The following is a 40,880-nucleotide window of genomic DNA, read 5'->3' as shown; positions in this document are numbered from 1 at the left end:
CGCCGTCTCATATTCCACGTGCGACGTGTTGATCGTGATGCCGCGCGCTTTTTCTTCCGGCGCGTTGTCGATGTCGGCGTAGTTCATCGCCTTGCTGCCGCCGGCCTTCGCCAGCGTCATCGAGATCGCCGCCGTCAGCGTCGTCTTGCCGTGGTCAACGTGACCGATCGTGCCGATGTTCACGTGCGGCTTGGTGCGTTCGAACTTTTCCTTGGCCATTCTCTAGCTCCTGGAATCCCCAAAACGGGGGTCCAAATGGGTTTGGGGATAGATGGGGCGATTTGTGCTCAAACCGCCCCGTTTTCAAGTGCGTCCGTCGGAAAGACGGACTTAGGCGTACTTCTTGATCACTTCGTCGGCGACGTGTTGCGGCACCGCTTCATAGTGGTCGTACTGCATGGTGAACTGGGCGCGGCCCTGCGACATGCCGCGCAGCGTGTTCACATAGCCGAACATGTTGGCCAGCGGCACGAAGGCGTTCACGACGACGGCGTTGCCGCGCATGTCCTGACCCTGGATCATGCCGCGACGGCCGTTCAGGTCGCCGATGATCGAACCCAGGTACTCTTCCGGGGTCACGACCTCGACGGCCATGATCGGCTCGAGCAGCTTCGGTCCGCCCTTTTCCTTCAGTTCGCGGAACGCGGCGCGCGAGGCGATTTCAAACGCCAGCACCGAGGAGTCGACGTCGTGGAAGGCGCCGTCGATCAGGGTCGCCTTGACGTCGATGACCGGGAAGCCGGCCAGCAGGCCGTTGTCCTTGGCCGACTTCAGGCCCTTTTCCACGCCCGGGATGTATTCCTTGGGCACGGCGCCGCCGACGATGGCCGACTCGAAGACGAAGTCCGAACCCGGCTCGCCCGGCTCGAACACCAGCTTGACGCGGGCGAACTGGCCCGTACCGCCGGTCTGCTTCTTGTGGGTGTAGTCGATCTCGGCCTTGCGGCTGATGGACTCGCGATAGGCAACCTGCGGCGCGCCGATGGTCGCTTCGACCTTGTAGGTGCGCTTCAGAATGTCGATCTTGATGTCCAGGTGCAGCTCGCCCATGCCCTTCAGGATCGTCTGGCCCGACTCGTGGTCGGTCGAGACGGTGAAGGACGGATCTTCCGAAGCCAGCTTGGCCAGGGCGACGCCCAGCTTCTCCTGGTCGGCCTTGGTCTTGGGCTCGACGGCGATCTCGATCACCGGCGCCGGGAATTCCATCTTCTCGAGGATGACCGGCGACTTCAGCGGATCACACAGGGTGTCGCCGGTGCGGGTTTCCTTCAGGCCGGCCAGGGCGACGATGTCGCCGGCGTAGGCTTCCTTGATGTCTTCACGGTTGTTCGAGTGCATCAGCAGCATGCGGCCGACGCGCTCGCGCTTGTCGCGCGACGAGTTCAGCAGCGACTGGCCGGTTTCCATCTTGCCCGAGTAGATGCGGCAGAAGGTGATCGAACCGACGAAGGGGTCGTCCATGATCTTGAACGCCAGGACCGACAGGGCTTCGTCGTCCGAAGCCTGACGCGAGGTCGGTTCTTCGGTCTTGAAGTCGATGCCCGGGATGGCGGGGATGTCCACCGGCGACGGCAAATAGTCGACGACGGCGTCCAGCAGCGGCTGCACGCCCTTGTTCTTGAAGGCCGAGCCGCAGAGGATCGGATAGAAGGCGCCTGAAATCACGGCCTTGCGGATGCAGCGCTTCAGCACTTCGACCGAAGGCTCTTCGCCGCCCAGGTAGGACTCCATGGCCTCGTCGTCGATCTCGACGGCGTTGTCGACCAGGTACTGGCGGGCTTCGGCGGCGGCGTCGGCCAGATCAGCCGGGATGTCGCGCACGTCAGCGGAAGCGCCGACTTGGTCGGTTTCCCAGACCAGGGCCTTCATCTCGACCAGGTCGATCACGCCCTTCAGGTTCGATTCCGAACCGATCGGCAGTTGGATCGGCACAGCCTTGGCGCCCAGCCGGTCGCGGATCGACTCGACCGACTTCTCGAAGTCGGCGCCGATCTTGTCCATCTTGTTGACGAAGACGATGCGCGGAACCTTGTATTTGTCGGCCTGACGCCAGACGGTTTCCGTCTGCGGCTCAACACCGGCGTTGCCGTCCAGAACGGTCACGGCGCCGTCGAGCACGCGCAGCGAACGCTCGACTTCAATGGTGAAGTCCACGTGGCCGGGGGTGTCGATGATGTTGAGGCGCTTCTCTTTCCAGAAGGCGGTCGTCGCGGCCGACGTGATGGTGATGCCGCGTTCCTGTTCCTGATCCATCCAGTCCATGGTGGACGCGCCGTCGTGCGTCTCGCCCATTTTGTGGTTCTTGCCGGTGTAGAACAGGATCCGCTCGGTCGTCGTCGTCTTGCCCGCGTCGATGTGGGCCATGATGCCGAAGTTGCGGTAGTCTTCGATTTTATGTGTGCGGGGCATTCGATTTGCCTTCCGGGAGCTTCGCGGACGCGCGAGCGCCCTGGGGTGTCGGATATGACGGCGCGGGCGGTTCAGTCTGAACGCCCGCGCCGGATCGTCTGATTAGCGACCGCCCCATTATCCGAAGAACAGGGACGGTTTTAAGACGTTTACCAGCGGTAGTGGCTGAAGGCGCGGTTGGCTTCAGCCATCTTGTGGGTGTCTTCACGCTTCTTGACGGCGGTGCCGCGGTTGTTCGAGGCGTCCAGCAACTCGGCGGCCAGCTTTTCGGTCATGGTGTTTTCGCCGCGGTTGCGCGCAGCGTTGACCAGCCAGCGGATGGCCAGGGCGCGACGACGGTCCGGACGGACCTCGACCGGCACCTGATAGGTGGCGCCGCCGACGCGACGCGAGCGGACTTCGACGGCCGGGGCGACGTTTTCCAGCGCAGCGTGGAAGGTCTCGACCGCAGTCTGTTCCTTCTTCTTCTCCGCCAGGATGTCGAAGGCGCCGTAAACGATGTTTTCGGCGACGGCCTTCTTACCTTCGTACATGACGTAGTTCATGAACTTGGTGACCACCAGGTCGCCAAACTTCGGATCCGGCAGAACTTCACGCTTCTGAGCGCGGTGACGACGGGACATGGATGTATCCTCTTAAATCTGTAGGGCGCTAGGAGCGGATTACTTCGGACGCTTGGCGCCGTAGTGCGAACGACGCTGCTTGCGGTCCTTGACGCCCTGGGTGTCGAGCACGCCGCGCAGGATGTGGTAGCGAACGCCGGGCAAGTCCTTCACGCGGCCGCCGCGGATCAGCACGACCGAGTGCTCCTGCAGGTTGTGGCCTTCGCCGGGGATGTAGCACACGGCTTCGACGCCGTTCTTGGCCAGACGGACCTTGGCGACCTTACGCAGAGCCGAGTTCGGCTTCTTCGGGGTCGTGGTGTAGACGCGGGTGCAGACGCCGCGACGCTGGGGCGAACCTTCCAGGGCCGGGACCTTGTTGCGGACCGGCTTCGGTTTGCGGGGCTTGCGGATCAGCTGGTTGATCGTGGGCATTCGAATTCGTCTCTTTTCGATGTGGAGGCGTGTGTCTTTCGACCGGAGCGCCTCATGAGCCTTCTTTTGAACGGGACCGAAGCCCCGCCCGGGTGTTATCGAGCCGAACGAGACGCCCAAACAGAAAAACCGGAACGCGCGCTTCGGGCGTTCCGGCGGGCGCAGCCCGTCCGTTCGATTGTCACGATCTGAGCGAACGGCGAACCGCCCACCTCTCGAAAGTGCGCGGCTTCTACGCGCGATCCATTAACAGGTCAAGGGTTTCGCAGACGCGGCCGCCTCATCGTACGCCGTTCTTCCTGGCGGCCGTTCCGCCCACATATCGCCACGCTTGCAAAGCCATGTTCTCCTTGAGGGATGGGGAGGTCGCATGACCGTCGCGGTTCTGGACAGATTCAGCTTGGGCCGCCAGTCCGGCCGACAACGCGCGGTGACGATCGGCGCGTCCGTAGTGATCCACGGCCTGCTGCTGGCCCCCCTCGCCTTCCATACCGTCAGACCGGCGCCGAATCTGAACCAGACCGCCCCTGCCGTCGTCTATCTGGATATAGAGCCGCGCCCTCTTCTGCCCCATGAGCGGCCTCGCCTTCCTACGGTCGCCTCAGCTCCCGCTCCGCAGGTCCGCCCCGCAGGTCCGGTCAGCCGCCAGCCAGCGCCCGCTCTTCCCTCCGTCGAACGCCCTGCCCCGCTGGCCCCGCGCCTGGCCCGCGAGGCCCCGGAGGGCACGCCCGCGCCGCCCGCCGAACAGGCCGCCGATCCCTGGCAGGTAACGCCGGAAAGCCAGGCCGCCGCCACCGCGCGCGCCCTGCGCACCTCTCCGGTCGGCTGCCGCTCGCCGGAACTGCTGACCCGCGCTGAACGGGTGATCTGCGACGAGCGCTTCAACGAGCGCGCGGCCGAAGCGGCGGCGCGGCGCCCCATCACCGGCAGCGGAAATCCTGATCGCGACACGCGCTTTGCTCGCGAAGGCGCGCGCGAGCTGCAACGCTATGAGGCCAAACGTCGTCCTCTCAGCGGGGGCGTCGGCGTTCTGGCGCCGCAGGACTGCCCCGGCTCCAACTTCGGCACGGGCTGCGCGGGCGCCCATCTGGATTCCTCGATGCAGATGGACTCCAGCCGCAACGTCCAGACCCGCCGTGACGGCGCCCCTGCCTCCGGCCGCCCGATGACGCCCGGCGCCGCCGGACCGCGCGAGCCGATGCGGCCGCAGTAGGCTTTCGGCGCATGCCCCTCCTCAGCTCGCGCACGCCCAACGGCCTCAAGCAGCGCAGAGCGCGGTAGGTCGAGAAAACAGCCTCAAGCAGCGCAGAGCGCGGCAGGCCAACAAAAAAGAGCGGCGCCTTTCGGCGCCGCCCTCCTCAGTCTTTCAGGTCTGAACCCGGATCAGTCGGCCGACTGCTCCAGCTCCAGGGCCAGATCCGCGGGAAGCGGTTCGACCGCCTCTTCGCGGGCCTGGGTCAGCACAGCGTCGCGCTCGTTGGCGATCTTCTGCAGGCTGCGCAGGTAGGCGCCGGTGCCGGCCGGGATCAGACGACCGACGATGACGTTTTCCTTCAGGCCTTCCAGCGTGTCCTTCTTGCCGTGGACCGAAGCCTCGGTGAGGACGCGGGTGGTTTCCTGGAAGGACGCCGCCGAGATGAAGCTGCGGGTCTGCAGCGACGCCTTGGTGATGCCCAGCAGGACCGGCTGCACGGTGGCGATACGGCCGCCGCGCTTCTCGACCTTGGCGTTCTCGATATCGACTTCGACCTTATCGACGTGGTCGCCCTTGATGAGCGTCGTCTCGGCGGAGTCGATGACTTCGACCTTCTGCAGCATCTGGCGAACGATCACCTCGATGTGTTTGTCGTTGATCGGCACGCCCTGCAGTCGGTAGACCTCCTGCACTTCGTTCACCAGATACTCGGCCAGCGCTTCGACGCCCTGGATGCGCAGCAGGTCGTGCGGATCCGGGTTGCCGTCGATGATGTAGTCGCCCTTCTGGATCAGATCGCCGTCGTGGACGGAGATATGCTTGCCCTTCGGGATCAGGAACTCGACCGCTTCGCCCTGGTTGCCGTCGGCATCCGGCTCCGGGGTGATCTTGATGCGGCGCTTGTTCTTGTAGTCGCGACCGAATTCGACGCGACCGTCCATCTCGGCGATGACCGCGCAATCCTTGGGACGACGGGCTTCGAACAGCTCGGCAACACGCGGCAGACCACCGGTGATGTCGCGGGTCTTGGCGCCCTCGGTCGGGATACGGGCGATGATGTCGCCCGGCTTGGTCTCGTCGCCATTGGCCACCGACAGGATGGCGCCGACGGGCAGCAGGTAACGCGCGTCAGAACCGCTCGACAGCTTGGCGTAGCTGTCGCCCTGGGTGACGCCCATGGCCGGACGCAGGTCCGCGCCGCGCGGGCTGGCGCGCCAGTCGGAGACGACGCGCTGGGCGATGCCCGTGGCCTCGTCGGTCTCTTCCTTGACGGACAGGCCGTCGACCAGGTCCTCGAAACGCACCACGCCGCCGACTTCCGTCAGGATCGGGGTGGTGTAGGGGTCCCACTCGGCCAGACGCTGGTTCTTGGTCACCTCGGCGCCGTCCTTGACGCGCAGGCGCGCGCCGTAAGGCACCTTGTAGGATTCGCGGTCCTTGCCGTCGACGGTCACCGTGACCACCACGTTGCGGCTCATGGACACCGGGTCGCCGTGTGCGGCGATAACGGTCGGTCCGACGACCTTGATGACGCCGGCGTTGGTCGCCTCGAAGAAGGAGGTCTCCGCCACCTGAGCCGTACCGCCGATGTGGAAGGTCCGCATCGTCAGCTGGGTGCCCGGCTCGCCGATCGACTGGGCGGCGATGACGCCCACCGCTTCGCCGATGTTGACGTTGGTGCCGCGCGCCAGGTCACGACCGTAGCAGGTCGCGCAGATGCCGGTTTCGGCTTCACAGGTCAGGGCCGAACGGACCTTGATGGACTGGACGCCCACCTTGTCGATCAGCTCGACTTCCTCTTCCTGCAGATAGGTGTCGGCAGGGAACAGGACTTCGCCGCCCGGCTCCTTGATGTCCTCGGCCGCGTAACGGCCCAGCACGCGCTGGCCCAGCGAGACGAGCACGTCGCCGCCTTCGACCACGGCGCGCAGGGTGATGCCGCGCGTCGAGCCGCAGTCTTCCTCGGTGACGATGGAATCCTGCGCCACGTCCACCAGACGACGGGTCAGGTAACCCGAGTTGGCGGTCTTCAGGGCGGTGTCGGCCAGGCCCTTACGGGCGCCGTGGGTAGAGTTGAAGTATTCAAGAACGGTCAGGCCTTCCTTGAAGTTCGAGATGATCGGCGTCTCGATGATCTCGCCCGAAGGCTTGGCCATCAGGCCGCGCATCCCGCCCAACTGCTTCATCTGAGCCTGCGAGCCACGGGCGCCCGAGTTGGCCATCATGAAGACCGAGTTGATGTCCGGCTCCTGCCCCTTGATCAGGACGCGCGGCTGGGCGATTTCGCCCATCATCTCATCGGCGATCTTGTCCGTGGCCTTGGCCCAGGCGTCGATGACCTTGTTGTACTTCTCGCCCTTGGTGATCAGGCCGTCGGCGTACTGTTGCTCGTACTCCTCGACCTGGGTGCGGGTCTCGTTGACCAGCTGTTCCTTCTTGGCCGGGATGACGATGTCGTCCTTGCCCACCGAGATGCCGGCCTTGGCCGCCTCGCGGAAGCCCATCTGCATCATCTGGTCGGCGAAGATGACCGTCGCCTTCTGACCGCAGTGACGGTAGACCTGATCGATCAGATTGCCGATCTCCTTCTTGGTCAGGTTCTTGTCCAGAAGGTTGTAGCCGATGTTCGGGTTCAGCGGCAGCAGGGCGCCCAGCTTCATCCGGCCCGGCGTGGTGTCGATCACCTTGGTCACGACTTCGCCTTCCGAGTTCATCTCGGTCCAGCGCGCCTTGATCTTGGTGTGCAGGGTCACGACACGGGCGTCCAGCGCCGCGTCGATTTCACCCATGTTGGCGAACAGCTTGCCTTCGCCGGGCTGCTTTTCCTTGACCAGCGACAGGTAGTACAGGCCGAGCACGATGTCCTGCGACGGCACGATGATCGGCTTGCCGTTGGCGGGCGACAGGATGTTGTTCGTCGACATCATCAGCACGCGCGCTTCCAGCTGGGCCTCAAGGCTCAGCGGGACGTGCACGGCCATCTGGTCGCCGTCGAAGTCAGCGTTGAACGCCGTACAGACCAGCGGGTGCAGGCGGATGGCCTTGCCCTCGATCAGCTTGGGCTCGAACGCCTGGATGCCCAGACGGTGCAGGGTCGGGGCGCGGTTCAGCAGAACCGGGTGCTCGCGGATGACCTCGTCCAGGATGTCCCAGACGGCGGGCTGTTCACGCTCGACCATGCGCTTGGACTGCTTGACGGTGCCCGACAGGCCCTTGGCGTCCAGACGCGCGTAGATGAACGGCTTGAAGAGCTCCAGCGCCATCTTCTTGGGCAGGCCGCACTCGTGCAGCTTCAGCTCCGGACCCACGGTGATGACCGAACGGCCCGAGTAGTCGACACGCTTGCCCAGCAGGTTCTGACGGAAGCGGCCCTGCTTGCCCTTCAGCATGTCGGCCAGCGACTTCAGCGGACGCTTGTTGGCGCCCGTGATCACGCGTCCGCGACGGCCGTTATCGAACAGGGCGTCGACCGACTCCTGCAGCATCCGCTTTTCGTTGCGGATGATGATGTCCGGCGCGCGCAGTTCGATCAGGCGCTTCAGGCGGTTGTTCCGGTTGATGACCCGGCGATACAGGTCGTTCAGGTCCGAGGTGGCGAAGCGGCCGCCGTCCAGCGGCACCAGCGGACGCAGTTCCGGCGGGATGACCGGGACGATCGTCAGGATCATCCACTCGGGCTTGTTGCCCGACTCGATGAAGGCTTCCAGCAGTTTCAGGCGCTTGGACGCCTTCTTGGCCTTCAGCTCCGACGGGTTGTCGGCCAGCTCGGCGCGGTGCTTCTCGGCCTCGGCGTTCAGATCGATCGCCATCAGCAGGTTGCGGACCGCCTCGGCGCCGATCTCGGCGGTGAAGCCGTCGTCGCCGAACTCTTCCTGATAGTGATAGAACTCGTCTTCCGTCAGCAGCTGGTTCTGCTTCAGCGGGGTCAGGCCCGGCTCGGTGACGATGTAGTTTTCGAAGTAGAGGACGCGTTCCACGTCCTTCAGCGCCATGTCCAGCATCAGCGAGATGCGGCTCGGCAGCGACTTCAGGAACCAGATGTGGGCGACCGGGGCGGCCAGGTCGATGTGGCCCATGCGCTCGCGGCGAACGCGGGCCAGGGTGACCTCAACGCCGCACTTCTCGCAGATGATGCCCTTGTACTTCATGCGCTTGTACTTGCCGCACAGGCATTCGTAGTCCTTGGTCGGGCCAAAGATACGGGCGCAGAACAGGCCGTCACGCTCGGGCTTGAACGTGCGGTAGTTGATGGTTTCCGGCTTCTTGATCTCGCCGAACGACCACGAACGGATCTTCTCCGGCGAGGCCAGGGCGATCTTGATCTGGTCGAAGGTCGGGGTGACCGGGACCGGGTTGAAGATGTTCAGGACTTCCTGGTTCATCTTTTTTCCTTCTGCGGGAATGCCCCGCGAAAATCATTCAGAGAGGAGAACAGGCGGACCGCCCTTCCCCGCCGAGGCGAGGAAGGGCGCTTGATCCGATCAGCTGTTTTCCAGCTCCACGTTCAGGCCCAGCGAGCGCATTTCCTTCACGAGCACGTTGAACGACTCGGGGATGCCGGCCTCGAAGCTGTCGTCGCCGCGGACGATGGCCTCGTAGACCTTGGTCCGGCCGGCCACGTCGTCCGACTTCACCGTCAGCATTTCCTGCAGGGTGTAGGCGGCGCCGTAGGCTTCCAGAGCCCAGACCTCCATTTCCCCGAAGCGCTGACCGCCGAACTGCGCCTTACCGCCCAGCGGCTGCTGGGTGACGAGCGAGTACGGGCCGATCGAGCGGGCGTGGATCTTGTCGTCGACCAGGTGGTGCAGCTTCAGCATGTAGATGTAGCCGACCGTGACCGGACGCTTGAACTGCTCGCCGGTCTGACCGTCGTACAGGATCGACTGGCCCGAACGGTCCAGGCCCGCTGATTCCAGCAGGTCCTCGATGTCCGAGATGCGCGCGCCGTCGAAGACCGGGGTCGCGAAGGGCACGCCCTTGGACAGGTTCTTCGCCAGTTCAATCAGGTCTTCCTCGTCGTCCGGCAGCGGGGTGTCGGCGCCATAAACCTCGGTCAGACGCTCGATCAGAGCCTGCTTCTGACCGCCGTGCTGCCAGGCTTCCAGCAGACCGGAGATCTGCTTGCCCAGACCGGCGGCGGCCCAACCCAGGTGGGTCTCGAAGATCTGACCGATGTTCATGCGCGACGGCACGCCCAGCGGGTTCAGCACCACGTCGACGTGGGTGCCGTCTTCCAGGTACGGCATGTCCTCGATCGGCAGGATCTTGGAGATGACGCCCTTGTTCCCGTGACGGCCGGCCATCTTGTCGCCCGGCTGCAGCTTGCGCTTCACGGCCACGAAGACCTTGACCATCTTCATGACGCCAGGCGGCATCTCGTCGCCGCGCTGCAGCTTCTCGACCTTGTCTTCGAAGCGACGGTCGAGGGCCTTACGGGCGTCCTCGAACTGCTTCTTCATGGCCTCCAACTCGCCCATCGCCTTCTCGTCGTCGAGGGCGACCTGCCACCACAGGCCCTTGGACACTTCGGCCAGCTTCTCTTCGGTGACCTCGCCGCGGCCCATACCCTTCGGGCCGGACACGGCGGTCTTGCCGAGCAGGAGCGGCTTCACGCGGCCGTAGACGTTGCGCTCAAGGATCTTGAGCTCGTCGTCGCGGTCCTTGCCCAGACGCTCGATCTCGGCGCGCTCGATCGCCATGGCGCGCTCGTCCTTGTCGATGCCGTGGCGGTTGAACACGCGCACGTCGACGATGGTGCCGGCGACGCCGGGCGGCAGACGCAGCGAGGTGTCGCGCACGTCCGAAGCCTTCTCGCCGAAGATGGCGCGCAGCAGCTTCTCTTCCGGAGTCATCGGGCTTTCGCCCTTCGGCGTCACCTTGCCGACCAGGATGTCGCCCGGCTGGACTTCGGCGCCGATGGCCACGATGCCCGCCTCGTCAAGGTTGCGCAGGGCTTCCTCGCCGACGTTCGGGATGTCGCGGGTGATCTCTTCCGGGCCCAGCTTGGTGTCGCGGGCCATGACCTCGAACTCTTCCAGGTGGATCGAGGTGAAGATGTCGTCACGCACGATCCGTTCGGAGATCAGGATCGAGTCTTCGAAGTTGTAGCCGTTCCAGGGCATGAAGGCGACCAGGGCGTTGCGGCCCAGAGCCAGCTCCCCCAGGTCCGTCGACGGGCCGTCGGCGATGACGTCGCCGGCCTTCACCGCATCGCCCACGCGCACGATCGGGCGCTGGTTGATGCAGGTCGACTGGTTCGAACGCTGGAACTTCGACAGCCGATAGATGTCAACGCCCGAGCGGCCGGCTTCCACGTCGCCCGTGGCGCGCACGACGATACGGGTGCCGTCGATCTGCTCGACCACGCCCTCACGACGGGCGACCACGACAGCGCCGGAGTCCACGGCCACCACGGCTTCCATGCCGGTGCCAACCAGCGGCGCGTCCGACTTCACCAGCGGCACAGCCTGACGCTGCATGTTGGCGCCCATCAGCGCGCGGTTGGCGTCGTCGTTTTCCAGGAAGGGGATCAGGGCGGCGGCGACCGAAACGACCTGCTTCGGCGACACGTCCATCATGTCCACGTCGGCCTTGGTCAGCAGCTGGGAGTCGCCGTTGATACGGCCCGGCACCAGCTCCTCGACGATCTCGCCGTCCTTCAGGTCGATGTTGGCCTGGGCGATGACGTGCTTCGCCTCTTCCATGGCCGAGATGTAGACCACCTCGTCCGTCGCCTTGCCTTCGACCACGCGACGGTACGGGCTTTCGATGAAGCCGTACTTGTTCACGCGGGCGTGGGTGGCCAAGGAGTTGATCAGACCGATGTTCGGGCCTTCCGGCGTTTCAATCGGGCAGATGCGGCCATAGTGCGTCGGGTGCACGTCGCGGACTTCGAAGCCCGCGCGCTCGCGCGTCAGACCGCCCGGGCCAAGCGCCGACAGGCGACGCTTGTGGGTGATTTCCGACAGCGGGTTGGTCTGGTCCATGAACTGCGACAGCTGCGACGAACCGAAGAACTCGCGAACCGCAGCGGCGGCCGGCTTGGCGTTGATCAGGTCGTGCGGCATGACCGTGTCGATATCGACAGAGGACATGCGCTCCTTGATGGCGCGCTCCATGCGCAGCAGGCCGACGCGGTACTGGTTTTCCAGCAGCTCGCCCACCGAACGGACCCGGCGGTTGCCCAGGTTGTCGATGTCGTCGATCTCGCCGCGGCCGTCCTTCAGGCCGACCAGGATCTGCAGCACCTTCAGCACGTCGTCCTTCTGCAGGACGCGGATTTCGTCCGAAACCTCGGGGGTTTCCAGACGCATGTTCATCTTCACGCGGCCCACAGCCGACAGGTCGTAGCGCTCGGCGTCGAAGAACAGGGAGTTGAACATGGCCTCGGCCGCTTCCGGCGTCGGCGGCTCGCCCGGGCGCATGACGCGATAGACGTCGAACAGGGCATCCTCGCGGCCCGTGTTCTTGTCCACGCGCAGGGTGTTGCGCATGTAGGCGCCGACCGTGACGTGGTCGATGTCCAGCACGTCGATGGTGGTGAAGCCGTTGGCTTCCAGCAGCTCGATCGCCGCGGCGTCCAGCTCATCGCCCGCCTCGGCGTAGATTTCGCCGGTCTCGAAGTTGACGGCGTCAGAGGCCAGATATTTGGTCAGCAGGGCGTCAGCCGCCAGCGACAGCGACTTCAGACCGCCGTCAGCCAGCTTCTTGGCGGCGCGGGCGCTGATCTTCTGACCGGCCGGGGCGACCACTTCGCCGGTGTCGGCGTCGACCAGATCGAACTCCGGCTTCACGCCGCGCCAGCGTTCCGGCTTGTAGGGCGTGACCCAGCCTTCGCCGCGCTTCTCGTACGGAACCGTCTCGTAGAAGGTCTTGAGAATCTCTTCCCCGTCCATGCCCAGGGCATAGAGGAAGGTCGAGGCCGGCAGCTTACGGCGACGGTCGATGCGGACGTAGACGATGTCCTTGGCGTCGAACTCGAAGTCCAGCCACGAGCCGCGATAGGGGATCACGCGGGCGGCGAACAGCAACTTGCCCGACGAGTGGGTCTTGCCCTTGTCGTGGTCGAAGAAGACGCCCGGCGAGCGGTGCATCTGCGAGACGATCACGCGCTCGGTGCCATTGACGATGAAGGTGCCCTTGTCCGTCATGAGCGGGATGTCGCCCATGTAGACGTCCTGCTCCTTGATGTCCTTGACCGAACGGGCGCCCGTTTCTTCCTCGGTCTCGAACACGATCAGGCGCAGCTTGACCTTCAGCGGCGCGGCATAGGTCATGTCGCGCTGGATGCACTCCTCAACGTCGTACTTCGGGTCCTCGAACTCGTAGGAGACGTATTCCAGGACGGCGCGCTCGTTGAAGTCCTTGATCGGGAACACCGACTTGAAGACCGCCTCGATGCCCTCGTCGTTGCGCAGACCGGGGCGCGACTCGCGCTGCAGGAACTGCTCGTACGAAGCGCGCTGAACCTCGATCAGGTTCGGCATCTGCACGGCTTCGGGGATGCGCCCGAAGCTGTAGCGAATGCGCTTCTTGCCGGTAAACGACGTGGCGGCAGCGATCTTACCCAAGGCGAGACCGTCGGTGGACTTGGCCATTCTGTTTTCCCAATCGCGGCCTCTTGCGAGGCCCGCTCTCAATGCAGCAGCCACGGCGCGCCGACCGGCGATCCGTGACCGTTAAATGTCTCTCGACGTCCACCCTCGATCCGCAGCGGATCAGGACGCCTGGATGTATCCGCCCCCTTGGGGAGGGGCGACGCCTTCGCACCGGTCGGAGGGCGACAAACCGGGCCTCGGCGCTTTCGCGCGGGATTCATGGAATCTGCGGGACGCGCATATATACGCCCTTCTTCGGCGAAATAAAGGCCCCCGCACGCGAGCAGGTGACAGTTTCGATCAGCGTGATAAGCCTTGCGTTATGAAGCACATCGCCCTGCCCCTCCTCGCCGCCCTGTCGTTGGCGGCCTGCGCCTCGACGTCGGATGTCGGCTATCCCGGCCTGCGAGAGTCGGTCGGACACGCGACCCAGGAGAATTGGGAGGTCGGCCAGGCCGCCTATCTGATGTGGAACAGCCAGCGTCGCGGCTGGACCTCGACCCCGTCGGGCCTGCAGTATCGCCTTGTCAGCAAGGCCAATCCGAACGGCGCCCAGCCGTCCGCGACCGACACGGTCAAGGTCCACTATCGCGGCACCTTCATCGACGGGCGCGAGTTCGACAGCTCCTATTCACGCAACGAGCCCGCGACCTTCCCCCTGAACCGGGTCATCAAGGGCTGGACCGAGGGCGTCGCCCTGATGCGCGAGGGCGAGACCTATGAGTTCGTCATCCCGGCCGATCTGGCCTACGGCTCGCGCTGGATGGGGACGGACATCCCCGCCAACTCGGCGCTGCGCTTCACGGTCGAACTGCTCGAAGTGAATCCGCAGGGCTGACGACTCGGCCGTCATGTGCGCGGCCTTCCATCAAATGTGGGTAGCGGACTTAAGTCCCCGCTCATCCCGGCGGACGCCGGGACCCAGTGCTTTGGCTTCAGGCGTCCCGCTCGGCGGATATGTCTCAGTGTGAGGCTCTCACTGGATCCCGGCGTCCGCCGGGATGGGCGGGATAAGAGTCACGGCGTCACGCCACCCGCCGACACGGAATCGTCATCCGTCTTGACGACGCCTGCGACACATTGTCGTCTGCGCCTCCTTGTTGAGGCCGCGTTGGGGGCGGCCGTCCTGAGATAGCCGTCATGAAACCTTTCCTCCTGGCCGCCAGCGCCTCGGTCCTCTTGTTGGCGACGGGCGCGCCCGTTCGTTCTGGCACAGGTCGGGACGCCCGCCCTGCCCGTAGCCCTGGCGCCGATCCCGACGGCCAGGGACGAAGCCTATCCCGGCGTTATCAAGCTGCATGTCGACGCCACCGACATCGACCGCCGCCTGATCCAGGTGCGTCAGACTATCCCCGTCAGCGGCCCCGGCCCTCTGATCCTCTTCTATCCCCAGTGGCTTCCCGGCCATCACGGTCCGGTCGGCCCAGTCGCCAACGTCGGCGGCCTGACCTTCACCGCCAACGGCCAGCGACTGGAATGGGTGCGCAACACCGTCCAGCCCTGGGCCTATCAGATCGAAGTTCCCGCCGGTGTGACCGAGGTCGAGGCCGCCTTCCAATGGCTGACGCCGATCGAGGGCGGCCAGGGCCGCGTCACCGTCACCCCCGAAATGGCCAACGTCCAGTGGGACAAGACCCTGCTCTATCCGGCGGGCTATTATTCGCGCCAGATCACCTTCCAGCCGACGCTGAAACTGCCGCAGGGCTGGAACTACGGCACGGGGCTGGACACCGTCAGCTTTGAGAACGGCGTGGCGACCTTCGCCCCCATCACGCTGGAGCATCTGGCCGATAGTCCCGTCTTCGCGGGCGCCCATTATCGCCAGTTCGACCTTGATCCAGGCGGCCGCTCGCCGGTGCGGCTGAACGTCATCGCTGACACCGCCAAGATGCTGGAAGCCTCGGACGAGCATATCCAATTGCACCGCAATCTGGTCCAGCAGGCCGACCGCCTGTTCGGCGCGCGCCACTATGACCACTACGACTTCCTGCTGGCCGTGACCGACAAGCTGGGCGGCATAGGGCTGGAGCATCACCGCTCGTCCGAGAACAGCGCCGATGTGAAGTATTTCACCGACCGCGAAGCGACCCTGGCCGACCGCGACCTGCTCGGCCACGAATACACCCACAGCTGGAACGGCAAATGGCGCCGCCCGGCGGATCAACTGACGCCCAATCTGAACGAGCCGCTGCAGAACTCCCTGATGTGGGTCTATGAGGGCCAGACGCAGTACTGGGGTCTGGTCCTGACCGCCCGCGCCGGGCTGATGAGCAAGCAGCAGGCGCTGGACGTGCTGGCCATGACCGCCGCCAGCTTCCAGAACATTCCAGGCCGCCAGTGGCGCGCCATGCAGGACACCACCAACGACCCCATCATCAGCCAGCGCCGCCCCCAGCCGTGGAGCTCCTATCAGCGCAGCGAGGACTATTACCGCGAGGGCTCGCTGATCTGGCTGGACGCCGACACCCTGATCCGCGAGCGGACGGGCGGCAAGCAGTCGCTGGACGACTTCGCCAAGGCCTTCTTCGGCGTCGAGGACGGGAACTGGGATCCAGCCCCCTACACCTTCGCTGACGTGACCTCGACCCTGAACGGAGTGGAGGCCAACGACTGGGCCGCCTTCCTGCGCGAGCGGCTGGACGCGGTCGGCCCCGGCTCGCGCGGTCCGCTGGACGGCATCGAGCGTGGCGGTTACCGCCTGGTCTTCAAGGAAGAGCCGTCCGGCTACATGGGCGCCCTGTATAAAGAGCTGGGCCGCAACGACTTCACCTATTCGCTCGGCTTCATGATGAACAAGTCGAACAAGATCACCTCCGTCCTGTGGGGCGGCCCCGCGTTCGAGCAAGGTCTGACCTCGGGCTGGGAAGTCGTCGCCGTCGGCGGCCGCGCGGCCTCGGCCGACGTGCTGAAGGAGGCCGTCACCGCCGCCAAGGGATCGGCCGAGCCGATCGAACTGATCCTCAAGAACGGCGACGTCTTCAAAACGGTGCGCTTCGACTACCATGACGGCCTGCGCTACCCGCACCTGGAGCGGATCGAGGGCGCGCCCGACCGATTGGGCGACATCCTGTCGCCTCGACCGCGGTAACAGCCAAGCGCCGCGCCTATCCCTCCCCTTCATGGGGAGGGTGGTCGGAGCGAAGCGAAGACCGGGTGGGGGCGGCGGGGCTATTCAAGCGCTGCGCCCTGATCGCCAAGCCGTCCCCACCCGACCTCGGCCTGACGGCCTCAGCCACCCTCCCCATGAAGGGGAGGGAGAAGGTCGCGCTACGGCGGAAACGCCGCTACAGCATCTGCATGACCCTGACACACCGCCTGCCCGCCGCCGCCCTCGCCCTGCTGCTGTCCTCCGCTGCGCCCGCCGCCCTGGCCCAGGACTGGACCGGCCCGCAGGCGCCGACCGCGCCGACGCCCCAGAACACGCCGCTGGCCCTACCCCGCGCCCTGCCGCCGATCCCGGCGCCGACGGCCGAGGCCTATCCCGGCGTCATCCGCTATGAGGTCGACGCCACCGACGTCGAGAAGAAGATCGTCCGCGTGCGCCAGACCATCCCGGTCGCGCCCGGCCCTCTGGTCCTGCTCTATCCGAAATTCCTGCCGGGCAACCACGCCCCGACCGGCCCGATCCAGCTGGTGTCGGGCGTGAAGGTCCAGGGCGGCGGCTCAGATGGCTCTGGGCGCATCGACTGGCTGCGCGACACCATCGACCCCTACGCTTTCCACATCGAGGTGCCTCAGGGCGTCAGCGAGATCACCGTCGAGTTCCAGTGGCTGACCCAGCCCGACAACTCGACCTGGCGCGTGGTCATGACCCCCGAGATGGTCAATCTGCAGTGGGAGAAGGCCCTGCTCTATCCGGCGGGCTATCGCTCGACGGGCATCACCTTCGCCCCGTCGATCCGCCTGCCGCAGGGCTGGAAGTACGGCGTGGCGCTGGATACCGAAAGCTTTGTCGACGGCCTGGCGACCTTTGCGCCGACCGACCTCTACACCCTGATCGACAGCCCCCTGTTCGGCGGCGCCCATTTCCAGCGCATCGCCATCGACCCGCGCCGGGGGAACGGCGAAGGCGCCGTCCACCTGAACATCATGGCCGATACGGCCAAGGATCTCGCCCCCACGGCCGAGCAACTGAGCTGGTTCGAAAATCTGGTCGCCCAGACCGACCGTCTGTTCGGCACCCGCCCCTATGACCGCTACGACTTCCTGCTGGCGGCGACGTCAAAGCTGGGCGGCATCGGCCTGGAGCATCACCGCTCGTCCGAGAATTCGGTCCCGGCCGACTTCTTCACCAACTGGGGCAAGAGTATGGGCGCCGTCGGCCTGCTGCCGCACGAGTTCACCCACGCCTGGAACGGCAAGCGCCAGCGCCCGGCCGACGAACTGACCGCCAACCACAACATTCCGACGCAGAACACCCTGCTGTGGGTCTATGAGGGGCAGACGGAATATTGGGGCGACGTGCTGACGGCGCGCTCAGGCCTGGCCTCCAAGGCCGACATCCTGACGAGCTTTGCCGAGGTGGCGGCCTTTTACGACAACCAGCCGGGCCGCGAATGGCGCCCGCTGCAGGACGTCAACAACCACAACCTGCTCGGCTACCGCACCGGCAATCCCTATTCCTCGTGGATGCGCGGCACCGGCGACTACTATCGCGAGGCCCTGCTGATCTGGCTGGACGCCGACACGCTCATTCGTGAAGCGACGGGCGGCAAGAAGTCGCTGGACGACTTCGCCAAGGACTTCTTCGGCGGCGACGACGGCTCATGGGCGCCGCGCGGCTATACGTTCGACGACGTTGTGACGGCGCTGAACGCGGTCCACCCGCACGATTGGGCGACGTTCCTGCGCACCCGTCTGGACGCCAGCGGGCCGGACGCCAAGGCGCCGCTCGACGGTCTGACGCGCGGCGGCTACCGCCTGACCTACACCGACAGCCTGACCGCCGATGAAAAGCGCGTCCAATCGGGCTGGGCCAATGACTTCCAGTATTCCCTGGGCTTCACCCTGTCGTCCTCGAACAAGCTGACCGGCGTCCGCTGGGGTGGCCGCGCGTTCGAGGCCGACATCGGGCCGGGCTGGGAACTGGTGGCCGTCAACGACCTCGCCGGCTCGGCCGAGAAACTGCGCGACGCCGTCACCGCCGCCAAGGGGACCGACGCCAAGATCCGTCTGCTGCTCAAGAACGGCGACCGCTATCGCACCGTCGACTTCGACTACCACGACGGCCTGCGCTACCCGCGCCTGGAGCGCATTCCCGGCACGCCGGATCGGCTGGGCGACATCCTCAGCCCGCGTCGGCGGTAGAAACCAAGGCGCGGCGCGCCTCTCCCTCCCCTTCATGGGGAGGGTGGTCGACGCGAAGCGGAGACCGGGTGGGGAGGACTTGGCGACCCTGATCTCAGCGTTTGATTTGCCTAGCCGCCCCCACCCGGCTTCGGCCTGACGGCCTCATCCACCCTCCCCATGAAGGGAGGGAGAAAATCGCGCTTCAAAAAGAAAACGGGCCGGAGGTTTCCCTCCGGCCCGTTTCGCTTTGAAAGCTGTCTCTGGCGAACCAGAGGCCAGATTCGAAATCTTACTTGATTTCGACCTTGGCGCCGGCTTCTTCCAGCTTCTTCTTCAGCTCTTCAGCGGCTTGCTTCGAGACGTTCTCGACGACCGGCTGCGGAGCGCCTTCGACCAGGTCCTTGGCTTCCTTCAGACCCAGGTCGGTGCGGACGCCGCGGACTTCCTTGATGACGTTGATCTTCTTGTCGCCGCCGTCAACCAGGACAACGGTGAACTCGGTTTGCTCTTCAGCAGCTTCAGCCGGAGCAGCGCCACCGGCGACAGCAGCGACGGCGACCGGAGCAGCAGCCGAGACGCCCCACTTGTCTTCCAGCAGCTTCGACAGTTCAGCGGCTTCCAGGACGGTCAGAGCCGACAGTTCTTCAACGATTTTGGCGAGATCAGCCATTTTAGTCTTCCTTCGGTAGGATGAGGTTCAGAGAGATTTGCAGAGATGACGGGGCTTAGGCGGCGTCTTTGGTCGCGTACGCGTTGAAGACGCGGGCCAGTTGGCCGGCAGGCGCCTGCAGGACGCCAGCAACCTTGGTCGCCGGAGCTTGCAGCAGGCCGATGAGCTTGCCGCGCAGTTGATCCAGCGACGGCAGCTTGGACAGGGCCTCGACGCCCTTGGCGTCCAGAACCTTGTCGCCCATGAAACCGCCAAGGATGTTGAACTTGTCGTTCCCCTTGGCGAATTCGGCCGTGACCTTGGCGGCGGTGACCGGGTCGGCTGCATAAGCGATGCCCACGGGACCCTTGAACAGGTCGTGGTACTCGCTGCCTTCCTCGACGCCCAGCGCCTTGAGCGCCAGACGGTTCTTCACCACCTTGAACGCGCCGCCTTCCTTACGAAGGCGACGACGCAGGTCTTCCATCTCCACAACGGTCAGACCCAGGTTGTGGGTCACGACCACGGCGCCCGCGTCGGCGAACACGCTCTTCAGCTGTTCGATCGACTCGGCTTTTTGTGCGCGGTCCATTGTGGTCTCCAGTTTTGGCATTCGCCGCCGGGCTTATTCCCGACGACGGATTTGGCTTAAGCGCCATGCATCGCTGCACAGCGTTCAGGCCGGTCGTATTGTCCGAAGGAAGCGCGGCCCGCCCGCCGGATACCGGCAGGACGAAAGCTCTTTGCATCCCCATCTCCCCACGGCGCCAGAGGGCTCTCTGGACGATTATGACGCGGGCGACCCCCGCATCCCGAAGTTCTCGGACAGGCATCATCAGAACCGAAGCCCTGACGAGATGCGGGCTCTATACACGGCCCGGCGGGAAAATCAACGGCTGGGCGGCGCCTTCCAGCGCCCGACACGAAAGCGGCCTATTCGGCCACGCCGCCGCCTGGCTGGAAGTGAAGGATCAGCTCCGACAGTTCCGCCTCGTCCACCGCCGCGGCGGCGTCTTCAGCCGACATCCAGCGGCGTTCGCGCTGGGCGTCCTCGGGCCAGGCGCCCAGCTGGATGAAGACCTCCAGCGGATAGACGCTGGCGATGGTGGCCTGAACCCGCCCCGACTTCAGCCGCTTGCCATAGCGGAACCAGCCGATGGGCGCGCCCATGACGTCGCCCTGAACACCCGCCTCCTCATAAGCCTCGATCACGGCCGCTTCGGCGTCGGTCTTGCCGGCCATGCGGTTGCCCTTGGGGATGACCCAGCGCCGCGTCTCGCGCGAGGTGATCATCATGATCTCGACGCCGTCCGCGCCGTGCCGCCAAGGCAAGGCCGCGACCTGGCGCGTCTCCGATGACAGGGTGCGGGGCTTGCTCGACATCAGGTCAGGAACAGGCCGCCCACGGCGTAGAACAGGGCGCCGATGGCGGCGGCGGCGGGCATGGTGATGAACCAGGCGGTGACGATGCTGCGCGCCACGCTCCAGCGCACGGCCGAGACACGCTTGGCCGCCCCCACGCCGACGATAGCGCCGGTGATGGTGTGGGTGGTTGATACGGGTATGCCCATGCTGGTCGCCGCGAACAGGGTGATCGCCCCGCCCGTCTCGGCGCAGAAGCCCTGCTGGGGGCTGAGCCGCGTGATCCGCGACCCCATGGTGTGAACGATCTTCCACCCGCCGAACAGGGTGCCCAGGGCGATGGCCGCCTGACAGGTGATGACCACCCAGAAGGGCACATGGAACTCGCCGCCCAGCATGCCGCGCGAATAGAGCAGGATGGCGATGATCCCCATCGTCTTCTGGGCGTCGTTGCCCCCGTGCCCCAGGGAATAGGCCGAGGCGGAGACGAACTGCAAACCACGGAAGACTCGGTCGGCGAAGTTCGGATTGGCCTTGGCGAACAGCCAGGACACGATCAGCACCAGCAGCAGCGCCAGCATGAAGCCGATCGCCGGAGACATGAAGATGGCCCCGACGGTCTTCAGCACGCCGCTGATGACCACGGCACCGCCGCCCGCCTTGGCGATGCCCGCTCCCAGCAAGCCGCCGATCAGGGCGTGCGAGCTGGACGACGGGATCCCGAACATCCAGGTGATGACGTTCCAGAGGATGGCCCCCATCAGGGCCCCGAAGATCACCTGATCCGAGATGATGTCGGGCGAAATGATGCCTCGCCCGATCGTGTCCGCAACGTGCAGCCCGAAGAACAGAAAGGCGATGAAGTTGAAGAAGGCCGCCCACCCCACCGCATAGATCGGCGGCAGGACGCGCGTGGCGACGATGGTGGCGATGGAGTTGGCCGCATCGTGCAGGCCGTTCAGAAAGTCGAACAGCAGGGCGACGCCGATCAGAAAGATCAGGATCAGGAGGGCGTGGTCCATGATGGTCCTACAGGTGCTCGACCAGCACGCCGTTGATGCGGTTTGCCACATCCTCGAACCGGTCGATCACCTTCTCCAGATGATCCAGCAGTTGGCTGCCGATGATGAAGCCCAGAGTGTTGCCGCCCGTCCCGTCATGGCGGTGCGCCTCATACAGCGCCTTCATTCCGGCGTCGTACAGATCGTCGCTGCGCGCCTCCAGATCGGTGATGCGCTCGGTCAGGACCACCAGACGTTCGTGGTTCTTGCGCATGGCCGGCAGCAGGGTGAAGGCTTCCTGCGTCAGGGCCGCGCACTGCACGGCGATGTCGGCCAGTTCCTGCATCTTGGGCGAGAAGGCGCGCATCTCGTACAGGGTGACCACCTTGGCCGCCTTCTGCATCTGGTCGATGGTGTCGTCCAGCGAGTTGGTCAGGCCCCGGATGTCGGCGCGGTCGAACGGGGTGATGAAGCTGCGGCGCACGGCGAACAGAACCTCGCGCGCGACCTCGTCGGCTTCCTCTTCATGGGCGACCACCTTGGCGCACCATTCGCCGGTCTCCGGCCCGCCGTCCATCATCTTGCGCAGCGCGCCCGCGCCGTGGACCAGGCTCAGAGCATGGGCGTCGAAAAGCCGAAAGAAGTTGTCTTCCTTAGGCAGCAGCGCCTGAAACCAGTTGAGCATGGTCGTCTCCCGCAAAGCCGCCTCCTGCGTGTGGAGGATCAAGCCGGGCTCCAACTCCCGGCTTACAGCCGCTTCGTCAAGTCATCCGTATGCGGATTTCAGGTTTTCTTCCCCGACTATTGACGCCTTCCATGTGGCGCCTCATGACCAAAAGTGTCATTTTTGTGGTCTAATAACGGCCGAAATCGTCATGTCATACCCTGCAGCGCAAGAACGTTTGCTGGTCGCCGCCGGCCAGGCCCTGGCGCGTCGCGACCCTCGCGCCGCCCTGGAACTGCTTGATCAGGCCGATCAATTCGGCCCGACGCACAATGCGACTCTGAATCGCGCCGTCGCCCTGCGTCTGCTGGGCGACTATCATGGTTCGTTGCGCGTACTGGATGACGCGCTGGAGATGCGCCCCTACGACTTCATGGCCCTGTTGGCGAAAGGGGCCATGCTGGAGAAGATCAACCAGCCCAAGGCGGCGATCGAGGTCTATCGCAATGCCCTGAAGATCGCGCCCCCGCGCGATTCCTGCCCGCCCGGCGTCATCGCCCAAATGGATTACGCTGACCGCCTGATCGAACAACACGCCAGAAGTCTGGCCGATTTCATGAAGGACCGCGTGGCGTCCCTAAAGTCCGAACTCAGTGACGCCAGCCGCGAGCGTTTCAATGAGGGGCTCGAAATTTACGCTGGATTGAAACAGCCGCCCCGACATCAGCCGCTGCTGCTCAACTATCCACGCCTGCCCATCATTCCCTTCTATGACCGTTCGCTGTTTCCCTGGTTGTCGACGCTGGAAGAGGCGACGCCTGTGATTCAGGCCGAGTTGACCGCCCTGCTTGAAACCGACTTTGACGCCTTCTCCCCCTACATCGCCTATCCGAAGGGAGCGCCGGTGAACCAATGGGGAGAGTTGAATCATTCGCGCAAATGGACCTCCCTCTTCCTGTGGAAGGACGGACGGCGCCAGGACGATATCTGCGCCCGCGCGCCTGCAACAGCCGCCCTTCTGGATAGCCTGCCCATGGCGGACCAGGAGGATTTCGCCCCTACGGCTGTATTCTCCGCCCTACAGCCCAGGACGCACATTCCACCGCACACGGGCTCGTCCAATGTGCGCCTGCTGACCCACCTGCCCCTGATCCTGCCGGGCCCCGCGCGCTTTCGCGTAGGCAATACAGTTCGCGAATGGGAGATGGGCACGGCATGGGTGTTCGACGACACCATCGAGCACGAAGCCTGGAATGACGCCGAATCCATGCGGGTCATCCTGATCTTTGACGTCTGGAACCCCTACCTCGACGAGGGCGAAAAGCGCCTGATCACCGAAATGATGAAGGCGCAGCGGGACTATATGTCAGATCAGGCTTCGCCCCGCCCCTTGTCATAGGCTGACCGAGCGACCGCCACCTGGTCCATTCGCGTCTCGGCCCAATCGATCATCGGGCGCAGAGACTGCACGAGTTCCCGCCCCAAAGGCGTGATGGCGTAGGTGACCGAGACAGGCACGCTGGCCTCCACCGTGCGGGTGACAAGGCCGTCGCGCTCAATCTGACGCAGGGTCTGGCTGAGCATCTTCTGGGACACGCCTTCTATCCGGCGCTTCAGCGCGTTGAAGCGCATCGGGCCGTCATCCAGCGTCGTCAACAACAGAACCGTCCATTTATCCGCGATCCGATCCAGCAGCAGGCGGGTCGGACAGTCGACGGCATAGACGTCGCCGCGACCATCCTCGCGCACGTCGGTCACCGCCGGGGAACCTGGTGAGGAAAAAGTGCCTTCTTGCATGGCCGCTTCCCCTATCACACCTGGTACCCATTGGTAACTTAAAGAGAGCAAGCCGATGAAAGTGACTGTTCTGGGGGCCAGCGGCCGCGCCGGTTCGGAGATCGTCAAGGAACTAGCCCGACGCGGCCATGCCGTGACCGCCGTCGCCCGACGGCCTGAACGCATTCTCGAGGCGGCTGGCGTCACCGCCGTCGCAGGAGACGTCAACCAGCCTCAGACCCTCGCCCCTGCCCTGAGCGGCGCCGACGCCGTCGTCAGCGCCATCATGTTCGTCGACAGCGATCCGCAGCGCCTGATCAAGGCGGTCAAGGACGCGGGCGTCCCGCGCTACCTGGTCGTAGGCGGCGCAGGCAGTCTGGAAGTCGCCCCCGGACAGGCCCTGATCAACACGCCCGGCTTTCCCGGCGCCTACAGGGCCGAGGCCGAGGCGGGCGGGCGCTTCCTCAAAACCCTGCGCGCCGAACCGGAACTGAACTGGACCTTCCTGTCGCCGTCGGCCCTGTTTGACGGGTCAGAGCGCACCGGGACCTTCCGACTGGGCGACAACACCCTGCTGACGGACGATCAGGGCGACAGCCGCATTTCCTTCCCCGACTACGCCATCGCCATGGTCGATGAGATCGAGACGCCCCGTTACCCCCGCGCCCGCTTCACCGTCGGCTACTGAGAAGGGCGCACAGATGAAATCGTTCGCGCTGGCCGCACTGGCCGCCCTCACCTTCAACGCCGCAGCCGCTCCGGCCAGCGCCGGTGAGGCGCCCTCTGCTTCGGCACAGACGTCCGCCGCGCGCACCCCGACTGAAGCCGAAAACGCCCGGATCGTCGTCGCCTTCTATGATCTGGCCTTCAACCAGCATCGCCCGACCGAGGCGGCGCGGCTCTACATCGGCGACCGTTACATCCAGCACAATCCCCTCGTGCCTAACGGCCCCGAGCCATTCTACGCCTACTTTGAAGGCTTCTTCCGCGACAACCCGCAATCGCGCGCCACCATCCACCGCGTGATCGCAGACGGCGATCTGGTCGCCCTGCATGTCCATTCGCAAGAGACGCCCGACGATCCCGGTCGCGCCATCGTCGACATCTTCCGCGTCGAGAACGGCAAGATCGTTGAGCATTTCGACGTCATACAGGCCGTCCCCGCCACAACCGCCAACGGCAACACCATGTTCAGCGGCGACAAGGCCGACTGACCGAGCCAGCGAATACACGCCTTAAGCAGCGCGAGGCGCGGTAGGCGTAATTAACAAAGAAAACGGCCCCGGAAGATCGCTCTTCCGGGGCCGTCGTCATTCTTAGCCGTGAAGCCGGATCAGGCGCCCAGCGAAGCCGGGTCGACCTTGAAGCCGGGCCCCATCGTCGAGGACAGGGCGATGCGCTTCACATAGGTGCCCTTGGCGCCCGACGGCTTGGCGCGGACGAGGGCGTCCACGATGGCCTTGACGTTGGCTTCCAGGGCGTCCTGGGTGAAGGAGGCCTTGCCGATGCCGGCGTGGACGATGCCCGCCTTTTCGACGCGGAACTCAACGGCGCCGCCCTTGGCGTCCTTGACGGCCTGAGCGACGTTCGGGGTCACGGTGCCGACCTTCGGGTTCGGCATCAGGCCGCGCGGACCGAGCACCTTACCCAGACGACCGACCAGGGCCATCATGTCCGGCGACGCGATCACGCGGTCGAACTCCATGAAGCCGCCGGCGATCTTCTCGTACAGGTCTTCAGCGCCGACGTGCTCGGCGCCGGCCGCCTTGGCTTCATCAGCCTTGGCGTCCTTGGCGAAGACGGCGACGCGGACGTCACGGCCGGTGCCCGAGGGCAGGTTCACCACGCCGCGGACCTGTTGGTCGGCGTGACGCGGGTCGACGCCCAGGTTGACCGAGATTTCGATCGACTCGTCGAACTTGGCCTTGGCGTTATCTTTCACCAGCTTGATGGCGTCCGAGAAGACCAGCAGGTCTTCGGTGACGCCCGTGCGGGCCTTATGGGCTTTGGTCAGCTTAGCCATGTCTTAGCCCTCCACCACTTGAATGCCGATGGCGCGGGCCGAGCCCTCGATGATGCGCGACGCGGCGTCCAGGTCGTTCGCGTTCAGGTCCTTCATCTTCTTCTCGGCGATCTCGCGCAGTTGCGTCTGCGTGATCTTGCCGGCGAACTCGCGGCCGACGAGCTTGGAGCCCGACTTGATGCCAGCGGCCTGCTTCAGATACCAGGTCGCCGGCGGCGTCTTGGTGATGAAGGTGAACGACTTGTCCTGATAGACGGTGATGACGGTCGGAAGCGGGGTGCCCTTGGCTTCCTTCTCGGTCCGCGCGTTGAACTCCTTGCAGAAGCCCATGATGTTCACGCCGCGCTGACCCAGAGCCGGGCCGATCGGGGGCGAAGGCGTGGCCGAGGCGGCCGGCACTTGCAGCTTGATATAGCCGAGAATCTTCTTGGCCATTGGTCTCTCCTATGAATGACCCGATGACGATGCGTCGGGCCGGTGAGCCGTGGTCCGGCATGGCTGCCTCCCACGGATTTGCCGCCGGGCGACTCGAGGGTCGTCCAGCGAAGGCGCGCGTTTAGCAGGCAGACCCTGAAAACGCAAACGGGACCGCCCGGAGACGGTCCCGATCTCTGCGTGGCGTCAGCGGCCGATCAGGCGCTGACCTTCTCCACCTGATTGTATTCCAGATCGACCGGGGTCGGGCGGCCGAAGATGGAGACGGCCACGCGCAGGCGGGCGTTCTCTTCGTCGACGCTTTCGACCTGACCGTCGAAGCTGGCGAACGGACCGTCGGTGACCTTGACGTTCTCGCCGATGTCGAAGCGGATGGTGGGCTTCGGACGCTCGACGCCCTCTTCCACCTGGCCGATGATGTTCTGGACTTCGCGTTCCGAGACCGGCAGCGGCTTGGTGCCGCCCGCGGCGCCCAGGAAGCCCGTGACCTTCGGCGTGTTCTTGACCAGGTGATAGGCCTCGTCGGTCATCTCCATCTTCACCAGCACATAGCCGGGGAAGAATTTGCGCTCGGCGTTGACCTTCTTGCCGCGACGGATCTCAACGACATCCTCGGTCGGGACCAGGATTTCAGAGAAGGCGTCTTCCAGGCCCTGCTGTTTGGCCTGATCGCGCAGTTGTTCCGCGACCTTCTTCTCGAAGTTGGAATAGGCGTGGACGATGTACCACTTGTGGCGGGGATTGGCCGCCGGCTTGGGCGCTGCATCGGTCATATGCGCGTCTCCTTTATTGGCCAAGGCTGAGGATGAGGCGGGACGCGAAGCCAAGGCCCGTATCCACGATCCAGAAGAAGGCTGCCGCGATCAGCACCATGATGAAGACCATCACCGAAGTGATCCAGGTCTCCTTGCGGCTGGGCCAGGTGATCTTGCGGGCCTCAGCGCGGACTTCGCTGATGAACTGGGGGATGGACGTCTTTTTCTTCGGCGCGGGCGCGTCGACGGCCACGGTCGCTGCGCCTTGCGCGGCTGCTGCGGTCTTGGTCCCCGTGGTGCGGCGGCCGCCGGGGGTCTTCGCCTTGGCCATGTGACGTCTCTTCAACCTCTGGATCCTGCTGCTCCACATGGGAAGTCCCAGGCGATAACAACAGGGGGAATGGCAGGAGTGGAGGGACTCGAACCCCCGGCCCTCGGTTTTGGAGACCGATGCTCTACCAGCTGAGCTACACTCCTAGTGTCCCGGACAAAGATCAGCGCGCCGTGGAAATCGTTCCAGCGGCGCGACCCTCGCCAGAGGGGGGCGTATGCCCGAGCCCCACGGCCATTTCAAGGGCCATCTGCGCCGCAGACGCATGAAGTCGCGGATTTTCCTCAGAACAACCGCGCCACGGCGCTCGGCTCATAGCTCAGGCCTTTGACCAGGTCGTCGGGGTCGCCGATCGTGAAGGCTTCGGCCCGGCTGCGGCCGCCGATGACCGCCACCGCCTTGATGGTTTCCGGAACCACCTTGACCACGGCCACCGCGTCGCCGCCCGGCGCCCACGGACTGAAATCCGGCGAGCGGGCGATAATCAGATCATTCAACCGCTTCACCTCATCGCCGTCCGTCACCTCTTCGGCGCGACCGTCGATGGAGACGCCGACCGCCTCGCCCTCTTCGCCCACGCCGCGCACCGCCACGCCGACGCGCGGATCGGCGGTCAGGTTCTTCAGCTTCTCGCTGTCGCGGCCGGTGACGAAATACAGGTTCAGCCCGTCGTTCAGATAGCCCAGCGTCGCCGCCTGCGGGCGTCCATCCGCCCGGTTCACCGCCAGGGTCATCAGCTTCTGGCTGTCCAGCAGCTTCAGGATGGCGGCCACCGCCCCGCCGTGGATCGGGGTCGTGCGCGAGGTCGAGCTCATGGCGATTCTCCAAAAAGATGGCGACAGCAGAAGGATGACTAAAGCAGACTGGGACGACAGCTTCATCCCGGCCTTGACGCAGATCAAGGCGACTGGACGCCGCTTCGGTTCCAATCGTCCCATGACAGAGTCCCGCCTCGCGCCTGACGCGCCTCGTCTCGAGGTGTCCCCCCTCAGCAAAACCGAGGCGCCGGCCGCCTTCGCCCTGGCGCGGTTGTGGCGCCCCAGTCTGGAGCCCGCCCAGTGGGACGCCTTCCTGTCGGCCTGGCGCGCCGCGCCGGAGAGCCGCGGCATCCTCAGCGCCCGCAATCAGCGCGGCGGCGTTCTGGGCTTCGTCAGTTGGTGGCGCCAGCCTGACCTGGAGTACGGCGAGACCCTGTGGGCCGGTCCCTTCGTGGTGCGCGAGATGGGCGTGCGGCCGCTGGTGCGTCAGAGCTTGGCCGTCGAGCTGACGGCCCTCGCCGCCCAACTGGGCGCCCGGCTGCGCTATGCCGAAGAGGCCCATACGCCGGACTGCGCCGTCCAAAGGGCGGCTAGGACAGGCTGACCTATTCGAAATCGGCGACGCTTGGCCTAGACTGCCCCGTCATCCGGGAGACGACCTTCGTGAACACCGCCGCGGCCCAGACCCAAATCGAAGAGGTGCGTCTGGAGGACGTGCATCCGTGCGCCAACTGCGGCGCCCGTCCGCTGGGCGTCTGCGCCGACCTGAAGGGGCATGAGCTACAGAGCATGGCCTGCGCCAGCGAGACCGTCACGGCCCAGCCGGGTCAGGCCCTGTTCCATGAAGGCGATCCGAACCCTTACGTCTTCAACGTCGTGGACGGGGCGGTGAAGCTGTATCGCCTGCTGCCTGACGGGCGTCGCCAGATCACCGGATTCCTGTTTCAGGGCGACTTTCTGGGCCTAGGCGGGCGCGGAGCCTCCAGCTTCACGGCCGAGGCCCTGACGCCGCTGAACGCCTGCCGCTTCCGGCGCAGCGACTTCGATCAACTGCTGAACGCCCTGCCCGCGCTGGAGCACCGCCTGGTGGCCCTGGCCGGGGACGAGCTGATGGCGGCTCAGGAACAGATCGTCCTGCTGGGCCGCAAGACCGCGCGCGAGAGGCTGGCCAGCTTCCTGACCCGCCTTGCGGAACGTCAGGTGCAGTTGGGCGGCCCCGAAGGCCACGTCCACCTGCCGATGACCCGGCTGGACATCGCCGACTATCTGGGCCTGACGATCGAGACGGTCAGCCGGGTCTTCACCCAGTTCAAGACCTCGGGCTTGATCCAGCTTCTGCCGGGCAACGACGTCGCCCTGCCCGATCCGGCCGCGCTGAAGGCTCTGGGCGAAGGCGCCGCCTGATCCATTTTCGTTGAAGGGATAAGGGGACGCGGCCTGACGTTCCGCGCCCCTCCCCGCATCGGCTCTAGAACTTGCGGCCGACGCCCACCGACACGACCCAGGGATCCAGACTGACGCTGCTCTTCAGCGCGCCGCCGTTGATCTTGGCGTCCGTGTCGAACCACACCTTCTTGGCGTCCAGGTTCAGCGTCCACGGGCCGGAAATGTTCCAGTCCGCCCCGGCCTGCAAGGCGACGCCAAAGCCGTTGTCGAGATCGACCTCGAAGCCGTTTTTGTCCTTGCCGCTGAAGAAGGCCATGTAGCTGACGCCCGCACCGACATAAGGGCTGATCGTCGCGTTCGGGGTCGGCCGGTATTGCAGCGTCACCACCGGCGGCAGCACCCAGGTCTCATGCACGGCCACATCCGTTCCCGCCCCCTTGGCGCGGACCTCATGCTGGGTCGCGCCCAGAATGGCCTCGACGGCCCAGTGGTCGGCGACGAAATAGGTGAAACCCAGCGTCGGCATCCAGTCGTCGCCCACATCGACCTTCAGGCCGCTGTCGGCCCCGGCGGCGGTGACGATGGCGTCGTCGGCCTGCGGCAGGACGCCGGTCATTCGGGCGGTGACGATCAGCGAGCCCTTGCCCACCGGTTCGGGTGCGGCCGTCTGGGCGGAAGCTGCGCCCGCGACAGCCAGCAGGCTGACGGAAGCGATAAGGGCGGCGGCGGTTTTCATCGGTTCAATTCCCGACATTCGCCGGGTCGGAAGAGGGCCCGGCTTCGATGTCCCCATCACCCTGCGCTCGCCCCGTCCGTCTCGCCTTGATCCATCGCAAGCAGCGGATATTTCGTCGGTTTCGTCCAAGAAAAATCCCCTCCGGCCAGCGCCGAAGGGGATGATTCAGTTCAGACCGTCAAATGACGGGGATCAGGGCTCCGAGTGCCCCTCGTCCCCTTCGTCGAACAGCCGGAACTCGTGCCACAGGCCGTTCAGCACGCCGAAGGCCACCGCCAGGCCGAGGCCCAGGATCCAGGCGAAATACCACATGAGATGATCTCCTTTCGCGGGATCAGTAGAGGTCGGGGTTGGTCTTCAGCGCGTCCATCGTCGAGCGGCCCCACAGCACCTTATAGACCCAGGAGGTGTAGAGCAGGACGAAGGGCAGGAAGACCGCGACCACGATCAGCATGATGAACAGGGTCGTATGGCTGGACGAGGCGTTCCACACCGTCAGGCTGGACTGGGCGTCGATCGAGCTGGGCAGGATGAAGGGGAACATCGACAGGCCGACCGTCGAGATGATCCCGACCGCCGAAGCCGACGATCCGCCGAAGGCCAGCGCCGCTGACTTGCGCCACATCCCCAACAGACCGACCGCAGCGCCCGCAAAGCCCAGAACGGGCGCGATGAGCATCCACGGATAGCGGCCATAGTTGTCCATCCAGGCGCCCGGCGCCGCCTCCACCGCCGTGCGCAGGGGGTTGGAGGCGCCCGCCGTGTCGACCACGCCGGTGATGCGGAAGCCCATGTCGCCGAAGGCGACCATGGCTCCGCCGATGGCGAACAGCACCAGACTGGCTGCACCGGCGGCGGTGCCGATGGCGCGAGCGCGTTTCAGCACCGGACCTTCTTCGCCCTTGATCGACAGCCAGGCCGCGCCGTGCAGGACCAGCATGGACACCGACAACAGGCCGCAGATCAGGGTGAAGGGCGAGAACAGACCCAACAGGCTGCCCTCATAGAAGCTGCGCAGGTCGCTCGTCAGGCGGAAGGGCGCGCCCAGCAGGACGTTGCCGACCGCCACGCCGAACACCAGAGCCGGAACGAAGCTGCCGATGAACAGGCCCCAGTCCCACATGGAGCGCCAGCGCGCCTCGGGCCGCTTGGAGCGATACTTGAACGACACCGGCCGCAATATCAGCGCGGACAGCACCAGGAACATCGCCAGGTAGAAGCCCGAGAAACTGACGGCGTAGACCTGCGGCCAGGCGGCGAAGATCGCCGCTCCGCCGACGATGAACCAGACCTGGTTGCCTTCCCAGGTCGCGCCGATGGTGTTGATCACCATGCGACGCTCTTCATCCTTCTTGGCGACGAAGGGCAACAGGGCGCCGACGCCCATGTCGAACCCGTCGGTCAGGGCGAAGCCGATCAGCAGCACGCCCAGCAATCCCCACCAGATCAGGCGGAGGGTGGTGTAGTCGAGGGGGAGTTCCATCTCTCTTTTTTCCTTCAACGACCGGGTCAGGCGACCGCGGGCTCGCCTTCCGTGCGGGCGTCTTCTTCGCGGGCTTCCTGCTCGGCGAACGGCCCCTTCTTGACCGCGCGCAGGATCAGGCCGACCTCGACGACGGCGAGGGCGCCGTACAGCAGGGTGAAGCAGATGATCGTGGTCCACAGATGCGCCACCGTCAGGCTGGACGCGCCCAGGAAGGTCGGCAGAACGCCTTCCACGGCCCAGGGCTGACGCCCCACTTCGGCCAGAAGCCAGCCGGCCTCGATCGCAATCCACGGCAGCGGGATGGCCAGGACGGCCAAGCGCAGGAACCACCTGGTCTCATGCTTGCGCAGGGTGCACAGCACGAAGGCCGTGCCGAACAGGCCGATCATCAGGAAGCCGATGCCCGCCATGAAGCGGAACACCCAGAACATCAGCGGCACGTTCGGCACCGTCGACCAGGCGGCCAGCTTGATCTGGTCCGGCGTCGCAGCGCGCGGATCCTCGACATAACGCTTCAGCAGCAGGCCATAGCCCAGGTCGTTGCGGACCGTCTCGAACTGGCCGCGCGCAGCCATGTCGGTCGGATCGGCCTTGACCTTCTCCAGCGCGTCATAGGCGACGACGCCGCGTTCGATGCGGTCTTCGGCGACGGCGACCAGTTCCAGGATGCCCTCGACCGGCTTGTCGATGCTGCGCGTCGAGATCAGGCCCAGAACATAGGGCACCTTGACCTCGAAGTGGGTGTGACGGTCCTCAAGGTTCGGCAGGCCGAACAGGGTCAGGCCGGCGGGCGCCTCTTCGGTGCGCCACATGGCTTCCAGGGCGGCCAGCTTCATCTTCTGGTTGTCGGTCAGCGCATAGCCCGACTCATCGCCCAGAACGACCACCGACAGCGAGGACAGCAGGCCGAAAGCGGCGGCGACGGTCATCGACCGCTTGGCGAAGCCCTTGTGCTTGCCCTTCAGCAGATAGAAGGCCGAGATGCCCAGCACGACCACGGCGGCGCAGACGTAACCGGCCGACACGGTGTGCACGAACTTGGCCTGGGCCACCGGGTTGAAGATCACCGCCATGAAGTCGGTGATTTCCATACGCATGGTGTCGGGATTAAAGGCCGCGCCGACGGGGTTCTGCATCCAGCCGTTGGCGACCAGGATCCACAGGGCCGACAGGTTGGTGCCCAGGGCGACCATGAAGGTGACGAACAGGTGGGCGTGCGGCTTCAGCTTGTCCCAGCCGAAGAACATCAGGCCGACGAAGGTCGCCTCAAGGAAGAAGGCCATCAGGCCCTCGATCGCCAGCGGCGCCCCGAAGATGTCCCCGACGTAGTGGGAATAGTAGCTCCAGTTCATGCCGAACTGGAATTCCATCGTCAGGCCGGTGGCGACGCCCAGCACGAAGTTGATGCCGAAAATCGTGCCCCAGAAACGGGTGATCGTCCGCCAGATCGGCCGGCGGGTCATCACATAGATGCTCTCCATGATGACCAGCATGAAGGAGAGGCCCAATGTGAGGGGCACAAACAGAAAGTGGTATAGCGCCGTCAGTGCGAACTGAAGGCGTGAAAGGTCTACGACCGCCAGGTCGATCATCGTTCCAGGCTCCTGACCGCCAGCCCCCATCGACCGGCGTTCTACTCTAACCTAAAGCCACGCGGTTTGGCGCGCCTTGATCCTGATCAAAGCCGACACAGCCGACTCGGACTAGACGGCGTTTCGCCCAAGGTCCTTTCGTCCCATGGGCCTTTTGCCCAATCCCGCGTCGTCGGCGATCATGGCTGATCCGCTGATCGACCCTGGAGACAAGATGACGGCCCAGCCGATCGCCCCCAACGCCCCTGCCTTAGACGACACGCAGCCCGCCGCCTGGTTGAAGGCCGCTCTGGCGCCCTGGCGGCGGCTGATGACCCTGGGCGGCGCGCTGGTCATCGCCGACACCGTGCCTGCGGTCGGATTCGCAGCCGGTCTGGCCCTTGCGGTCGGCGCCCTGCCTCAAGGCATCGACGGCGCCCTGCCGGGCCTCGTTCTGGCGGCCGTCTCCCTGCTGGCGCGCGGCGCGCTCAGCCATACGGCGGTCAAGGTGAACACTCGCGCCGCCCGCGCCGCCAAGAACGGAATTCGCCGCTCCATCCTGACAGAGGCCCTATCCGGCCGCCTCTCCGACGCCGCCGCCATGACCGCCGTAGTCGAAGGGGTCGAGGCGCTGGACGGCCATGTCGCGCGCTTTTCGTCCGCCCGCACGGCTGCCGCCGCCTCGCCGCTGTTTCTGATCGCCGTGACCGCCGTAGTCAGCCCCTTCACCGCCGGCATACTGATCTTCACCCTCCTGCCCTTCATCATCGGCATGGCCCTGACCGGCATGGCGGCGGGCGCCGAAAGCCGTCGTCAGTTCCAGGCGCTGGAACGGCTGTCGGGCCTGTTCCTGGACCGGGTTCGCGCCCTGCCCGCCATTCTCGCCTTTCAGGCCGAGACGCAGCAGAGCCGCGTCATCGCCCGCGCCTCCGACGACCTGGCCCGCCGCACCGGCAAGGTGCTGAAGGTCGCCTTCCTGTCCTCGGCGGTGCTGGAGTTCTTCTCCGCCCTGGCCGTGGCCCTGGTCGCCGTCTATTGCGGCTTCAACCTGCTGAAGCTGCTGCCCTTTCCGGCGCCGGAACAGCTCAGCCTGACTCGCGCCTTCTTCGTTCTGGCGCTGGCGCCGGAAGTCTATCAGCCGATGCGCCGCCTCGCCGCCGCCTACCACGACCGTCAGGCCGCCGAGTCCGCCGTCCCCAGCCTGCGTCGCCTGAGCGTCGAAGCCGCGCGGAACACGCGCCCGCCCCGCCCCGGCCAGGCGCCCGCCATCGCCTTCCACGACGTCGCCATCGCCTATGACGGCGCGCCTGTGATCGAAGGCTTCACTCTGGATGTCGCCCCCGGCTCAATCGTCGCCCTGACCGGCCTCAGCGGCTCGGGCAAGAGCAGCCTGCTGCACCTCTTCTTGGGCCTGTCGCCTCTCAGCGAGGGAGAGGTCATGCTCGGCGATACGCGCCTGTCGCAGGCGGGCGACCTGACCGACTGGATCGCCTGGGCCGGGCAAGCCCCTGTCGTCATCCGCGGAACCCTGGCCGAGAACATCGCCCTGGCCCATCGCTGCGCCACGCCTGAGGCGGTGGAACAGGCTGCGCGCAAGGCGGGCCTGAACGGCGCGCTGGATCGTCTGATCGACGAACGCGGCGGCGGCCTGTCGGGCGGCGAGCGCCGCCGTCTGGGTCTGGCCCGCGCCTTCCTGAAGCCCGCGCCCCTGCTGCTTCTGGACGAACCCACCGCCAATCTGGACGCCGACGCCGAAGCCGCCCTGCTGCCCGTCATCCGCGAAGCCGCGCGCGGCCGCACCGTCCTGATCGCCACCCATTCCGACGCGGCAGCTGCCCTGGCCGACAAGGTGGTGCGCCTGTGAGCCGCTTCGATTCGCCCGGCGTCGTCCGCCTGAAGGCTCTTATCCGCGCTCAGGAGAAAGCCCAGCGCCCGCGCCTGCTGGCCGCCTCCGTCACCGCCGCCCTGGTGTCCGCAGGCGCTGTCCTGCTGCTCGGCCTGTCAGGCTGGTTCATTACCGCCGCCGCCCTGGCCGGGGCCGCCGGACCCGCCGTGGCCCACGTCTTCAACTACATGGTGCCCAGCGCCATGATCCGCTTCTTCGCCATCGTGCGCACCGCCTCGCGCTATGGCGAGCGCGTCACCGGCCACGACGCGGCTTTGAAGGCGCTGGCGGCCCTGCGTCCGCAACTGTTCCTCGGCCTGGCCCGCGCGCCCACGGCCAAAGCTCTTTCTCTGGCAGGCGGCGAGGCCTCCGCGCGACTGGTTCAGGACGTGGACGCGATTCAGGATCGTTTCGTGCGCCTCTCGACGCCCTGGGGCGCGGGCGCCGGTCTGGTCGCAGGCGTCGGCATGGCGGCCCTCGCCGGATGGACCCCCGCGCTCGTCGTCGCGGGCGCCGCCGCTCTAGGCGTCGTGCTGGCCGTTGTGATCGGCCGCCGCTTCGCCGAACCCGCCGGTCAGCGCCTTCAGCAGGCGTCCGGCGCCCTGAAGACCGAGTTCGCCGCCCTGGCCGCCGCCGCGCCCGAGCTTCAGGCCTATGGCATGAAGGCCTGGGCCGCCGACCGTCTGGCTGAACATGGCGACGCCGTTGAAGACGCCGCCGAACGACTGGCGCGCTCTGGCGGTCTGATCATGGCCAGCCAGAGCCTCGCCATGGCCGCTGGCGTGACGGGCGCGGCTCTGGCGGCAGGCGCAGGTTCCCCTGCCCTGACCGCCCTGTCCATGCTGGCCGCTGTCGCCACGGTCGAAAGCGCCGGAACCCTGCTGAACGCCCTGCGCCAGAACGGCGCGGTGAAGGCGGCGGTCCAACGCCTGGGCGAACTTCTGGATGAGGAGGAGCCCGCCTCGCCGGTCGCTGCTGCCTCTCCGAGCCTGCGCCTGTCCGGCGCCGATCTGACGGTCGCCCCGCCGCAGCGCCTGGCGATCATCGGCCCGTCCGGCGCGGGCAAGACGACCCTGATTGAATGCATGATGGGCCTGCGCCCCGCCTCGCCCGGTGAAATCCTGCACGGAGACGCCGACGCCGCCGCCCTCGGCGCCGAGGCCTTGCGTCCCCTGTTCGCCTATGCCCCGCAGCAGGCAGTGCTTCTGACCGGCAGCGTGCGCGAAAACCTGTGCCTGGCCGCCCCGTCAGCCTCGGACGACGATCTGTGGGCCGCGCTGGAAGACGCCGCTTTGGCCGACCGCATCCGCGCCGCGCCGGGCGGACTGGACGCCTCCGTGGGCGAGAACGGCGCGCGGCTGTCGGGCGGCGAGCGCCGCCGTCTGGGCCTCGCCCGCGCTTATCTGCGCCCGGCGCCCTGGCTGGTGCTGGACGAACCCACCGAGGGTCTGGACGCCGCCACCGAAGCGCAAGTGCTTGAACGGCTCTCCGCCCGTCTGCATCACAGCGGTCAGGGCCTGATCGTCGTCAGCCACCGCCCGGCGCCCCTGGCTCTGTGCGACGCCGCCCTGACCGTTTCGGGCATAGGCGCCGACGGCCGTATCCAGATCAGTGCAAGGCCCCGGCAAGCCGCCGCCTGACCACCATATCTTTGATCTCCATCAAGGCGACGCGGGCGATTAGCGGCTCTTCTGTCGGCAGAGGAGATCACCCATGCCAGCAGACATCATCGCCCCCGTCGTCGCCATCAGCGCCTTCTTCATGACCTTCATCGTCGGCATGGCCTACGGCTGCATCGCCAGTAGTCTGGCCAAGCCCGAAGAGGGCTGAGCCTCATGACCCTGCATCACATCCGCCTTGAGCTCGCGCGCGCGCCCGAACATCCGCACGGAGACGCGGGGGACGGCTACGACCTGGTCTTGACGCTGGACCAGAACGCCCGGCTCGACACAGCCGCCATCGCCATCGCGCCAGAAAACACCCGTGTCCGCCGCTTCAAGGGCACGCAGACGCTGGCTATCGGCCAACTGACCCGCGCAGAAGACGGCCGGTGGATTCTCGACCTTCCAGGCGAAGATGCGGACGCCGAAGGTTTCCGTCTGGAAGACGAACAGTTCGTCGTCGGTGAATACGTCTCCCTGGCCCAGCCGGGCGGGGACATGCGCGCCTATCGCGTCACCCTGGCCCAGCCGCTTCCCACGGCCTGACAACCGCTGACAACCGAAGCCGTCCGCGACGCCGCCTGATATCAGGCGGCGTCGTCTGCGTGCGTGTGGATCACCGGCCGGAACAGCAGCTTGTCGATGCGGCGGTCGTCCATGTCGATGACCTCGACCTCGAAACGGCCCAGTTGCAGGATGTCGCCCTCGTTCGGCACGCGCGACAGATGGTGCAGCACCAGGCCCGCCACAGTGTGGAAGCCTTCGTGCTCGCCGAAGTCTTCGCCCAGGATTTCACCCAGTTCGTCCAGATCAATCTGACCGTCGACCGCCCAGGTGCCGTCATTGCGCTTGCGCACGGCGGTTTCGGTCTCGTCGTGGCTTTCGTTGAAGTCGCCGGCGATCATCTCCAGCAGGTCCGTGGCCGTGACCACGCCTTCAAAGGCGCCGTATTCGTCGACGACGAAGGCCATGTGCACCTTCGATCCCTTCAGGATCTCCAGCGCTTTCAGCACCGAGGTCGACTGAGGGATGAAGGCCGGTTCAGCCACCAGCGTCTCGACGTTGAACTCGCCATTGGTGAGCAGGCTGTCCAGCAGGTCTTTCTTGTGGACCACGCCCAGCGGATTATCGATATCGTTGTCCCGCGCCACCACGATGCGCGAATAGGGGCAGGTGCGGATTTCCTCGCGCAGCGTCTCTTCGGAATCGTCCAGCGCGATCCAGTAGACCTCGTGGCGCGGCGTCATGGCCACGCGCACCGCCCGGTCGCCCAGACGCAGGATCTCTTCGATCATCTCCTGCTCTTCCGGCTCGATCAGGCCCGCAGACGTGCCCTCGGCCAGAATGCTCTCGACCTCTTCCTGGGTGACGTCCGAACCATCGCGGTCCTTGACGCCCAGCAGCTTCAGGATGCCCGAAGTCGAGGCCGTCAGCAGCAGCACGAACGGCTTCATCACCAGGGCCAGGGTCGAGATCGGACCGGCCATCTTAGAGGCGATGGTCTCAGGGAAGATCAGGGCCAGCCGCTTGGGCACCAGCTCGCCGACGATCAGCGAGACATAGGTGATCAGCACCACCACCACGGCGGTGGCGATGATCTGCGAATAAGGCGCCAGGGCGGGCAGGTTCGCCTTGAGAATCTCATCCAGCTGGCCGGCGATAGCCGCCTGACCATAGGCGCCCGCCAGAATGCCGATCAGGGTGATGCCCACCTGGACGGCCGACAGGAACTGCGTCGGCTCTTCGGCCAGCTTCAACGCGGCTCGGGCGCCGCGGTCGCCTCTTTCGGCGCGGCTCTGCAGCTTGGATTTTCGGGAAGACACGACCGCAAGTTCGGTCATGGCGAAAAGGCCGTTCAGCACCACGAGCAGCAGCACGACGACGATAGCGATGGTCAACATCGAAAAGGGAGAAGCCCTGACGCGGCGCGACTAACGGCGTCCGCGCGGCCTATAGTAAAGATGAACCTCGGTCTGCGCCAGCTTTCTTGTCGACGATGCGGCGGCCCGTCGCTGCCGCCCCGCATCAGGCCGCCGTCGGAATCTTGACTTCCGACCACGCGTCGGCTGCTGCGGCGCCCCGCTCCATCCCGTTCAACAGAATCTGCAACGTCACCGGCTTGGCTGTCAGATGGTCCGCCCCGGCCTGCATGGCCTTCACATGGTGCGCCTCGGTCGTATTGGCGGTCAGCATGACGATCGGCGTGCGGCGCCGCCCTGATCGCGCCTCGGACGCCCGAATGCGCCGCATGGCCTCCAGTCCGTCCATGACCGGCATCTGCATATCCATCAGAACCATGTCGAACGGCTCAAGCATGAAGCGCTCGACGCCCTCGGCGCCATTGTCAGCGGTGACGATCTCAAAGCCCAGCGGCTCCAGCAGACAGCGCACCACCATCTGATTGGCCGGATTGTCCTCCACCGCCAGCACGCGCAGGCGTCCCGCCGGTTCCGGCTGTTCCGCCGTCTGCGCCGGAGCCTCGACGTTATTCGACGCCTGCCGCTCGATGGGTATGGCCACGCGGAATACGCTGCCGCGTCCCAAGGCCGATTCCGCCAAAATCGTTCCGCCCATCAACTCCGCCAACAGGCGACAGATCGACAGCCCCAGTCCGGTCCCGCCGAATTGGCGCGAGATGGCGTCGTCGGCCTGAACGAACGGCTGGAACAGACGCTGCGCCGCCTGTTCATCGAAACCGATCCCCTCATCCTCCACCTCGATCAGCAGGCGCTTTGCCTGAGCATCGCCGGCCACATCGACGCGAACCCCCACATGGCCCTGAGCCGTGAACTTCACCGCATTGGAGACCAGATTGGAGACGATCTGCGCGATCCTTACGCCATCGCCGACCACCATGCCGTTCGCCGCATCGCTGAAGGTCGCCGCCAGCGTCAGCCCCTTGGCCTCCGCCCCCGCGCGGCGCATCTCCACGACCGCCCCGATGTCGGCTCTCAGGTCGAACGGCGCGGGCGCCAAGGTGAACTGGCCTGCCTGCATTTTCGACAGATCCAGCATGTCATCCAGCACCCGGCGCAACGCATCCCCCGCCCCCGTGATCAGGTTCAGCATCTCGTTCTGGCGCGGAGTCAGGGTCGTGTGCGTCAGGGCCGACGCCAGCCCCAGCACGGCGTTCAACGGGGTGCGGACCTCATGGCTGATGTTCGCAAAGAAGCGATCCCGCGCCTCGGCGGCCTGGCGCGCTTCCGCCTGCGCAACCTCCAGCGCCTTCAGCGCCCGCACGTGATCCGAGACCTCGAAGCGAATGGCCGTATAGGTTTCCGGCCGCCCATCAGACCCGAGATTCGGCACAATGGTGGTGTCCACCCAGTAGGGCGCGCCAGCCTTGGTGCGGTTCTCAATGGTGCCGCGCCATACCTGACCGCTCGCAATGGTGCGGTACAGATCGCGGAAATAGTCGCGCGTGTGGGCGCCGGAGTTCACTACCCTGTGCGTCTGGCCGATCAGTTCCTCGCGCGAATAGCCGCTGACCGCCTCGAACTTGTCGTTGCAATACAGGATGCGGCCGGCGCGGTCAGTGATCGCCACAATGGCGGCCTCGTCCAGTGCGGCAGAGAGCCCCGCCCGGCGGGGCCAATCGACGTCAGACATTAGCTAGGGGGTCCTTTCAGACCGCCACATGCGCCCGCCATCGCTGCCAAATGCTTAATCGTAACACCCGACCAAGGTCTAGGGTTACGCTTTGATCCAGCGCAAAGCGCCTGTCCGCCATGCAAAACGGCCCCCGGATCGCTCCGGGGGCCGCTCTGTTACGCTTTACTCTTGGCCTAACGCCCTTGCGGGCTGCTTGAGGCCATTACTGCGGCCTAACGCGCTTTCGCGCTGCTTGAGGCCGGTACGCTTACGCTTACTCGGT

35 protein-coding genes and 1 tRNA gene are annotated in these 40,880 nt (G+C 65.6%); 12 read left to right on the top strand and 24 right to left on the bottom strand.

What is annotated here, in order from left to right:
- From D1604_RS14870 to rpsL, 4 genes are all read right to left on the bottom strand, one after another.
- The coding region (locus tag D1604_RS14870) for a GTP-binding protein (protein WP_233551951.1) at positions 1-219 on the bottom strand (219 nt) is incomplete at its 3' end.
- Between the two features lie 111 nt (positions 220-330).
- On the bottom strand, positions 331-2,409 hold the full coding sequence (fusA, locus tag D1604_RS14865; RefSeq protein WP_024355278.1) for an elongation factor G: 2,079 nt from the start codon (positions 2,407-2,409) through the stop codon (positions 331-333).
- Positions 2,410-2,558: 149 nt separating this feature from the next.
- On the bottom strand, positions 2,559-3,032 hold the full coding sequence (gene rpsG, locus D1604_RS14860; RefSeq protein WP_003168535.1) for a 30S ribosomal protein S7: 474 nt from the start codon (positions 3,030-3,032) through the stop codon (positions 2,559-2,561).
- Positions 3,033-3,071: 39 nt separating this feature from the next.
- Complete coding sequence (gene rpsL, locus D1604_RS14855; RefSeq protein ID WP_003165508.1) at positions 3,072-3,446, bottom strand: 30S ribosomal protein S12; 375 nt, start codon at positions 3,444-3,446, stop codon at positions 3,072-3,074.
- Between the two features lie 370 nt (positions 3,447-3,816).
- Here rpsL and D1604_RS14850 point away from each other — a divergent pair, with 370 nt between their 5' ends.
- Positions 3,817-4,659 carry a hypothetical protein gene (locus D1604_RS14850; protein WP_119413925.1) on the top strand — a complete coding sequence of 281 codons (843 nt, stop codon included), beginning with the start codon at positions 3,817-3,819 and terminating at the stop codon, positions 4,657-4,659.
- Between the two features lie 170 nt (positions 4,660-4,829).
- On the opposite strand, the gene rpoC is transcribed toward D1604_RS14850, so the two are convergent.
- Entirely contained in the window at positions 4,830-9,023 is a 4,194-nt protein-coding gene (gene rpoC, locus D1604_RS14845) for a DNA-directed RNA polymerase subunit beta' (protein WP_119413924.1), read from the bottom strand.
- Between the two features lie 99 nt (positions 9,024-9,122).
- Positions 9,123-13,238, bottom strand: coding sequence for a DNA-directed RNA polymerase subunit beta (rpoB, locus tag D1604_RS14840; RefSeq protein WP_024355275.1), 4,116 nt, complete (start codon positions 13,236-13,238; stop codon positions 9,123-9,125).
- A gap of 322 nt (positions 13,239-13,560) precedes the next feature.
- On the opposite strand from rpoB, the gene D1604_RS14835 reads away from it, so the two are divergent.
- The 3 genes from D1604_RS14835 to D1604_RS14825 all read left to right on the top strand — a co-directional run bounded on the left by D1604_RS14835 (position 13,561) and on the right by D1604_RS14825 (position 18,545).
- On the top strand, positions 13,561-14,076 hold the full coding sequence (locus tag D1604_RS14835; RefSeq protein ID WP_119413923.1) for an FKBP-type peptidyl-prolyl cis-trans isomerase: 516 nt from the start codon (positions 13,561-13,563) through the stop codon (positions 14,074-14,076).
- 498 nt (positions 14,077-14,574) lie between these two features.
- Positions 14,575-16,326 (top strand): M61 family metallopeptidase, encoded by a 1,752-nt coding sequence (locus D1604_RS14830; protein ID WP_233552135.1) that lies wholly within the window; start codon positions 14,575-14,577, stop codon positions 16,324-16,326.
- Positions 16,327-16,535: 209 nt separating this feature from the next.
- Entirely contained in the window at positions 16,536-18,545 is a 2,010-nt protein-coding gene (locus D1604_RS14825; protein WP_119413922.1) for a M61 family metallopeptidase, read from the top strand.
- A 271-nt stretch (positions 18,546-18,816) separates the two neighbouring features.
- On the opposite strand, the gene rplL is transcribed toward D1604_RS14825, so the two are convergent.
- The 5 genes from rplL to D1604_RS14800 all read right to left on the bottom strand — a co-directional run bounded on the left by rplL (position 18,817) and on the right by D1604_RS14800 (position 22,266).
- Positions 18,817-19,197 (bottom strand): 50S ribosomal protein L7/L12, encoded by a 381-nt coding sequence (gene rplL / locus D1604_RS14820; protein ID WP_003168523.1) that lies wholly within the window; start codon positions 19,195-19,197, stop codon positions 18,817-18,819.
- A 55-nt stretch (positions 19,198-19,252) separates the two neighbouring features.
- Entirely contained in the window at positions 19,253-19,768 is a 516-nt protein-coding gene (gene rplJ / locus D1604_RS14815; protein WP_024355300.1) for a 50S ribosomal protein L10, read from the bottom strand.
- Positions 19,769-20,109: 341 nt separating this feature from the next.
- Positions 20,110-20,559, bottom strand: a complete 450-nt coding sequence (locus D1604_RS14810; RefSeq protein WP_119413921.1) for an NUDIX hydrolase — start codon at positions 20,557-20,559, stop codon at positions 20,110-20,112.
- Positions 20,559-21,560, bottom strand: coding sequence for an inorganic phosphate transporter (locus tag D1604_RS14805; protein ID WP_119413920.1), 1,002 nt, complete (start codon positions 21,558-21,560; stop codon positions 20,559-20,561). The genes D1604_RS14810 and D1604_RS14805 overlap by 1 nt, the downstream gene beginning before the upstream one ends.
- 7 nt (positions 21,561-21,567) lie before the next feature.
- Positions 21,568-22,266, bottom strand: coding sequence for a DUF47 domain-containing protein (locus tag D1604_RS14800; protein WP_306460741.1), 699 nt, complete (start codon positions 22,264-22,266; stop codon positions 21,568-21,570).
- 175 nt (positions 22,267-22,441) lie between these two features.
- Here D1604_RS14800 and D1604_RS14795 point away from each other — a divergent pair, with 175 nt between their 5' ends.
- Complete coding sequence (locus D1604_RS14795; RefSeq protein ID WP_233552133.1) at positions 22,442-23,602, top strand: aspartyl/asparaginyl beta-hydroxylase domain-containing protein; 1,161 nt, start codon at positions 22,442-22,444, stop codon at positions 23,600-23,602.
- On the opposite strand, the gene D1604_RS14790 is transcribed toward D1604_RS14795, so the two are convergent.
- On the bottom strand, positions 23,575-24,000 hold the full coding sequence (locus tag D1604_RS14790) for a winged helix-turn-helix transcriptional regulator (protein WP_233552131.1): 426 nt from the start codon (positions 23,998-24,000) through the stop codon (positions 23,575-23,577). The genes D1604_RS14795 and D1604_RS14790 overlap by 28 nt on opposite strands.
- Positions 24,001-24,055: 55 nt before the next feature.
- Between D1604_RS14790 and D1604_RS14785 the strand changes: the two genes are divergently transcribed.
- Both D1604_RS14785 and D1604_RS14780 read left to right on the top strand, forming a co-directional pair.
- Positions 24,056-24,667: an NAD(P)-dependent oxidoreductase gene (locus tag D1604_RS14785; protein ID WP_119413917.1), complete on the top strand. Its 612-nt coding sequence runs from the start codon at positions 24,056-24,058 to the stop codon at positions 24,665-24,667.
- A 13-nt stretch (positions 24,668-24,680) separates the two neighbouring features.
- On the top strand, positions 24,681-25,193 hold the full coding sequence (locus D1604_RS14780; protein ID WP_119413916.1) for a nuclear transport factor 2 family protein: 513 nt from the start codon (positions 24,681-24,683) through the stop codon (positions 25,191-25,193).
- 119 nt (positions 25,194-25,312) lie between these two features.
- Here D1604_RS14780 and rplA read toward each other — a convergent pair whose 3' ends face one another.
- The 6 genes from rplA to D1604_RS14750 form a co-directional block, all read right to left on the bottom strand.
- Positions 25,313-26,002 (bottom strand): 50S ribosomal protein L1, encoded by a 690-nt coding sequence (gene rplA / locus D1604_RS14775; protein ID WP_119413915.1) that lies wholly within the window; start codon positions 26,000-26,002, stop codon positions 25,313-25,315.
- A 3-nt stretch (positions 26,003-26,005) separates the two neighbouring features.
- The gene (gene rplK / locus D1604_RS14770; protein WP_024355292.1) at positions 26,006-26,437 is read right to left on the bottom strand and encodes a 50S ribosomal protein L11; all 432 of its coding nucleotides are present in this window, start codon (positions 26,435-26,437) and stop codon (positions 26,006-26,008) included.
- A gap of 197 nt (positions 26,438-26,634) precedes the next feature.
- The gene (nusG, locus tag D1604_RS14765) at positions 26,635-27,210 is read right to left on the bottom strand and encodes a transcription termination/antitermination protein NusG (protein WP_003168512.1); all 576 of its coding nucleotides are present in this window, start codon (positions 27,208-27,210) and stop codon (positions 26,635-26,637) included.
- Between the two features lie 13 nt (positions 27,211-27,223).
- A complete protein-coding gene (secE, locus tag D1604_RS14760; protein ID WP_024355291.1) occupies positions 27,224-27,523 on the bottom strand; it encodes a preprotein translocase subunit SecE in 300 nt (99 codons plus the stop codon).
- Positions 27,524-27,593: 70 nt separating this feature from the next.
- Positions 27,594-27,669: transfer RNA gene (locus D1604_RS14755), tRNA-Trp, on the bottom strand.
- Positions 27,670-27,807: 138 nt separating this feature from the next.
- On the bottom strand, positions 27,808-28,338 hold the full coding sequence (locus D1604_RS14750; protein WP_119413913.1) for a pyridoxamine 5'-phosphate oxidase family protein: 531 nt from the start codon (positions 28,336-28,338) through the stop codon (positions 27,808-27,810).
- A 34-nt stretch (positions 28,339-28,372) separates the two neighbouring features.
- Between D1604_RS14750 and D1604_RS14745 the strand changes: the two genes are divergently transcribed.
- Together D1604_RS14745 and D1604_RS14740 are read left to right on the top strand one after the other, a co-directional pair.
- Positions 28,373-28,885 carry a hypothetical protein gene (locus D1604_RS14745; RefSeq protein ID WP_233552130.1) on the top strand — a complete coding sequence of 171 codons (513 nt, stop codon included), beginning with the start codon at positions 28,373-28,375 and terminating at the stop codon, positions 28,883-28,885.
- 59 nt (positions 28,886-28,944) lie between these two features.
- Positions 28,945-29,685: a Crp/Fnr family transcriptional regulator gene (locus tag D1604_RS14740; RefSeq protein ID WP_119413911.1), complete on the top strand. Its 741-nt coding sequence runs from the start codon at positions 28,945-28,947 to the stop codon at positions 29,683-29,685.
- A gap of 64 nt (positions 29,686-29,749) precedes the next feature.
- On the opposite strand, the gene D1604_RS14735 is transcribed toward D1604_RS14740, so the two are convergent.
- The 4 genes from D1604_RS14735 to D1604_RS14720 form a co-directional block, all read right to left on the bottom strand.
- Positions 29,750-30,403: an OmpW/AlkL family protein gene (locus D1604_RS14735; protein ID WP_233552129.1), complete on the bottom strand. Its 654-nt coding sequence runs from the start codon at positions 30,401-30,403 to the stop codon at positions 29,750-29,752.
- Between the two features lie 192 nt (positions 30,404-30,595).
- On the bottom strand, positions 30,596-30,715 hold the full coding sequence (gene cydX, locus D1604_RS14730; protein WP_024355286.1) for a cytochrome bd-I oxidase subunit CydX: 120 nt from the start codon (positions 30,713-30,715) through the stop codon (positions 30,596-30,598).
- Between the two features lie 22 nt (positions 30,716-30,737).
- Entirely contained in the window at positions 30,738-31,886 is a 1,149-nt protein-coding gene (gene cydB, locus D1604_RS14725) for a cytochrome d ubiquinol oxidase subunit II (RefSeq protein WP_024355285.1), read from the bottom strand.
- Positions 31,887-31,912: 26 nt separating this feature from the next.
- The gene (locus D1604_RS14720; RefSeq protein ID WP_119413926.1) at positions 31,913-33,478 is read right to left on the bottom strand and encodes a cytochrome ubiquinol oxidase subunit I; all 1,566 of its coding nucleotides are present in this window, start codon (positions 33,476-33,478) and stop codon (positions 31,913-31,915) included.
- A gap of 184 nt (positions 33,479-33,662) precedes the next feature.
- On the opposite strand from D1604_RS14720, the gene cydD reads away from it, so the two are divergent.
- The 3 genes from cydD to D1604_RS14705 all read left to right on the top strand — a co-directional run bounded on the left by cydD (position 33,663) and on the right by D1604_RS14705 (position 37,552).
- The gene (gene cydD, locus D1604_RS14715; protein ID WP_233552128.1) at positions 33,663-35,324 is read left to right on the top strand and encodes a thiol reductant ABC exporter subunit CydD; all 1,662 of its coding nucleotides are present in this window, start codon (positions 33,663-33,665) and stop codon (positions 35,322-35,324) included.
- Positions 35,321-36,985, top strand: coding sequence for an amino acid ABC transporter ATP-binding/permease protein (locus D1604_RS14710; protein ID WP_119413908.1), 1,665 nt, complete (start codon positions 35,321-35,323; stop codon positions 36,983-36,985). The genes cydD and D1604_RS14710 overlap by 4 nt, the downstream gene beginning before the upstream one ends.
- Before the next feature lie 195 nt (positions 36,986-37,180).
- On the top strand, positions 37,181-37,552 hold the full coding sequence (locus D1604_RS14705) for a hypothetical protein (RefSeq protein ID WP_119413907.1): 372 nt from the start codon (positions 37,181-37,183) through the stop codon (positions 37,550-37,552).
- 41 nt (positions 37,553-37,593) lie between these two features.
- Here D1604_RS14705 and D1604_RS14700 read toward each other — a convergent pair whose 3' ends face one another.
- Both D1604_RS14700 and D1604_RS14695 read right to left on the bottom strand, forming a co-directional pair.
- Positions 37,594-38,907 (bottom strand): hemolysin family protein, encoded by a 1,314-nt coding sequence (locus D1604_RS14700; protein WP_024355280.1) that lies wholly within the window; start codon positions 38,905-38,907, stop codon positions 37,594-37,596.
- A gap of 124 nt (positions 38,908-39,031) precedes the next feature.
- Positions 39,032-40,615 (bottom strand): PAS domain-containing hybrid sensor histidine kinase/response regulator, encoded by a 1,584-nt coding sequence (locus D1604_RS14695; protein WP_119413906.1) that lies wholly within the window; start codon positions 40,613-40,615, stop codon positions 39,032-39,034.
- Positions 40,616-40,880: the final 265 nt, after the last annotated feature.

Source organism: Brevundimonas sp. LPMIX5 (genome assembly GCF_003576505.1).
GTDB classification, from domain to species: domain Bacteria; phylum Pseudomonadota; class Alphaproteobacteria; order Caulobacterales; family Caulobacteraceae; genus Brevundimonas; species Brevundimonas naejangsanensis.
Note: the sequence above shows the minus strand (reverse complement) of the source record. Positions and strands in the feature narration are given on the sequence as shown.

Excerpts from the sequence above, each read along its gene's own strand:
- D1604_RS14805 (WP_119413920.1), bottom strand. The coding sequence starts at position 21,560 with ATGGACCACGCCCTCCTGATCCTGATCTTTCTGATCGGCGTCGCCCTG.
- rpoC (WP_119413924.1), bottom strand. The coding sequence starts at position 9,023 with ATGAACCAGGAAGTCCTGAACATCTTCAACCCGGTCCCGGTCACCCCG.
- rpsG (WP_003168535.1), bottom strand. The coding sequence starts at position 3,032 with ATGTCCCGTCGTCACCGCGCTCAGAAGCGTGAAGTTCTGCCGGATCCG.
- D1604_RS14780 (WP_119413916.1), top strand. The coding sequence starts at position 24,681 with ATGAAATCGTTCGCGCTGGCCGCACTGGCCGCCCTCACCTTCAACGCC.
- D1604_RS14700 (WP_024355280.1), bottom strand. The coding sequence starts at position 38,907 with ATGTTGACCATCGCTATCGTCGTCGTGCTGCTGCTCGTGGTGCTGAAC.
- rplK (WP_024355292.1), bottom strand. The coding sequence starts at position 26,437 with ATGGCCAAGAAGATTCTCGGCTATATCAAGCTGCAAGTGCCGGCCGCC.
- D1604_RS14790 (WP_233552131.1), bottom strand. The coding sequence starts at position 24,000 with ATGCAAGAAGGCACTTTTTCCTCACCAGGTTCCCCGGCGGTGACCGAC.
- nusG (WP_003168512.1), bottom strand. The coding sequence starts at position 27,210 with ATGACCGATGCAGCGCCCAAGCCGGCGGCCAATCCCCGCCACAAGTGG.
- D1604_RS14745 (WP_233552130.1), top strand. The coding sequence starts at position 28,373 with ATGACTAAAGCAGACTGGGACGACAGCTTCATCCCGGCCTTGACGCAG.
- D1604_RS14705 (WP_119413907.1), top strand. The coding sequence starts at position 37,181 with ATGACCCTGCATCACATCCGCCTTGAGCTCGCGCGCGCGCCCGAACAT.
- D1604_RS14850 (WP_119413925.1), top strand. The coding sequence starts at position 3,817 with ATGACCGTCGCGGTTCTGGACAGATTCAGCTTGGGCCGCCAGTCCGGC.
- rpsL (WP_003165508.1), bottom strand. The coding sequence starts at position 3,446 with ATGCCCACGATCAACCAGCTGATCCGCAAGCCCCGCAAACCGAAGCCG.
- fusA (WP_024355278.1), bottom strand. The coding sequence starts at position 2,409 with ATGCCCCGCACACATAAAATCGAAGACTACCGCAACTTCGGCATCATG.
- D1604_RS14750 (WP_119413913.1), bottom strand. The coding sequence starts at position 28,338 with ATGAGCTCGACCTCGCGCACGACCCCGATCCACGGCGGGGCGGTGGCC.
- cydX (WP_024355286.1), bottom strand. The coding sequence starts at position 30,715 with ATGTGGTATTTCGCCTGGATCCTGGGCCTCGGCCTGGCGGTGGCCTTC.
- cydD (WP_233552128.1), top strand. The coding sequence starts at position 33,663 with ATGGCTGATCCGCTGATCGACCCTGGAGACAAGATGACGGCCCAGCCG.
- rpoB (WP_024355275.1), bottom strand. The coding sequence starts at position 13,238 with ATGGCCAAGTCCACCGACGGTCTCGCCTTGGGTAAGATCGCTGCCGCC.
- D1604_RS14810 (WP_119413921.1), bottom strand. The coding sequence starts at position 20,559 with ATGTCGAGCAAGCCCCGCACCCTGTCATCGGAGACGCGCCAGGTCGCG.
- rplJ (WP_024355300.1), bottom strand. The coding sequence starts at position 19,768 with ATGGACCGCGCACAAAAAGCCGAGTCGATCGAACAGCTGAAGAGCGTG.
- rplA (WP_119413915.1), bottom strand. The coding sequence starts at position 26,002 with ATGGCTAAGCTGACCAAAGCCCATAAGGCCCGCACGGGCGTCACCGAA.
- secE (WP_024355291.1), bottom strand. The coding sequence starts at position 27,523 with ATGGCCAAGGCGAAGACCCCCGGCGGCCGCCGCACCACGGGGACCAAG.
- D1604_RS14785 (WP_119413917.1), top strand. The coding sequence starts at position 24,056 with ATGAAAGTGACTGTTCTGGGGGCCAGCGGCCGCGCCGGTTCGGAGATC.
- D1604_RS14825 (WP_119413922.1), top strand. The coding sequence starts at position 16,536 with ATGACCCTGACACACCGCCTGCCCGCCGCCGCCCTCGCCCTGCTGCTG.
- D1604_RS14835 (WP_119413923.1), top strand. The coding sequence starts at position 13,561 with ATGAAGCACATCGCCCTGCCCCTCCTCGCCGCCCTGTCGTTGGCGGCC.
- cydB (WP_024355285.1), bottom strand. The coding sequence starts at position 31,886 with ATGGAACTCCCCCTCGACTACACCACCCTCCGCCTGATCTGGTGGGGA.
- D1604_RS14735 (WP_233552129.1), bottom strand. The coding sequence starts at position 30,403 with ATGAAAACCGCCGCCGCCCTTATCGCTTCCGTCAGCCTGCTGGCTGTC.
- rplL (WP_003168523.1), bottom strand. The coding sequence starts at position 19,197 with ATGGCTGATCTCGCCAAAATCGTTGAAGAACTGTCGGCTCTGACCGTC.
- D1604_RS14695 (WP_119413906.1), bottom strand. The coding sequence starts at position 40,615 with ATGTCTGACGTCGATTGGCCCCGCCGGGCGGGGCTCTCTGCCGCACTG.